The sequence below is a fragment of the Kluyvera huaxiensis genome, from assembly GCF_040149365.1.
Classification (GTDB): domain Bacteria; phylum Pseudomonadota; class Gammaproteobacteria; order Enterobacterales; family Enterobacteriaceae; genus Kluyvera; species Kluyvera intermedia_A.
On record NZ_JBEFLV010000017.1, the window covers coordinates 57,672 to 113,087 of the forward strand.

Consider the following 55,416-nt stretch of genomic DNA (forward strand, 5'->3'; position numbering starts at 1 on the left):
GCAGATCTACTTCGACCCGTTAGACGGTGGCATCATTCCGGGCGATCCCACGCTGAAAAGCAGCGGCGCAGAGCTGGTCATCACCGCGCCGGTCACAGATGAATGGGGTGAAAAAACGACATCGCTGGCAGGGAAAACGCTCTCTTTTGTCCTGACTAATCAGGGGAAAGCGCAGCAAACCACCCTGACGGTGGGGGCGGATCAGGCGGTATCCACAGCGCGTGAAACAACGCCCGCAAACCTGGCGCAAATGCTACTGTTTGCGCTGCTCGGCGGGCTTATCCTGAATCTGATGCCGTGCGTCCTGCCGGTGATGGGCATGAAGTTAAACTCGGTACTGCACTCCGGGACCGACAAAACCCGTATTCGCCTACGTTTTCTGGCAACCAGCGCCGGTATTCTGACCTCGTTTGCGCTGCTTGCCGCCATGGTGACGGTGCTTAAGTTCACCGGCGCATCGCTTGGCTGGGGCATTCAGTTCCAGAATCCGTGGTTTATTGGCCTGATGGTGGCTGTCACCTTTATCTTTGCTATGAATCTGTTGGGCCTGTTCGAGATGCTGCTGCCAGCGTCGATGAGCGGGAGAATGGCAACGGCTGGCGGCAACGGATTGGCCGGGAGCTTCTGCGAAGGGGTTTTCGCTACGCTGCTGGCGACGCCATGCTCCGCGCCATTCCTTGGCACCGCCGTGGCGTTCGCGCTGGCGGCTCCGCTGACGGATCTGTGGCTGGTGTTTATGCTGCTGGGGCTTGGTATGGCGCTACCCTGGCTGTTGGTGGCGCTGGTGCCGAAAATCGCGCTGCTGTTACCGCGTCCCGGCCCGTGGATGAATTCGCTTAAGGTGCTGCTGGCGCTGATGATGCTGGCCTCCAGCTTATGGCTGGCTTCGCTGCTGGGGTTACATCTGGGAAGCACCGCCAGCGGCATTATTACGCTGCTGCTGACGGCGACCGCGCTCATCGTCTTCATTGCCACCGGTCAACGCCGCGCACCGCTTTTCTGGCTGGGCGTGATTTTGCTCGCCGCTTTTGGCGGCTACCAACTGCGCGGGATGCTTAGCGCTGACGATGAAACCTCCGCCCGTACGCCCCATCAACAAATCGCGTGGCAGCCGCTTAGCGAAGAGGCGATTACCCGCGCTCAGGCGCAAGGGAAAAGGGTGTTCGTGGATATTTCCGCCGACTGGTGCGTGACCTGCAAAGTGAACGAACACCGGGTGCTCAATCAGCCGGAGATTATTGCCGCCCTGAACCAGCCGGACGTGGTGGCGCTGCGCGGCGACTGGAGTCAGCCTTCTGACCTCATCACGGCGTTTTTGCAAACAAGAAACAGCTACGCAATCCCCTTCAATCAAGTTTACGGGCCAGGACTGACTGACGGCAAAATTCTGCCGCCGCTGCTCGACAAAAGCACCGTCCTCGACACCCTCAAGAATGCGAAAGGTTAATCCACAATGAACAAGACACTTCTCTCACTGCTCCTGCTGGTTGCTTCACTCCCTGCGTTCGCCGCACCCGCCCTGACGGCGGCACAAGAAGCCCGGGTACAAGAACTGGTCCAGGAAACCCTACTGAAACATCCGGAAATTCTGGCGGCAGCGGCGGAAAACTGGATCAGCAAGATGCGCAGGCCAACCAGCAAGTGCTTAATAAGGTGATTGCCGATAACGCCGATTTCCTGTTCCGCGACCCCAACTCGCCGCGCATGGGCGCTGAACATCCCCGGCTGACGCTGGTGGTATTTACCGACTACAACTGCCCGTACTGCAAGAAATTCGACCCGTATCTGGAAAAGATTGTCGCCAAATATCCAGATGTGGCGGTGATTTTTAAATTCCTGCCGTACCGTGCGGAAAGCTCAGTGACCGCCGCCCGCGATGCCCTGACCGTATGGCGGGCGCATCCTCAGCAATTCATAAAATTCAACGATCTGCTGATGATCAAAAAAGGCTACCACGACGATGCCAGCATTGTGGCGGCGAAAAAGAAAGCCGGCGTGGTGGTTGATACCCCGGACAATCAAAGCCTGGAGACGATTAAGAAAAGCCTCGCGCTGGCGGAAAAGCTCGGCATTCAGGGCACGCCCGCCACGCTGATTGGCAACGAACTGCTCTCGGGCTGGGTTCCCTTCGAACAGTTTGATGCTATGGTCAGCGACGCGCTGAAAAAACAGTAAATCCGTATGCGGGGGAATCTTCCCCCGTTTTATGAGGTGTGATGATGAAACGTATAATGTTAACCGCTTTATTGATGGCCCCGGTTGTGGCCTACGCGCAGAGTGCTGTCCCGGATATCATTAAGCGCTTTAGCGAACAGCAGAATATTACTGATGTTAAAGCCGTGGATGCGCCCGGCGGCCTTAAAAGCTGGGTTGGGCAATATCAGGACATGGGGGTCAATCTCTTTCTGACCCCCGATGGCCAACATGTGCTCACCGGATACCTCTACGACGCGCAGGGGAAAAACCTCAGCGAAGGCTATTTTAAAGAGCAGATTTATATTCCGCTCGGCCGGGAGATGTGGAAAACCCTGAATGCGGCGCAGGCCCTGAAAGAGGGGCCGGATACCGCCGCCAGAAAGGTATTTGTCTTTGCTGACCCGTTCTGCCCTTACTGCAAAGCGTTCTGGTCTGCCGCTCAGCCGTGGGTTGCCGCCGGGAAGGTGCAGCTCAATACGCTGATGGTGGCGTTTTTGAATCCACAAAGCGGACGCTACGCGACGGCTATCCTTAATGCGTCCGATCCGGTTGCCGCATGGCGTGACTATGAATTGTCCGGCGGGAAGAAACTGCCGCATTTTGAAGGGACAACGCCGCGTGAGACCTTCAATCTGTTGCAGCATCATCAAAAGCTGATGGATGATCTCGGGGCTAATGCGACGCCAGCCATCTATTACATGAACGCTAACAATGAGCTGCAGCAGGTGGTGGGCATGCCGGATGAAAAACAGCTGGTGGAGATGTTTGGCCCGCGTCCCTGACTGAGAGTCTAAAGGGCGGCGGCGTTCATTCCGCCAACGCAATTAGATCCTGCAAAGAGCATGGTGTGGGGGTGCAGATGGCGATGCTCAGTCCGTCGGGCTGAGCATCGGTAACAAAACCCCCATGGCGGCGGGTGCTATCCACGGTTGCCATCTGCCAGACGCTGCCGCCGCGCTGCTTAATGATGGCCTCTTTACGCGTCCAGATTCGCCAAAAGGCGGCGAGCTGGCGTTCAGGCGCTTCGGCGGCAATCTGCGCCTGCTCTGCGGGGCAAAAAAGCGACTCAGCCAGCGCCGGCCAGTTTTTTCGCGCCCGAATGACTTCGATATCGCAGCCCACTTCCCCTTCGTCGCTCAGCAACAGGGCAATATCATCGCCGCTGTGGCTCAGGTTGAACCGCAGCGGCGTTCCTGCCGCAAACGCCGGTTTACCGTGTTCCGCGTAGATAATCTCCGGCACCGGTGAGACGGCGCGACAAAGCAGAACGCGACCGGCTAGCCAGCTCGCCCGGTTCGGCCCCCTGGGGGCGCAGGCGATGACGGCGGACGGCAGTTCACCGTGGCTTAATCGCGAGACTTTGCCGAGGAACAGGCGGTACATCTTACGGCCAGCGTCGAATAATCAAAGAGGTGTTGATCCCGCCGAAGGCAAAGTTGTTGCTTTGCAGGAATTCGCAGTCTATTTGACGGGCTTCGCCCATGATGTAATCCAGCGCGCCGCACTGTTCATCCGGCTTGTGTAAGTTGAGTGTCGGAGCAAACCAGCCTTCGCGCATCATTTGCAGGCTCATCCAGGCTTCCAGCGCACCGCAGGCACCCAGCGTGTGGCCAAAGTAGCTTTTTAGCGACGAGATGGGCACGCTTTCGCCGTAAATCGCCGCCGTGGCGTGACTTTCGGCGATATCGCCGCGGTCGGTCGCGGTACCATGCGCCGAAATATAGCCCATATCCTGCGCGCTTAAACCCGCCATTTTCAACGACTGGGCCATGCAAATCTGCATGGTCTCGCGCTGCGGCTGGGTAATATGCGCCGCGTCGCAGTTGGTGGCAAAGCCGACAATTTCACCGTAAATCGTCGCCCCACGCGCTTTCGCGTGCTCCAGCTCTTCCAGAATCAGCGTCCCCGCGCCTTCGCCAATCACCAGACCGTCGCGCTGTTCATCGAACGGGGAAGGGGTGGTTTTGGGGGCATCGTTACGCTGGCTGGTGGCGAACAGGGTATCAAATACCGCCGCTTCCGAAGGGCACAGCTCTTCCGCGCCGCCGGCAACCATTACCGTCTGGTAGCCGTGACGGATGGCTTCCCACGCGTAGCCAATCGCCTGGCTGCCGGAGGTACAGGCGCTGGAGGTGGGGATAACCCGCCCGCGCAGGCCAAAAAACAGCCCGGTGTTCACCGCAGTTGTGTGCGGCATCATCTGTACGTAGGTGGTGCCGGTAATATTGCGGGTATGCTTTTCGGTCAGCATGGTGGCGAATTCGCTCACCGAATCGGTGCTGCCGGTGGAGGAACCATAGGCAATCCCGGTATCGCCGCCGGTCAGCACGGCGTCACCCAGCAGCCCGGCCTGCTCCAGCGCCAGCTCGGTGGCGCGGGTGGCGAGTCGGGACACGCGGCCCATCGCGCGGATACGCTTACGGGTGTAGTGTTCCGGCAGGGTAAAGTCATCAATGGGTGCGCCAAGTAATGTCTGTAACCCGTCGTAAACCTGCCACTCCGGCATGGCGCGTACCGCATTTTTATAGGCCAATAATTTGGCGGAGACATCTTGCCAGTTGTTGCCAAAGGCGGTCACGCCGCCCATGCCGGTAATCACTACGCGGTGCTTCATAGCATCCCTCCATTGATTGAAATCACCTGCCGCGTGACGTAACCGGCGATATCCGACATCAAATAGCTGGCCAGCCCGGCGACTTCTTCCGCCTGACCCATACGCTTCATAGGAATCATCGACATCGCCTCTTTTAACGCACTCTCTTCCATATCGATAATCCCGGTGTCGATAAGCCCTGGTGCGATGCAGTTGACGGTAATCTTGCGCTTAGCCAACTCAATCGCCAACGCTTTGGTCGCGCCGATAATCCCGGCTTTGGCGGCGCTGTAGTTCACTTGTCCTCGGTTGCCCATTACCCCGGAAACGGAGGACAGCGTAATGATGCGTCCCCCCTGGCGGGCGCTAATCATCGGCATCATGCACGGCTGAATGACGTTGTAGAAACTGTCGAGATTGGTGTGGATAACCGCATCCCAGTCATCGTCGCTAAGCGCCGGGAAAGCCGCATCGCGAGTGATCCCCGCATTACTGACCACTCCATACCACGCGCCGTGTTCGGCAAGGTCTTGCTCCAGTACTTCGCGACACTGCGCGCGATTCGACACATCAAAGGTCAGCAGACGCCCAGCGCCACCGGCGGCAACAATCGCCTCCAGCGTCTGCTGCGCGCCTTGCGCGTCATGATGATAGTGAACGCCGACCACAAAACCGTCTGCCGCTAGCTGGCGGGCGATAGCGCGACCAATACCTTTGCTGGCTCCGGTCACTAAAACTGAACGACTCATGCGGACGCTCCTTGTTGAAATAGGGTGTGAAGTTCTTCTGATGTTGGCTGAAAAGTATTGATGCGTCCGCTGGCGAGCATCGCATCGCCTGCCTCAATGGTGCATTCAAAGCTGCCGAAGCGTGCATCCTGCATCAGTCGTGTGGTGGAGATAGTCAGCGTTAACCCGGCAGGAAAACGACTGGCTTCACAATGCAGCTCGCGCGCGCTGAGCACCATGCCTAAGGCAATGTGTTTCTCGCCCCGCTGATGGCAGTGCCAACCGGACCAGACGCCCACGGTCTGCGCCATTAGCTCCAGCGCGAACCAACCGGGCAGGTCGCCCTGGGAATCGAGAAACGGCGCCAGCACGCTGTGTGCCGAAACCGTCACGCGGCAGATGGCGGTCTCTTCGCTGACGGCGACCACCTCATCCAGCAGCATCATTGGCGCATCGTGCGGCAAATAGTCGCCGGGCGATAAGAAGTGGCTCATGAAACTCTCCCGAGCAAAATACTGGCGTTATTGCCGCCAAACGCAAACGAATTGGACAGGATAACCGGGCGGGACAGCGGCTGCGGCGCGGTCAGCAGCCCGCAGGGGGGTAGCGTTTCGTCGCGCGGTGACTGGCTGAAATCCTGCGCGGGCAGCGGCAGGTTCCGCTGCAAAATCAGCATGCTGAGGGCGGCTTCGGTAATGCCAGCCGCGCCCAGAGTGTGGCCGGTCAGATGTTTGGTTGAACTACAGGGGACCGTTTCGCCAAACAGCGCGTTCACCACGGCGGACTCAATCTGGTCATTAAGCGGCGTCGCGGTGCCGTGCAGATTAATATAGCCGACCTGCTGCGGGGTGATATTCGCATCGTGCAGGGCTTGCGTAATCGCGCGGATAGCGCCTTCGCCCTGTGGATGCGGCGCGGAAATATGGTAAGCATCGCTCGACTCACCGATGCCGAGCAGCGTAACGGGCTGCGGCTCGCGGGTCAACAGCATCAACCCAGCGGCCTCACCGATGGTTATTCCCCGGCGGTCGCGGGCAAACGGCTGGCATAAGGTTGCGGAGAGCGATTCCAGACTGTGGAAGCCGTTTATTGGCATCCGGCTCAGCGTGTCGGCACCGCCGACAATCGCCACGTCGGCAAGCCCGGCGGCAATCAACCGGCGGCCGCTGATTATCGCGCGGGCGCTGGAGGAACAGGCGGTCGATAGGGTAAACGCCGGGCCGTCCAGCGCCAGCCACTGGCTGAGAAAACGCGACGGATCGCCCAGCTCCTGTTGCGGATAGCGCCAGTCGGGGCTTTCCCGTCCGTTCAGCGTCAGGTCAACGTGCGTGTCGCCTTCGTCCAGCCCGGAAGTGCTGGTGCCGAGCACCACCGCCACACGGTCGCGGCCAAAGCGCGCGATGGCGTCATCCACCTGCGGTTGAATCTGTGCCAGCGCGGCCAGCAGCAGCTGGTTGTTCCGCGAACGATGGGCGCGGAATGTATCGGGAATGTCCGGCAGTTGCGCATCCACGCTGGCCAATACCGCTTGCGGAGTGCCTTGTAGCCACCCCTCCCGCGGTCGCATGCCCGGGGCGACGCCAAGGGCCAGGTTCGCGGCAATCTCATCCGCACCGTTACCTAATGCGTTAATCATGCCGACGGCAGAAATGTAGATCATCTCAGTCACCCAGATATTGAATGGTGATGTGGTATTTAAAGACCTGCTGCGCGATGGCGATAGGCACGCGCTGGCCTTTGCGGTTCAGATAGCTTATCTCAGTGACCAGCTTGCCGTGGGCATTGCGCAGTTCGCGCTTATTGCCAATATCGGTCAGCGTCCAGCCTTTTGGTAACTGTGGCTGCCAGGCGCTAATCGGCCAGTGGCTGAGCATCACGTCCGCCAGAACCTGGCTGGCAGGGGGCAGTTGCGGCACCACAATCGACTGCTCGCTGTGCAGACCTTTGTCGTCATAAGTCACCAGGAACAGACGAATGCCGACCGACGACAATCCGGCGAGGGTGACTTTCTGGCTATCGGCATTAAGCATCACCAGCAGCGACTGGGTATTGCCGTTAAAACTGCCGGTCAGCAATTGCTGCGAACTCAACGCAGGAGAGATGCCGGGCGCTGGCAAGGTTACGCGGGTTCCCGGTTCCAGCCACGCCTGTGGACGAACGTCATTTTCTGGCGACGAATGGCTGCACCCGGTCAGCAGCATCGCGACTGCGAAAATTGCGGCGGGAGCCTGTTTCAGCCGGTGAAATATCGGTCTAATCATGTCGTTGTTTTCTCTTTTTCCCGGGCATCGCCAGCGGCGACAGCAGGAAGGCGGTGAAAATCCCGCTTACCAGCACGATACCGAAGCTGCTGATGGCCTGAGTGGCGCTAAATACCAGCATCCCGAGGGTGAGCAGGGTCGTCAGCATCGCCAGGGTAATCGCCAGCAGCGAGGTGAGCGGGGTGCCGCGCGGGTTACTGAAAAATAGCGTGTAGTTAATGCCTATCCCCAATACCAGCACCAGCGCCAGCAGTGAAAACAGGTTTACCGTATGGCCGCTGAGTGCGAGCGTTGCCAGGCCACAGCCGAGCGACAGCAGCGACGGCACAAGGCTTTTAAGCCCGTGACGCCAGCCGAGCCGAGCCACTGCGCCGCAGGCAATCACCGCCAGTGCGACGACCAGTAGTCCGGTCAGCAGGTGACGATAGAGGGCAAACAGTGCATCGACGCTGCTTTTTCTGTCGACCCATGCGACGCCCGCAGAATAGCGTTGGCTCAGTTTGCCCAGCGCCGCGCTGTCTTTGACTCCGCTCACCGGCACCAGCACCGCGCTTTCGCCAGTGGTCTGAGTGAGCCACATCAGCCGCCAGCCTTCGCTGGCCGGGCTGGCAAGCCACGCATCGACCGTCACTGGCATAGCGCTAAGAGAGGCGTTTACCGTTGTCATCCCGGCGCGCTGTAGTGCGCGGGTCACCGCCGGTGCGGCCTCTTTTAATAGCGTTAAATCCTGCTGTTGGCGGGCGAGTGAATTCAGCGGCAGGGTGCGATAATCGTCGAGCAATCCATCGGCTTTCGCCTGTGCCAGCGCCGGGATAAACTGCTCCATCCGCTCCAGCGTCTGCTGGGCCGACTTACCGTAGACCACAAACCACTTCTGATCGACGCTCTGCCCGGTCAGCGCGGTAATCGCTTTTTCCTGCGCCAGAATATCCTGCGGCAGCGCCTGCAGTTGGGCGATATCATCATCGACCCGCAGCGTCGCTGCTCCCGCCAGTGAAAACAGCGCCAGCGCCACCGGCAGGCCAATTGACAGCTTTTTATTGCGCCGCCACGCTGCCAGCCAGCGCAGCATCAACCCCATCGCCGGGACCGGACGCACCGGCAGACCCCGGCACAGCCACGGATGCCAGAAAATCACCGTCAGGCAGGAAGCGCTCAGTCCTACCGCCGCGAACAATGCCATCTGGCGAATGCTGGGGAAGGGAGCGAGCATTAACAGCAGGTAGGCGACCACGGTGGTCAGCAGCGCCAGCAGCAGCGCGGTACGCACTTTGACAAGGCTTTGCCACGGTGACGTTTCTGCGCCGTGCACCATCCGTTCGGTCAGGTAATAGAGCGTGTAGTCGGCGGAAATGCCGATAATGCTCATGCTCATCACCAGCGTCATCAGGTGTAGTTCACCAAAGAGCAGCAGCGTCACCACGGTCCCCGCTAGCGCACCGATGCTGATGGAGATAAGGCACAGCAGCAGCGGACGCAGGGAGCGGAAGACGGCGACGATCAGCAGCAGCACGCCCAGCACCGTCACCACGCCGAGGGTCGAGATATCTTTTTTCGCCTGCTGGCTGGCATAGTCGCTGTAGAACGCCGTGCCGCGCGACAACACCTGCGCCTGCGGATAGCGTTCTTTCAATGTCCTTTCCAGCGAGCCAAGCGTCGTCACCAGATGGTGCGTTTGCTGCATATCAAACGATGACCCGGCCAGCTCGCCGTGGAGCAAATACCAGTAGTTCCCCTGCGGGTCCTGGGTGACCAGCCAGCCGTCCATCAGCCGTAGACGCTGGCCGCTTTTCGCCATCGCCAGCTGTGCGCCGCGCGTCAGCATCAGCGGGTCGTTTTGCAGCTCTTTGCCGCTCACGCCGGAGAAAGCCGAGTAAAGCTGGGAGAGCACCCACTGCGCCTGCGCTTCGCCGCCGTGCTCCAGGCGTGCGCGGGTGTCATTATCGATAAGGCCATTACGGTGCTGCCAGAAGAAGGTTCCCCATGCCTGCTGGCTTTCGGCATCCATTGGGCCTTTCACTTCGGCCAGTATTTTTGAGGCCTGTAGCTGCGTAAGCCAGGCGCGGGCGACGGTCGGGTCGGCTTTTTTACCGGGACTGACCAGCCACACCAGTTGCCTATCGAGGCGCTGCATAAAGCCGTCGTTGAGCGCGGGCGGAATGGCGCCCAGCGTCTGTTTGGGCAACATCGCCAGCACGCTGCTGTTGAGCCGCGCCTGCGGCAGCAGCGTTAGCAGTATGCCCAGCAGCAGCAGGCAGACGGCTCCCCACAGCAGCGCGGGGCGTTTACTGGGCGGCAAAGCGTTGGCGTTCGTCATCGGTCAGTTGCGCTGGGGTCAGTTGCTGTTGGGAAAGTACGATATCGGTGCGGTCGCCCTGTTTATCGTTCAGTTGAATGGTGTCGAGATAGGTGCTTCCGGCTAAATCAATGGTGGCAAAGATCTTATCCAGCGGGGTGGTGATGGGCGTCAGGCGCAGCGTCCAGCGGCCTGCGCCGAGGTCGGAAAATTCGACGCGGAAGTTTTCTTCCAGCACCTTACGGTCGGCCTGAAACAGCGCGCGCAGCAGATGGTTAAACTGGAACATCTGCGGATTATTCTCGGCGGTAATGATTTGCGGCGGCTGGCCGTTAATCGCCTGTACCATCCGCTTGTCATCGAGCAGTAGCTGCATCGGGAACGGCGAGGTTTGATCCCACAATAGCCCCCGATCGCGGGCGATCAGCATGTTGCCTGCGGATTTCAGCGGCTGCGGCAGATCCTTTATCGTGCGGGTCTGCGTGAAGTGCGCGCGCACCACCGGCTGTTCGGTGAAGCGCTGTTGCAGAGTATCCAGCGTCATGGCGTTAACCAAAGGGCTTATCAGCAGCGCTAGCAGCGGCAGGAATTTCATGGCGTGACCCCCATTCGTTCAAACAAAATCGCCGGACTGACGAAGCACAGCTCGCGGCTGTGTTCTTCCACCGCCACCTGGATGGTGTAACCGGTGGTGGTGCGCTGGCCGCTTTCGGCGTCAAAAATTTCATAGCCGATACGCAGACGATTTTCGAACTCTTCAATTCGTGCACGGACACGAATGCGCTGCTCAAAGGTCAGAGCATGGCGATATTTCACCCGGGTATCGACCACCGGCCACAGATAGCCGGAATCCTTCATCTGGCGATAGCCGTAGTCAAACTGGTTGAGCAGCGCTTCGCGAGCAATCTCGAAATAGCGGAAATAGTTGCCGTGCCACACCACGCCCATCATATCGATGTCGTGGAAGGCAATGGACAGCTCGACTTCAGCCGTAAAACGGGGATCGTTAAGCACCCTCTACTCCTTGTCTTTGGCTTCCGGCAGTTGCCAGAAATCGAAAAAGTTAAACCAGTCGAGCGGCGAGCGCAGCGCGTAGTGCTCAAGACGCTCGGCATAACGGTCGATGGCCTGCTGTAGTGCCTGCTGCCGGTCGGCGCGCGGTAGCAGCAGCGGATCGGCAAACGGCTCACAATAAATATGCAGTTTTCCCTGCTGGCGGAGGGCGAACAGCAGATCCACCGGGCAGCGTAACAGCGAGGCGAGAATAAACGGCCCCTGTGGGAAGGGGGCTTTTTGCCCCATCAAGCGGCTCCAGCAGATGCGCCATTCGCCGCCGCGCTGGGGATTAACGGCGATGCGGTCGCCGACGATGGCAATCCACTCGCCGCGGTCGATCTTCTCTTTGAGCAGGATAGCGGTGTCCGGGCCGATATCGGTGACGGGCATCAGGTTTAGCCCAGCCTGCGGCGCCATCTCTTGCATGATCTGCTTAAAACGCTGGGCGTTATCGCTAAACACCAGCGCGTTAATGGTTTTGCTGCCCGCTCGCTGGGCCAGTGCGCGGCAGACTTCGACATCGCCGAGATGCGAAACCAGCAGCAGCTTGCCGCGCGCTGAGTCGACGTCGAGTGCGGCTTCCGCGCCGGGGGCAAAGACCACATCGCGGCCAAACTGTAGCTCGCCGCGCCAGCCGGCGATTTTATCCAGCATCGCTTCGCCAAAACGCAGGAAATGCCGATAGCTGGAGAGATTTTCCGGAAGCGGCTGCTGACGCGCGAGCAGCTCGGCCCGCACGCGGGTTATCCAGTTTTGCGACGCCCGACGCGCGCGGCTGGCCGTCAGCCAGTACACGCCGACCACCGGGTACAGCAGGCACGAAAATGCGCGGCGGCCCAATATCCGCCAGACCCACAGCATCAGACGCATTCCCCACAGCCCTTTGACTTCCTGCTGCCGCGCCCAGTGCGCAGACGTGCGGCGAAACAGCAGGCTGGGAATGCGCGGCAGCATGCCGAGAAACAGCCGGGTGTGCATCCAGGAGATACGCAGATTGTCCTTCAGGGCATCGAAATGCGATAGCCCATCCGGCGGGTAGGTGACGCGGGTCGGAATAAAATAGCTGGTGTTGCCCTGCCAGTAGAGACGCACCATCACTTCGGTATCAAAGTCCATGCGTTTACCAAGCGTCACCCGCGCAGCCAGCGCCAGCGTCGGTGCCACCGGATAGACGCGAAAACCGCACATGCTGTCTTTAAGCGTAAGTGACAGGGTTTCAATCCACACCCAAACGTGGGTTATCCAGCGTCCGTACAGGCGTGAACGGGGAATGGTCTCATCGTAAATAGGCTGCCCGGAAATTAGCGCCGTCGGGTGCTGCTTCGCCTGGGCCAGCAGTTTGGGGATATCTTCAATCGCGTGCTGACCGTCGGCGTCCACCTGCACCGCGTGGCTGAACCCAGTATCCGCCGCCGCCTGCAAACCGCGAATCACCGCGGCACCTTTGCCGGCGTTTTCCGGCAGACGAATCAAGGTCAGATGGGCGGTCTCTTCCGCCAGACGGGCGAGAGTTTGCTGAGTTTCAGCGTCGCTACCGTCGTCCACCACGATGCACGGCAGGCCAAACGGCTGTAGCCGCGCGAGCACGTCTGCCATCATTGCGCCGTGGTTGTAGCAGGGGATCAGTACGCAGGGAGTAAAGGTTAGCGACATAGTGAAATCTTACCGCTGCTGGCGGTGTGCCGCGCATCGCCGTCGTGGCGCTGGTAGCTAAAGGTAAGAAGTTGGCGCGCCTCCTGCCACTCCAGGGTCAGCGTGACGGTCACGCCCGGTAACAGCGGCGATTGAAACTTGACGTTTTTCAGGCTGGTAAACCGCCAGCCGGGGGCGAGAACGCTGGCATAGTGCATGACCCAGTCGATCTGCGCCACGCCGGGCAGCAGCGGCTGCACGGCAAAATGCCCGCGAAACCAGGACAGTTCAGGGTCGAGATGTAGCACCACCTCGAGCTGCTGCGGATGCGCCTGGCGGCGCTCAAGTTCAGCGGCTTTCATCAAACAACTCCTGTAATTGCGCATCAACACGCTTGTTCATACTGTTGACCGGGATCTCATCGACAACGCGCCAGTAGCGGGGGATGGCCACCGGTTCAAGCCATACGCGCAGCGCTTTGCGCCACGCCAGTTCCTGCGGTTTCCCCCAGATTTCACGGTGGCTGTCGTCCAGCACCAGCACAACGCCCACGCTCTGACGACCGCCACGGCTAATGGGCAGCGCCGCCGCTTCGCGAACTCCGTCAAGGGTGAGCAGACGTTGCTCCACTTCGCCCAGTGAGACGCGTTTTTCTTCAATTTTAACGATCCGGTCGCGGCGTCCCGCCAGGTGGAACTGCCCGTTGGCGAGAATGTGCAGGCTATCGTCAAGTGAAAACCCGCGATCGTCGGTAATTAACGGTGAAAACAGGCGGAAACCTGCGTTTTCATGACGCAATTCAACGCCGGGAAACGGCTGCCATGCGGCATTCGGCTGTTGATGCGAGCGCCAGGCGACCACCCCGGTTTCCGTGCTGCCATAGATTTCGTCCGGCCAGATCTCGAGCCCTTTAGCCACCTGCGCGGCAAGCTGGTCGTTGAGTTCACCGCCTGCGCTGATGATGAGCGCAATGGGCGGCGGCGTCAGCTGATAATCGAGGCGTTTTAAAAACGCCGGACTGCTGATAAACGCATAGCGATGCTGGTGGCTAAGCGCCGCAAGCTGCTCGGCAAAGCCGATAATTCCGGCATGCAGCGGCAGCCCTAACGCCATTGGCAGCATGACGCGAAACGTCAGGCCATAGAGATGCTGATGGGTAACGGAGCTGACTACCCGGCAGCCGCTTAGGCGCTCGGCAAAGCGCGTGGCCAGCAGGCTAGCTTCAGCGTCAAGCTGTGCCAGGGTTTTGATCACCCGCTTTGGCGTGCCGGTTGAGCCGGAGGTATAGAGTTCAATTGTCGCATCCGGGCGTAGCGCCGGGACGCAACAGGATTCAGCGGAGGTCCGCGCCGAACGAACGGTGATTCCCGGCCCTTGCCAGGGCAGGGCGTCATCGCTTAATACGCCGTCGAACAGCGTATGCTGCTCATTTAATAATGCCGTGCGGCTGTGTCCGGGCAGCACCGGCGTTTTGCCCGCGTGCAGCGTGGCCAGCAGCGCCACGATAAACAGATAGCTGTTATCAAAGCATAGCGCCCAGCGCACCCCGTTTTGCTGTTGCAGATAGGGGATCAGTTCCGCCACGTCGTGACGCAGATGGCCCAGCGTCCAGCACCGATCGTCAAGCCACGCAATCGGCGTGTCGGCCGGGCGCGGAGCGGCCAGCCACTCGGCAAGCTTAAGCGGAGGGTTCATGGTGTCTCTCGTTTCTTAACGCGCTGGCGCACCAGCCATTCGACGGCCATTAAGCTGCCCATCAGCAGATAAGCAATCATGCCGTTCCAGGCGGTCCACAGCGAAATATCGCCATACAGCGCGGTCAGCAGCGCAATCCCACCGTTGATGATGAAAAACAGGCACCAGACTTGGGTGACGCGGCGGGTATAGCGAATGCCAGCGGGCGATAACTGCGGTTCGCGCAGGCGGGCGATGCGTTCGACAATTGGCATTGCAGACCACAGCGAGCCGCCGAAAACGGCCAGCATTACGGCATTAACCACCACCGGATAGAACAGCAGCAGCTGATGCGTTTTCAGCAGATAGCTGGCGGCGCACAGCGTTATCCCGACCGTGGCCACTAGCTGTATCACCCGGCGCAGCGGCCCGGCCTGACGCCGGGTCTGCCACAGACGTAATAACAGTAATAGCGCCATTAGCGGCAACAGCCAGCGCAGGCCGTTATGCGCCAGCCCAAACCAGATTAAAAATGGCCAGGCCAGCAGCAGTAATCCTGTTAGCAGCGATAACAATGGTCGCGAGCGTACGCCCGACACGGCGAGTTAGCCTTCTTTAAACAGACGTTCTACCGCATCCACCACGTCCTGCACGGTGCGGACGGCTTTAAACTCTTCCGGCTTGATTTTGCTACCGGTTTTCTTTTGCAGATGGACAATCATGTCGATGGCGTCAATGCTGTCCAGTTCCAGATCTTCATACAGACGCGCGTCAGGGTGAATATCCTGCGGATCGAGTTCAAACAGCTTCACCAGCAGCGCGGAGACTTCTTCGTAAATGGCGTTTTTATCGGTCATGATGGATCTCCTTAGGCTTGCTGTGCGTGAATATAGGCGGCTAATGTGGCGACGGAGAAGAAGTGCTGGCGCATCTCTTCCCCTTCGGACGATAGCACGATGCCGTAGCGGTTTTTCACCGCCAGCCCCAGCTCCAGCGCATCGATGGAGTCCAGCCCCAGACCATCGCCAAACAGCGGCGCGTCGGTATCAATATCCTCGGCGGACAGTTCATCCAGATTCAAGGTGGTGATAATAAGATTTTTTATTTCAAGATAGAGCGCTTGCATCATTAATTCCTGTGCCAGGCGTAGTACCTGATTGTAATTGATGCAAAAGATGCCGGTTTAACTGCCTTGCCGCCAGCGCCGGTTCTTGTCTTTTTGCATCGTAAAATTGGTCGATCTGCACTCGCTCGCCCACCGTAACGGTAAAGCGAGGCTTGGTTGGCGGTGCGTTGTACCACTTGCTCTGTTTACCCAGCATATGTTCGGTACAGCGGATAACCACCACTCGCAAATCGCTGGCGCAGCGTACGGCGATATTCGCCGCGCCGCGCTGCAACGTCATTTTTTCCCCGGGAAGGGTACGGGTCCCTTCGGGAAAAATCAAAATCGTATCGCCCTGTCGCAGGCGCTGGCGGCAGGCGGGCAGCAGTTTTTCCGCCTGATCGTTAATCAGATAGTCCGCCGCGCGGATAACGCCGCTGAGGAACGGATTGTGCAACAGCGCGCTTTTCACCATGCAGTCGGTTTCCGGCATCACCGATGCCAGCATCACATAATCAATCAGGCTGGGATGGTTGGCTACCACCAGACAGCCGCGATCCTGGCGTAAAATCGCCTGGCCTTCGATGTGATAATCGAGGACGCCGATACTTTTCACTACCGTCAAAAACAGACGAAAGCTGGCGGAGATGGAGCGTCTTGCCAGGCTGCGGCGGCGCTGTTTATCGCGTACCGCCACCAGCAACAGATTGAACCACACTACCGAGAGCAGTAGCCCGCCAAGGCCAAACAGCGCAAAACAGACGCCGGTCATTGCCGCGCGCCACAGTCGGTTTAGCCGGGAAAAAAGCCCGCTCATGAACGCTGCCAGCGCCACGCGAGGCGTTCACCGGCAACAGTGAAGTCGGACGTGTCTTGCAGATAGTGCTGTAAGAATTGCAGGCTTTGCGGCAGCGCGGCCTCTTGTGGATTAGCCATCTGCGGCTGGGTTTCACAACGTAAGTTGCTCCCGGCTTCGATCACCAGCGCCACGGCATACGGCCAGGTCGGCATCGCGGGCGCTAGATGCGGGTGATAAAACTCGGGAATTGCGCCGTCGAAATCGACCATCAGCACCCGCTGGAAACCGGCCTGTAGCAGGCACATCACTTCGCACAGCCCCTGCTGGAATGTCTCTTTCCCGGCGGAAAGCGAGGAGGAGACAATCGGCTGCCTGGCCGCGATGGTCAGATTACCGACCGCCGAGTTGTGCACCGATAAGGCAAAATCGGTGGGGGAGAGCGCCTGTTCGGTCGCCAGCGCGTGCAAAATTCGGTAATTACGTTCCAGCTCACCGTGGCGGCTGGTATAGAGGACGGCGTCAATCTGATGACGACGCAGCATCGCCATCCCGCATTCGACGGCCAGCTTGCTGCCGGAGCTTAGACGGCGGGCGGTCATCATCGGCAGCTCGCACAGCTTTGCCTGTGGGGCGGCGGGATCGATGGCGTGCGGCTGCCGTGACCATGATAGCCACTGCGCCGTATCGTTTAATCCTGGGGCCATTGCCTGCCAGTCGGTAATGTTAATGGCAAATTTCATCAATGCGTGTGAGTCATCTATTGGTGAAAATGATGGCGCTACTACGCCACCTTATTATTTTTTTATTATGGTATATCAATCAGGTACGCTTGGGATATTCGCTTTATGGAGTATCGCGAAGAAATTATCCCGCAATACACGTCATCAGCCGATGCCCGGGTCGCGTCGTTGCATAAAATTTTAGAGTATCGCAGCAATTTTAGCGGCAAATCGACCGCAATCTATCGCCTGTTATCCGATATTCTGCCGCCCATCATAACGTGTTGTGGAAGGGCTTGCGAATTGCAGGGAATTTGAGTTGGCTGACCGGGCCAGAGGCTGACCCGGTCGGTGCAGTGAATTACTTCGCAGGGGTGTAGCTCAGAATCACCTTATCGTCCGGGAGGTCGGTAAAGCGGGTAATCAGCGTATGGTAATCCGCCAGCGGATCGACATCTTTAAACTGCGTTGGGTAGAAAATCTTACTCAACGTTTCGATGGCGATAATATTGTACGGATTATTGTAGAAGTGATGGTATAGCGCGCCCGTATGCCCGGCGACCACCGCCGGAATGCTGCTCACGCCTTGACGGCCCAGCAGTGCGTTAAAGGCGTGGGTCACGTCGCTTTGCTCAACGTTGTAGCCGAAAGGAATAATCGCCGTCCCTTTGCCTGGACGCTTTGAACCGGTCATCAGATAGTAGTCCGGGTTCATGGCGATGATTTTCTCCACCGACACGTTGCCAGTTGCCCCCGGTAGCAGCAGCGAACCGATATTCTCGCCGCCCGCGGCTTCTACCAGCCCGCCCCAGCCGTTGCGCGCGTGGGTGAAGCAGCAGCCGTTATCCAGCCCGGCGACCCCGGCAATCGGCTCGATAAACACCAGCGGTTTTTTCTTCACGGTTGCCAGACGCTGATGCAGCAAATCCAGCCGCTGCTGATAGAAATCGAGATAGGCTTGTGCGCGGGCGCTCTGTCCCAGCACTTTCCCCAGCATGGCAATGCTTGGACGGGTATTTTCCACCGGATGCAGTTCGTAATCGACGAATACCACCAGTATGTGCAGCGCATCCAGCTTCGCCAGCACGCCGCTTTGCGTTAGCGAAGGCTTGGCGCGCAGCTGGGCAATCATCAGATCCGGATGGCGGGAGAGGATCGTTTCCAGATCGACATTGCCCTGGTCGGAAAACTTCATGTCGAGGATTTTATCCGCCTCGGGCCATTTGCGTTTCAGTACGTTCCAGGTCTCGCTATCCTGCTTTTTCGGCAGGTTATTCCACGCTACCACTTTGGCGAACGGATCCTCACGCTCCAGCACCGCCAGCGTCAAAATATCGCGGCCATCCTGCAAAATAATGCGCTGTGGTTCCTGCGCAATGGTGACCGTGCGGTTATCGAGATCCGTTACCGTCACCGGCCAGTTCTGCGCCAGCGCCAGCAGCGGCGAGAGCAGCAGGGCTGCGCCCAGTATTGCCTTCTTCATCGTCATGTTTCCCCGTGTTGCATTTATTGTTATGTCGTTAAACCATCGACCACCACGTGGGGCAGCCCTTGTGAACAGCGTTCGACCCGGCCGCGTACGCCGTAGACCGTCGCCAGATTCTGCGGCGATACCACCGCACCCGGCTCGCCGCTGGCCACCAGCGCGCCGTCTTTCAGCATTAGCGCGTACTGGGAGTGACGCAGGGCGATGTTGATATCGTGGATAACCACCACGGTGACGATATTGCGCAGCCGGGTTTCGCGGGCGACGATATCCATCACGTGAAACTGGTAGTTGAGATCGAGGGCGCTTAGCGGCTCATCGAGCAGCAGCAGTTCCGGCTGACGAATCAGCGACTGCGCCAGACCAATCAGCTGCTTCTGGCCGCCGGAAAGCTGGTCGAGATAGTGCATCGCCAGATGGGCGACGCCGAGTTTTTCAAGAATGGCGTAGGCTTCGGCCTCAACGTTGTCGCCGCTGCTACCGCTGGCGCGGCGTGCCACCACCACCGACTCCAGCGCGTGCAGGTGAACGCCCGCTGGCAGCGACTGCGGCAGGTACACCACTTTTTGCGCTCGCCTGGCCGACGATTGCGCCGTGAGTTCTTCGCCGTTAAGAGCGATGGAGCCCTGCGCCGGGTTAAGATCCGCCAGCGCGCGCAGCAGCGTGGATTTCCCGGAACCGTTTGGCCCCAGCAGCGCGGTGATTTGCCCGCGCGGCAGCGTCGGCGTGGTTAAGCCCGCGATAATCTTCTTCTGGCGATAGCCGGTGTGCAGGGCGTTAATGGTTAATCCGTCCATTACAGCGTCCCCCGATGGCGAATAATGATGCTCAGGAAGAACGGCACCCCGACCAGCGAGGTCACAATGCCGACCGGAATGATCACGCCGGGAACGATATTCTTCGACACCACCGAGGCCAGTGACAGCACCAGTGCGCCGATCAGCATGCTGCCCGGCAGATAAAAGCGGTGATCTTCGCCGAACATCATGCGTGAAATATGCGGCGCCACGAGGCCGATAAAGCCAATGGGGCCGACGAAGGCGACGGTGAGCGCGGATATAATGCTGATCCGCAGCAGTGAGGCCAGCCGCAGCTGGCGCACGTTAATGCCAAAGCTGACGGCGCGGTCTTCGCCCAGACGCAGCGCGGTGAGCTTCCATGCGCTTCTTAATGACAGTGGCACGATAATCAACAGCGCCACCGCCAGAATCGCCAGCTTGTCCCACGAGGCGCGCGCAAGGCTGCCCATGGTCCAGAACACCAGGCCCTGCAAGGTGTCTTCGCTGGCGACGAACTGCAAAATGGAGATCAGCGCGTTAAAGGTAAAGACCAGCGCAATGCCGAACAGCACCACGCCGGAGGTGGCGACCCGCGTCCAGCGGCTGATGCCGTCGAGAATAAAACAGGCCATCAGCGCAAAGACAAAAGCGTTCACCGAGATAAACCACTGGTCCGGCACGCCGGGAATACCCAGCCCGAGAATAATCGCCAGCGCCGCGCCAAACGAGGCGGCGGAGGAGACGCCGAGGGTAAATGGGCTGGCAAGCGGGTTATTGAGCACCGTTTGCATTTCGGCACCGGCGAGGCCCAGCGCGAGGCCAACCATAACCGCCATCAGCGCGAAGGGCAGACGTAAATCCCAGACGATGACCCGAATACCGGCATCGGCGGTGTCGGCGTGAAACAGGGTTTGCCACAGCGTGGTGACTGAGATACCTGAAGGGCCAAGGGTAAAATCAAGTAGCAGTGAGCAGACGATGCACAGCAGGACAATACCGGCGAGCAGATAACGCTGCATAACCACCCGACGATAGCGGCGGGAAATCGCCAGGGCGTCAGATTCAACGCTGGCGGCAAGGCTGGAATTCATTGGATAACCTTATGGATCACGGCAAAGTCAAAAGACCTCCCGCCCGTCCGGTGGCGAAAACTGCAAGATATCCAATATCCTGGAGAGAGCTGGCGACGATATAAAAACTGATAATGCTTATCAATTCAATATTGAAACTATTAGCGTTCCATTGATTATTTGTTTAAGTGGGAAGGCGGCGGCCGCTGTCTGGCAGGGCCGCCGTGCGGTCTATCGTCTGATGACCACCAGCAGGCCGCACACTACCAGCCCGGTGCCCAGCAGTTGCTCAATTGACAGCGGCTCGTTGAGCAGCCACCAGCTAAACAGGATGGTCAGAATTGGCCCGATCAGGCCAATTAGCACCGCCTTTGCCGCGCCGATGCGGGCGATAGCGGAAGAGAGCCAGAAAATGGGCATTACCGTCGAGAACACCGCCATACCGGCGCTGTAGGCGTAGATCTGCCACGGCAAGTGCAGTGCCGTCAGCGGTCGCGTGGCGAAGAAGTGGATCTGGGTGGCGATAATCGACACCAGCAGCGCCAGCACCGAAAAGCGAATGGCGCCCATGCGGCCAATCGCCACCTCGGCCCCGGCGCTGTAAATGGCGTAGGTGATGGCGCAGCCAAACACCAGCGAACCGCCGAGCACTACCGCGCGGGTGTCGGTGGTGAAACCCAGGTCGTGCACAAAGGCAATCAGAATACCGCCGTAGGAGAGCAGCATCGCCAGCAGCAGCTTTTTCTCAAACCTTTTACCGAGGAAAAACACGCCAATCAGGATGGTCAGCATCGGGTAGGTAAACAGAATCAGCCGTTCCAGCCCGGCGGTGATGTACTGTAAGCCCATAAAATCGAGCATTGCCGAGGCGTAGTATCCCGCCACGCCGAGCAGCACCAGCAGCCCGTAGTCGCGACGATGCAGCGCTTTGGTGCGACGCAAAACCGGCAGCGCGGTCAGCGCAATCAGCGGTAGCGACATCGACATCCGCAGCATCAGCAGCGTGACCGCATCGACCGGCGCCACCTGATAGGCCAGCTTGACGAAAATGGCCTTGAATGAGAAACCAAACGCCGCCAGCACCGCCAGCGAAAAACCGGCCATCTGCGAGGAGAGATTAAGCCTCATGCCACGCGTTCCTGCAGCTCGCTTATCTTTTGCCACATCGCCAGCGGGTTGGAGTACATCGGGAAATGGCCGCAGTGTGGGATCTCCGCCAGCGTCACGCCGCGGCGTTCAATCTCAGCCAGATAGCTCAGGGTGTTATTTTGCTCGCCGTACATAAACATCGTCGGGCAGGGCAGATTGAGGAATTTAGCCATCAACTCGCCGTGGTCAGAATAGTCGACCATTGAGGTGAAAATCGGGCGTGCCGCCGTCGCGCGCACTTTATGCCGCAGGCTGGCGGCATAAAGTGCGCTGGCCCAAGCAGGGGAGCGATGGGTGCGGGCGATAAAATCGGCAAAGAACTGTTCGTCGTCGCCGTCGGGATAATCAATCGCCTGGCGGCTCAAAAAGCAGTCTTCTGGCGCAATATTGCCTTCGATATCGACAAAGCTCAGCACCCGTTCGGGATGGGCATGCGCCAGCATCAGCGCGGTAAGGCCACCCATCGAATGACCGACCAGATGAAAGCGCGAGAACCCCAGCTTATCAACCATCGCCAGCGCGGTTTCTACCAGCAGCGGAATAGAAATTTTCTTCACATCGCTACAGCGTGTTTCGCCGCACCCCGGCGCATCGTAGGCCAGAAACGGTCGGTCATTGAAGGCTGTGTGGCGCACGATATCGGCGTAGTCCTCTTTGGTGGAACCGAAGCCGTGAAGGAAAACGATAGGCTCGCGCGTGCCGGTACGGTAAATGGCGGCAACCTCGATATCGGTTCCCTGTACGGTGATGGCCTGCTGCAGGCGGTGAAATTCGCTGGACATAAAAACTCAATAGATGAACTTAGAAACGGTGATGTTCGCCTGGCATCTCTGATATGTAAAATCGCATTAAGATAATGGTCTGATATATTTTTAATATCGATTGACGTTATGATCCCGTCCGCGTCGGCATACACAGGGGGACCAAAGGCCATGATTAATTTCCGTATTATCCGTCACATGTGGCTGTTTCTCGCCGTGGCGGAGGAGAAACATTTTGGCCGGGCGGCGAAAAAGCTCGGTATGACTCAGCCGCCGCTGACCCAGCAAATTCAGGTGCTGGAGCAGTCGCTTAAAGTCCAGCTTTTTGACCGCTCCAAACGCAATGTGCAGCTTACCCCGGTGGGACTGGCGATTTTGCCTGCGGTTAAACGTTTTGCTGAACAGGTGGAGCGGCTGGAGCTGGCGGTCAATGAAGCGGTGGCTGGACACACCGGGATGCTGACCATCGGCGCTATCAGCACCGCGATGCTCGATGTCCTGCCGCCGCTGCTCGATAGTATGAAGGCGCAGTACCCGGAAATCGTCATTTCGATTAAAGAGATCGACAGCGCCGAGGCGATTCCGGCGCTGCAAAATGGGGATATTGATCTCGCTTTTGCTCGCCTGACCGGCGAAATGGGCGAGGGAATTGAACTGCTGCCGCTCTCCAGCGCCGAGCTGGTAGTGGCGCTGCCGAAGCACCATCGACTCGCCGGGGCGTCGCGCATTGCCATTCGCGAGCTGATGAACGAAGCCTGGGTGATGTTCTCCCGTCATCTAAGCCCGGTCTATTTCGATAGCATTACCGCCGCCTGCCGCAGCGCAGGCTTTTCACCGCGCATCATTCACAGCGCCCGCTCGGTGGCCTCGCAGATTGCTTTTGTCGGCTGCGGGCAGGGGATTGCGCTGGTGCCTGACTCGCTAGAGCGCCTTTCACCGGCAAACGTCGTCACCGTTGCGCTCGACATTCCAATTGAAGTCGTCACCACGGCGGCGGCCTGGTCGGTTCAGCGTAATAATCCGTTAGTTGATAAGTTTATTGCGTTAATTCCGCCGTCCGCACAAGTGTGAATGCTCCGCCAAATCAGGCTGGATGCCGGATTTGGTTTGTTATCAAAACCGTTTATCACGAGGCCACCATGACCGATCCAGCCGCTAGCGCCATTGTTGAACTCTACCAGCGCCATGCCGAGGCGTTTGCCCGTTTGCGTTCGCGCTCGCTATTTGAAAAACGCTGGCTGGACGCATTTTTGTCCGCCATGGACCGTACGGGGAGCGTTCTCGATCTAGGCTGCGGCAACGGCCAGCCGATTGCCGGGTATGTTATTCAGCAGGGTTTTGCTCTGACTGGCGTTGATGGCGCTGAGGCCATGATAAGCCGCGCCCGCACCCGATTCCCCGCACAACGCTGGCTACAGCATGACATGCGCACGCTGGCGCTGGGTGAAACCTTTGACGGCGTGATTGCCTGGGACAGTTTTTTCCATCTCAGCCAGGACGACCAGCGGCAGATGTTCGCCGTCTTCGCCCGCCACAGTCACCCCGGTAGCGTGTTGATGTTCACCAGCGGCCCCGCTGACGGCATTGCCATGGGGCAGTTTGAAGGCGAGCCGCTGTTTCACGCCAGCCTTGCCCCGGAGGAGTATCGAGCAAAGCTTACGGCAATTGGTTTTACGGTGCTGGAGATGAAGGCTGAAGATCCTGACTGCGGCGGGCATACCATTTGGCTTGCGAAAGCCGCGGGGTAACACCGACACGATGCGAACCGTCGGTCCACCGATAGTCCGGCGGTACATTCCATTCAACAAAATGCTTAATTATTATAAGCCGCGATAATAACGCACTTGATGTATTGCGTATTTCGGATTAGTTATGTATTTTTATGCAAATTAACTGCATAAAAAGGTAATCACATGATCAGCAAATGGCTTAAAGCCTGTTGTTTTACCGCGGCCCTTGCCGCCAGCGCCCACGCGGCAGCCGAAACCTATGTTGTTGGCGCCGGTGGCACCTACCGTCCGTTCGAATTCGAGAATAATCAGAAGCAGTTAGAAGGCTTTGATATCGATATCATTAAGGCCATTGCTAAGGCAGAAAACTTCGATATCAAGCTGGTTAACACCCCGTGGGAAGGTATCTTTGCGACCCTGGGAACCGGCGACCGCGACATCATCATTTCCGGCATCACCATTACCGATAAACGTAAGCAGATGGTGGATTTCTCCGCGCCGTATTTCCCTGCGGAGCAGTCTATCGTGGTGGCAAAAGATTCCAGCGTGAATTCACTGGCGGCGCTGAAAAACGAGAAAGTCGGCGTGGTGAACTCCAGCACCGGCGATATCGTGGTTTCTGAGGTGCTGGGTAAAAACAGCACGGCGATTAAACGTTTCGACAATACCCCTTTGATGCTGCAGGAGCTGTTTGAAGACGGCGTGAGCGCGGCGGTGGGCGATGTGGGCGTGGTGAAGTACTACATCAAACAACACCCGGAAAAACAGTTCAAGCTGGTGCCGGATGCCAAATTTGAGCGTCAGTATTTCGGCATTGCGGTGGCCAAAGGCAACAGTGAATTGCAGGGTAAACTGAATGCGGGCCTGAAGAAGATCGTGGCTGACGGTACCTACGCCAAAATTTATCAGACCTGGTTTGACGCCGACGTACCTGCATTACCCGCGCAGTAAGGCTTTTTTCATTTTTTACGGCGAACGCCTATCGGGCTGCTCGCCGTTTTTTTCAGGGATAAATTATGACGGGATTCCGTTGGGAAATTATCGAGGAGTATGGCCCGCTGTTCATTGACGGCGCGATAATGACCCTCAAATGTACCATTATCTGCGTGATCCTCGGCACGCTGTGGGGGCTGACGCTCGGGCTAGGGCGGATGGCGAAAGCAGAGCACGGGCCGTGGAAATACGTGTTGCGTTACCTGGTGCAGTTCCCGGTCCGCTTTTACGTCAGCGCCTTTCGCGGGACGCCATTGTTTGTGCAAATCATGGTGGTGCACTTTGCACTGGTACCGTTATTCATTAACCCTCGTGATGGTTTACTGGTTGCCAGCGGCGTGATGAGCAGCGATTTTGCGCGCGAACTGCGCTCAAACTATGGCGCTTTTTTGTCGTGTATTGTCGCCATTACGCTTAACGCCGGGGCCTACGTTTCCGAAATTTTCCGTGCGGGCATTCAGTCTATCGACAAAGGGCAGATGGAAGCTTCGCGTGCGCTCGGTATGCCGTGGTGGAAAACCATGAGGAAGGTGATTCTGCCGCAGGCGTTTCGTCGTATTCTGCCGCCGCTGGGCAACAATGCGATTGCCATTGTTAAAGACTCCTCGCTGGCCTCTGCTATCGGGCTTGCCGATTTGGCCTACGCTGCGCGGACGGTATCCGGGGCCTACGCCACTTACTGGGAACCGTACCTGACCATTTCACTGGTGTATTGGGTGATTACGTTCGTACTGGCGCAGTTGGTTAATCGTCTGGAAAAGAGGTTTGGCAAAAGTGATTCACATTAAAAATCTACATAAACACTTTGGTGAAAGCCACGTTCTGCGCGGTATCGACTGTGACATCCAGCCTCAGGAAGTGGTATGCGTGATAGGGCCGTCGGGTTCAGGTAAAAGTACCTTCCTGCGTTGTATGAACGCGCTGGAAACGGTGAGTGAGGGTGAAGTCGTGGTCAACGGCTTTGCGGTTCACGATAAGAAAACCGATCTCAATAAAATGCGCGAGAGCGTCGGGATGGTGTTTCAGCGCTTCAATCTGTTCCCGCACATGAGCGTGCTGGATAACCTACTGATGGCGCCGATGTCGCTGCGCGGGATGAGCCGTCAGGACGCGGTGGTGTTTGCCGAAGGTCTACTGGCGAAAGTCGGGCTTAGCGATAAGCGCGATGCCTGGCCATCGAGCCTGTCCGGCGGGCAGCAACAGCGTGTGGCCATTGCCCGGGCGCTGGCAATGCAGCCATCGATTATGCTGTTTGATGAACCCACCTCGGCGCTGGATCCTGAACTGGTTGGGGACGTGCTGGAAGTGATGAAAAACCTGGCGCGCGAAGGGATGACGATGGTTATCGTGACGCATGAAATGGGCTTCGCGCGGGAAGTAGCCGACCGGGTTATTTTTATCGACCAGGGCATTATTCAGGAGCAGGGCACGCCGGAGACCATTTTTAACGCGCCGCAGAACCCGCGTACGGCGTCGTTCCTTAGCAAAGTGCTGTAATTTATCATCGCAGGCGATACCCGCTGACTTGTCAGAAGGGGATCGCCGCAGTACCGTTATGAGCGACATACTCATGGCGATGGATAAATATGGCCTGGCACTCTCACTTACTGGCGGACATTCCCGGGGTTCGCCACGCGTTTCTTGATGTTCATGAATCTGCCGTTTTCGATAAGTCGCAGCTTGTCGATATCAAGCAGGTTCATGGCAAGGAGATTCTGCATTTCACGCAACAACCCGAGCACCGGCCGCTGGTGGATGGCGTGCTGACCTCGCGGGTCGGCTATCCGGTGGGTGTTGTGACCGCCGATTGTCTGCCGCTATTAATGGCATCACGAGATGGGCAGCATATTGCCAGTATACATGCCGGGTGGCGTGGCACGGCGGAAGGAATCATTGAGGAGTCCGTCCAGCAATTTGCTGAACTCGGCGTACCAGCGGGTGAAATTATGGTGGCTATTGGGCCGCACATTCGTGCCTGCTGTTATGAAGTCTCGGCTGAATTTTACGATGCCTTATTGCAGACGCCGGCGAAAAGTGTCGTCCAGTCGAATCGACAATCATTGTTTACCTCATTTCCCCGTCAACCGAATACCAACAGCGCCGCTGCACGTGAAGTGAACAGCCTATGGTTTGATTTACCGAAATTCAGTTTATTGCAGCTGGCGAGTGCGGGTGTGCCAGCAAAAAACATCGAGGTGGTGGCGAGGTGCACCTACTGCACGCCGGAATCACTCGGCTCGTATCGGCGCAGAACGCATGTTCCAGCCGCGAAAACGCAGCAGATAGCGTGGATAGTGAAGGACTGAGGGTGAGGTAAAGCGGGCAGAAGAGGGGGACTGCCCGCTGGAAGAATTAATTCAGGCGATCGTTGACGCGATCACGGGTGTCTGAAACGCGGTCGCCACGAGAATCTTGTCGGCTGTCCTGCCCGTTTTCAAACTGATCCTGGCGATTATCCTGGTTGCCGCGGAAGTTATCCTGGCGGTTATCCTGGTTCTCTCTGAACGCGTCCTTGTGGGCATCAAGCCCTTCGCCAAAGCTGTCCTGGCGGTTATCCTGATTATCACGGAACGTATTCTGACGGTGATCCTGGTTATCACGGTAGTTGCTGTGCCTGTCTTTGGCACGATTATTAACGTCATGCAGCTGATTTTTTTCTGCCTGATGCCGCGAATGCCGCGCATTTACATTTTTGTGATGAATATTATCAATGGTATTTGCCATTGCGGAGCCAACCATCAGGCTGCCGACAATTGCGAGAGCGATAGCCGTATATTTTTTCATAACAGAGTCCATTGCTAAGAGAAGATACCTAGCTTAAATAGATGCTTTAATTTAATCAAAAAGAGAATAAGTCTACATCCGGAGCTACTCTGCCACACATTAATCTGTAAACGAGTGTGTTTAATAAATCCTAAGCTGCAATGGGGTGTCATCTGCCGGGGCACCTGCTATGCGCTGCGGGCCGAATTCAGCATCCGTCATTGTGCTACCGCTCGGCACTGGGTATTCAAGGTCAGAGTAACAGCAATAAATTAGCGGAATTATTGCTTCCACTCTTTTTATTTTCCGGAATTTATATTTCCATTTTGGCCGTAAATAATGTGAGGTATATTTTGTTTTACGCCACGGAATTTCATTTCTCTATTTTTATTGCGCCAGAACAAATTAACGATATTGATAAAATCGGTATGGTGGCCGGCCAATTTAATAACGGTTGACCCTAACACGATGAAACACCTGGTTTTACTTTTCGCTCTTTTTACCGCCGCCCCCGCCTGGGCGCTGGATTTTACGTCAACAATTCTACGTTTAAATTGCCCATCGCGCGGATTGGTTGAAATCACGCTGCACGTTTATGACCATGTCTCCGAGCAGTGGAAAGGCCATTATGAGGTGGGCGCGGGCCACCGGACGCACGATGGCATGAACCTGGTGAAATTCGCCAACGGAGACCAGTTCATCCATAAAGCCCGCAGCGGCGAATTTCTCTTTCGTTACGCCGGAGAAAAGGTGCTGCGACATTGCCATAAGCTGTCAGAAAGCCCGCTCTCCGTGCAGGCCTTACCCTATCACCATTAAAGCTTCGTCTGGTTGAGATTATCCTCAACCCAGTCGATAAATACTTTCTTAGGCAGCGGCTTGCTAAACAGCCAGCCCTGTCCTGATCGCACACCGTGCGCCACCAGCCAGTCACGTTGGTGAGGGCATTCAACCCCTTCGGCGACTGTCGACAAATTCAGTGATTTCGCTATCTCAATGATGTGGCCAATGACGTGATTACACTCCAGCGTATCGACGAAGGATTTATCGATTTTTAACGTATCGACTTCCAGATCCTGAAGGTAGCTGAGGCTGGAATAGCCGACGCCAAAGTCGTCAATATAGACCGTGTGGCCAAGTTCGCGGTAAGCCTGAAGTACCGGAACCGCCGTTTCGGGATCCGCCAGATTACGTTCGGTCAACTCGATGGCTATCTGCTTGGTGGCAACTTGCCACTGGCGGACCTGCTGATTAATCAGCGCCGGGAGCGTAGGGGAGAGCAGGTCGGCCGCCGCGATATTGATCGAAATATACATCTCGGGATTCTGCGCCAGCCAGCGGCCCATATCGTTAAAAACACAACGCACAATGTACTCAGTCAACGGACTGATAACCCCGGCTTCTTCCGCAAGGGGGATGAAAATATTCGGCGATAGCCAGCGGCCTTCCGGCTGCTGCCAGCGGGCCAGCGCCTCAGCGCCGATCACCCGGCCACTTTTTAGCTCCACGATAGGCTGATAGTGCACGGTGAATTCCCCGGCCTTTATCGCATCAAGAATACGGTAGTGGGAGGATTGTAGCCGCCGCATAATTCGCACCACGGCAAAGGTGGCAAGCGCGCTGAGCACCAGACCTACCGGTAGCCAGAACAGTAGCTGGTGAAGCCAGTTGTTATCGATGGGCTCGGTTGGCGACCAGGTTAGCAGGATTGCGCCGACCGGCGGCAGTTTCTGCTGCTTATATACGGTGCCGTTAACTTCCAGCGTTGGCTGGAAGGTATGCAAGGTGTTTTGCCAGATATCCGGATCGATCGGGTAATTGCTGGCAATCACCCGATGTCCACGGGTGGTGATGACAGCGGCATGAATAGGGTATGCCGGATGCGGGAGCACATCGATAAGCGAATCCGGGTCGATAACCGCCATGTGTTTACCATGACTGATTGCGACCATATTGTCATCGGTCTGCAGATCGTGCCGCGAGGTCAGCCACACGTGGTAGCCAGCCGGGGTGACAAATTCAGACCCCGGTACTTTTTGTGAGAGGTTATTTCTGAGCAGATTACAGGCGCTGTCAGCGCTATCCAGATAAAACATACTCTGAATATACTGATGGATATACGACACTTTTTGGATCAGCTGCAGATGTTCCGGGCTGCAAGGGACTCCGCGAAAGCTATTTGCCTCATCGAGTGCGGTACGGGTTTGCTCTTTGACATGATTAGTGCGCGCCAGCACGCTTTGGGCGTAGCCGTCCATTTCCTGTTCAAACTGATCGTGGGCCTGACGATGCGCCAGCCAAAGGCTCAGAATAATGGGTAAAAAAATAGAGACGATCAGCACGCTTGTGATGTGTCTGACCGGACGCTGCGTGGGCATCGAAATTCCTTAACGATCGTGCGGGGTATGGGGGATGTAACAGGATGCGAATTATATAACCGGTTAATCCCCCTGGCGATATCAATATAAAGAATGTACCTATTATAAGATTATTCGTGTAGTGCTTTTGTTAAGAATCATGCTTAAGAATTAACTTATCTACCAAAAATAGGGAGGATCGCCTCTCCTCATCCTTGCAGCATGATGTTTTTTTGCCCGCCATGAACGCCCTCAGTCCGTGACCATTAGCATTAATGTGCGGGGCTACCAGCGGTAGCCCCAGGCGATTACATTACGCCGAAGAATTTAGGCAGGAACAGCGAAATAGCGGGGATATAGGTGACTAGCATCAGTACCAGGAACAAGACGGCGTAGAACGGCAGCATCGCTTTTACCACTTGCTCAATTTTCTGCTTACTCACTGCGCTGGCGACAAACAGAACGGAACCTACCGGAGGGGTAATCAGGCCAATCCCCAGGTTAACCAGCATAATCATACCGAAATGAACCGGGTCGATACCCAACGCGTTGGTGACTGGCAGCAACACTGGGGTGAGGATCAGGATCAGCGGTGCCATATCCATCAGCGTACCAATAAGCAGCAGCATGATGTTAATGCACATCAGGATGACGTACTTGTTATCGGAGATGCTGGTGAAAGCCTCGGTGATTCGCATCGGTAGCTGCATGTAAGTCATGATGGCACCGAAAGCGGCGGCAAAGCCGATAAGGATCATCACGATGGTGACGGTTTTTACCGTCCGGTACATCAATTTTGGCAGTTCAGACCATTTGTAATCACGGTAGATAAACATGGTCACGAAGAATGACCACAGGCAGGCAATCGCCGCTGATTCGGTCGCGGTAAAAATACCGGAAAGGATCCCGCCCATAATGATGACCACGGTCATCAATCCCCACAGGGTGTCGACGAAAATCTTCAGTGCCTGACGAAAAGGGACGCGTTCACCTTTTGGATAGCCACGTTTGTGGGCAAAGCCGACGCACATAACCATCAGTGCAAAGCTCAGCAGCAGCCCCGGCAGAATGCCCGCGATAAACAGGGCGGCAATCGAAACCGTGCCGCCGGTGGCCAGCGAATAGATGACCGAGTTATGGCTCGGCGGCGTAAGAATCGCCTGTACCGAGCCGCTGGCAGTGACCGCTGCGGCAAAATCGCGCGGGTAGCCTTTTTTATCCATCTCCGGGATCATGACCGAACCAATGGAAGCCGTATCGGCGACCGAAGAACCGGAAATGGCGCCGAAAAACGTTGAGGCGACGATATTAACCAGCGACAGCCCACCGCGAATAAAGCCGACGAAGATGTAGGCAAAATTGACCAGTCTGCGGGCGATACCCCCTTCCGCCATAATGGCCCCGGCCAGGATGAAGAACGGGATTGCGAGCAGTGAGAATTTGTTCACCCCATTGGTCAACTGGATCATGACCGCTTCCAGTGGGATATCGATGTACCAGGCGCCAATGATGGCGCTAATACCCACCGCGAAGGCCACCGGTACCCCGATAGCCAGCATGATAGCCAGCGTAAAGACGAGAATTAATGCATCCATCTGCTTTCCTTTTCTCAACATTAGGGGGTTAACTGGTGGAACCCAGCGTAACGACAGGGCGTTGATACTGCGGGCCGCGCCAGAGCTTTTCGATGATGAAAAGTATCGTGATGGCGGAACCAATAGGTAACGGCAGGTAGTTTTCACCGGCGGTCAGCAGCGGAAATTCCGCCACCGGCTGCTCCCACAGCTCATAGCACAGCAGGCTGCCGTACCACAGAATGAACAGGCTGATGGCCATCATCATGATGTCGGCCAGAATCAGGCAGACGCGACGCGAGCCTTCGCTCAGGCGATCGGTCACCATGCTTACCGCGATATGCGACCCGGCGCGATAGCTGACGGCGGCACCGATAAAGGTAAATGTCACCATGCATAAAATGGCGACCGGTTCAGGCCAGGAGAGAGCGCTGTTCATGACGTAGCGAGCGAAAATACCGACGGGAATAACAGCAACCATGACTAAAAGAGCTAGCCCGGCAATCCACATGGAGATCCGATAGATAAAATCCATGATTGACGAATAGCGTTCATCCATATGCATAACCTCGAATTAATACGAAGGCTCAGGCGGATGAAAAAATCATCCGCCTGAAGTATTACTTCACATCCTGAATTTTCTTGATCAGATCCTGGTGGTCTTTACCGTATTTATCACGCACAGGTTGTGTGGCATTATAAAAATATTCGGTATCGATATTATGGAACTGTACGCCGTTGGCTTTCATGGTTTCGAGTGATTTCTCGTTATAGGCTTCCCATAGTGCACGTTGCTCGGCCTGGGCTTCTTTTGCCAGACGCAGAATTAATTCCTGATCTTCCTTTTTAAGCTTGTCCCATTTTGGTTTAGAAAATAAGAACAGTTCAGGAATAATAAAGTGTTTACTCCAGGTATAGTTCTTAGCGACCGGTAAATAGTTATGTGCCACAAAAGTTGGAGGGTTATTTTCGGTACCGTCAATAACGCCGGTTTGCATACCGCTGAAGACTTCACTGGTGCCCATGGCGACAGCGTTGGCGCCCATGGCTTTCAGCGTATCCAGCGCTACCGGGCTGGTTTGCACACGAATCTTCATCCCTTTGAGGTCTTCGGTTTTCACCACCGGTTCTTTGGTTATCAGGTTACGGGTTCCGGCATCCATCCAGCCGAGGAAGACCAGCCGTGACTTGCTGTTACCGGTGAGGCGATCGCCAATTTCCTGGCCAATCATGCCGTCCAGCACATGGTGCATATGGCTTTCGTCGCGGAAGATATACGGCAGCGTAAAGACGTTAATTTCCGGCAAAATAGCGGCAACGGGCGCCATCGATACGCGAATAATGTCGATAGCCCCCAGCTGGGCCTGCTCGATCATCTGCTTCTCATCGCCGAGTACGCCGCCGGGGAACGTTTTAATGTCCAGGCGGCCCTGGGTTGCCGTATTGAGCTTTTCACCCATATGTTTGACGGCGACAACGTTGGGATAATCTGCCGGGTGAACGTCTGCAGCGCGCAGCGTTTGGGCGAGAGCAGAACCGGCGGTGAATAATAGGGTGGAACCAATGCATAAACTTAACAGGGTCTTCGTCAACTTCATCTTCCTTCTCCAGACGCTTATTAATATCCGTTAATAGGGACAAAAAGAGTGATAACCGTCTGGGGTAAGGAGACGGCGAATAATGACTATAACGATGTTACGCAGCTAGATTAATTGCTGTAACAAATTATTACGACGATGTTGTTCACAAAAAGTAACGATATTAATTAATAACTGGCACGGTGTTTCAAAAATGCAGGTGAGATCGAGTTATTGATAGAAGACATAGTGCGGGTTCGCCGTTGGTGTGAGTTTTGTCACTATTTTGTGTTTCATTAAAAATAAAACAATAAAACCTGCTATCTATTCGAAATAAGAATTACGCTATCTGTTCTTTAAATAATTAGAGCGTCAGGAAAGTGGCTTGCAAAAGCCTGTAGAGGTAAGGGATAAGCGTGAAGAAGCCCAGACAATGAGCGGGCGCATAAAAAAGAAACGGCAAGGGCGAGTGCTCGCTTCTTGCCGTTTCCTGCGCTTTATTGCTCATCGCCGTTGTGGCGGACTTGAAGCCCGACTAACCGTGTTGGAGAGGGGCGCTGATAATCTGATTTTTACCGTCATGCTTGGCCTGATAGAGCAGTTTATCCGCCAGGGCCAGTGCCTCTTCAACGCTCATATTCCCTTTGGTGCTGATGCCGCCGCTAAAGGTAATACGCAGGTTAGCTTCGCGGAACCGGCGTTGCGCGCAGGTTTCACGCCAGTTTTCGAGAAAGGCCTGCGCTTGCTGCTGGCTCATGTCCTGAAACAGGACGGCTATCTCTTCACCGCCGTAGCGGTAGAGGGTGATGTTATCCAGGCCGCGCAGACGCAGGCCAATATCTGCCACCGTCTTCAACACCATATCGCCGGTCGCGTGGCCGTAAGTATCATTGACCGCCTTAAAGTTATCGATGTCGATAATAGCGATGCACAGGTTGTTGGACTGCTGGTGGAATTCAATGTCGTTATCAAAGGCACGACGATTCTTTAGCTCTGTTAATCCGTCGGTCAGCGACTCATTTTTGATAGCTTCCTGCTGCACGGAAGTGTTGTGGATCTCTTCATACAACAGCTCCTCAGCCGCTTTTTGTTCAATAGCGCCATTGCGGATGCCATTCGCGATGCGAATGTAGAGGCTGTTTAAGGAAAGACGCACCGTCCACCAACAGACAAATAGCGCGAGCAGGGCAAAGATCAGGCAGTAGAGGACGTTGGCGCTACGGGCATACACCAGCGATGTTAAATCGGCATCGCGCACTTCATGCACCAGGAACCAATCGGTCTCGCCAATGGCACTGAAGAAATACCATTTGTCGGTATCGGGTAGATAGAAGAAAGGGGGGGACTTATTGAGTTTTAGCGCCACTTCGGCAAGCGTCTGTGGATTGATATTGTCTCTTTCGTAGGCGACCTGTTGGCCATGCCCGTCCATGATCCATTTCTGACCAGGAAGCGGAGGGCGGGCCGAGCCCAGAATATTTGAGCTGGACTCCTGATTCAGACGTACCGCCAGCACGCCGAGCTTTTCTCCATCAACATCATTAACCAGCGATTTTGAGATGGTCAGCGTGCTGCTGCCGTTATCAAAAATATCGCGGCTGCTGGTGTAGTGGGCGCTGTCAAAGTCATCTCGGGTGGCACTGGTGTACCACACTTTGCTACGCGGATCGGTGTCGTTGCCGGTTTTGTCGGTCAGCATGGCGTTAGGCAGGCGGATGAAACGGCCTTTCCGGTCAGCGTAGATCAGCGAACGGGCATCGGGCATGGTGTTAAAACGTTCAAACAGCCAGTGCCGGAGTTCGTTATCTTCACCAATTTCACCCTGTCCGCTGCTGGTAAGCTGCTTGATAGTTTCATCAAGCATACTCTCGTAGCCAGAGAGGTATTTTGCGGTATAGGAGGCCAGGTTCTGTACATAACGAAGATTTTGTCGCTGATAGGTGGTTTTGGCATCATTCCACTGAATAGCCAGCAGCGAGGTACAGGCTACCGTTAAGACGATTGCCGTTATCAGAAAACAGATGTTTAACGGGCGGCGGAAATTCAGGTTCCGAATCAAAGCTTTCTCCAGAAGCAAAAATCAATCAATCCATTCGTACAAGATCAATGCTTTGTGTGTTATCACGGTATTCCACAATGGGGAAATATAACTTCCCGGTTGTTCATTCTTAATAAACTGCTAATTAAAAGCAGCCATTTATTAAAGGTGGCGCATGTTACAGCCTGTAAATATCATTGTCAAAGACGATTGAAGTGATTCAAATTGATCGTTGAAACCGATCATGAATGATATTTATGATAAGCCAGGAAGGAACGATCAATATTGGATAATCGATCGGTTAAAACGATCTTTGTTGTGATTCTTAAGTCTGTCTTTTTTCTTTAGAAACAAATTGATAGGTGTTTATTTTGATGATTTTAGTATCATTTTTTACATGATTATAAATCTACGATAAATAAAATGTTTTCATCATTCATAACGTTAATGTGGGGATTTTAGTGCGCGATAGAATAGTGTGGGTATTGATTTCTGGGGAAGTTATTATTCCATAATGGGAAGGGTTGCTTCCTATTTTATAATAAAGAAAGCGCTGGGGTACGATTTGGTGATGTATTTTGTAGGGCAGGTGAAAAATAATCGGAGATAGCGTTAAAGTGACGGTTTTGCAGCGGTCGATAATAGTAGCGTCATTGCCCTGAGCGAGAAAAGACCTTCCCTTGGGAGGGAAGGTCCTGGCTGGGCTTACATTGCGGAGAAGACGTTCATGATAATCCCGCCGCTAATGATAAGCAGCATGGCAAAGATAGCGGGCAGATCGGGCTTCTGCTTATAGAGGATCATGGAACAAATGGTCACACCGACGATACCAAAGCCACACCACAGCGAATAGGCCACCCCCACAGGAATGGTACTCATGGCGCGGGTCAGCGCGAAGTAGCACAGTGAATAGGCGCAAACGACCAGCACAGACGGCCACAATTTGCTGAAACCGTTGGTTTTTTTGATCATCGACGTACCGGTGATTTCAGAACCGATAGACAGAGCCAGCCATAAAAATCCGAGATTAAACATATACAATTCCTTTTCTATTAGTTGGCAACGTTTTTATCAAGAGTGGAAACCGGCGTAGGTGGCGTCTCTTCCGCTTCTTCCTGACCCATCTTCGAGAACAGGTTCATGATGACAATCCCGCTGGCGATGACCGCCATACCGATAATGGCGGCGGTATCCGGATGCTGGCCGTAGAAGGCCATCCCGAGAGTCGAGACCACCAGGATACCGGTGCCGGACCACGTGGCGTAGGCCAGCCCGACCGGAATATCTTTAACCGCGCGTGACAACGAGTAGTAGCACACGCAGTACAGCACCACGATCAGCGCCAGCAGCAGGGTTTTGGTCATCCCCTCGCTGGAATCGAACATCTTAAGCGATGAGGTCGCTGAGGTTTCTGACAGGATAACCAGCAGCATCCATAGCCAGCATTTTGTTTTAGAAGACATAATCTAAACTCCAGAGGTTATTATCGAGGTAGGGTTATTTTTTTCTGCGCTTTTAAAAAATCAACGGCGGCATCGGTCATCACGGCATTGGGCGTCCCGGCTAGCGACGGATTATTGACGATGTCTGTGACAGTCAGATAACGGCGCGTCGTGGCACTCGCCGCCGGAGCGCTCTCGCCCGAGGCCAGTTTTTCCAGCAGTTCGTTCATCGTACACAGCGTTACGCCGCAGTTTGCCAACTGGCTGAGCGTTGCCTCGACGTGCGCAGCGTAAGCGCTGTCGGCGGCGGTGCCACGCAGTTGGTTCAGCTCGCTGTGCGGACAGCAGTGATAACGCAGCGCAAGTACCGGAACGCCGGCCAGCAGCGCATCGTGCAGTCGGCGCGCCGCCGGGCTTTGTAACCTGCCGTTGACCAGATCGGCCGCCAGCGGGTAGTCGAGAAACGGCACCAGCAGCGCCTTATACGAAACGGCAGGCCGAGCGTTTTGCCAGTCGGTGGCTGGCAGGAACTGACCGAGCTCCTGCCAGCGCTGTGCGTCATCCATCTCACCGTCCAGCGCCAGATGCAGCCGCTCCCCGCAGCCCAACAAACGCTGACGAATCTCATCGCGATAGCCCGCCGCGGCGGTTACTAGCACCAGCACCGGCGGCTGCATACGCTGCATAATTTGCTCGACCAGGCGGTCTATCTGTTGCTCGGTCATGATGGCCTCCCTTAGCGAACCAGCGTGACCTGAGCGCCGTTTTTCAAACCGGCGGCGTTGGCCTCTTCGGTATCGATGTGGAACTCAAGGGCAAAATCATCGCGCACCCGAACCACGACCTCATCAAAGGTTAATTGACGTTCGCCGTTACTGCACACGCTGACCTTTTGTCCGTTGCTGACGTTCAAACCGCGGGCATCGTTCGGCGACATATGAATGTGCCGCCAGGCGCAGATCACCTGTGAGTGCAGCTCGACGTGGCCTTTCGGGCCGACCAGCAGCGCATCGCCCGCACCGTCCAGTTGCCCGGACTCACGTACCGGGGCTTTAATACCTAGCGCAAAGCAGTCGGCGCGCGAGACTTCCAACTGGGTGACGGGGCGCGTCGGGCCGAGCACGCGCACGTGGGTCAGCGAACCTTTTGGCCCGACGATGGTGACGCACTCTTCGGCGGCAAATTGCCCCGGCTGGCGTAGCGGCTTAAAGGGCGTCAACGCATAGCCTTTGCCGAACAACGCTTCGACGTCCTGCTGTGATAAATGGACGTGGCGATTAGAAATACCGACCGGGATCCCCGGCGCGGCCTCGTTCAGTCGGGCGCTGATTTTCTCCTGTAGCAGGGCGTCGATCATGCCTTTTTCCCTTTCTTGTTGGCGTGGGGGTTATCCGCAATCACCGGTGCAGAAGTCGGCTCGGCTTCTGGCGCCGGTGCTGGCTCTTTTGCCTGTGGCTCCACGACCGGGACGGCAGGCTCATCGATTGGCGTTTTCGCCACGGCTGGCGCTTTGGCCCGCGGCGGGTGGCCCTTCAGATTGCTGAGCGCCTCGACCACACAATTTTCCGGACGGGCAATCACCAGCGAATGAACCTCGGTATCGGTGGCGGAAGCGACCGCCACACCGCGTTCAATGGCGGTGTGAATGGCGCTGATCTCGCCTTCAAAACAGACGCTGACCAGCCCCGAACCCACTTTGCGATAGCCAATGCAGGTGACGCCTGCGGCTTTACAGGCGGCGTCGACGGCCTGAATGGCGGCGACCAATCCTCGCGTTTCAATAACGCCTAAACTTTTCATTTTCGGCTCCTTTAATGGCGCACTAAGCGAATGTCAAAATCAAACTGGGTGAAAAACGTTTCCAGCTTGTCCAGCTCTTCAACGCTGTAGGTTGGATCTTGTAAGATTGGGTAGGGCATCTCGAGGCGCTCATACTTTTTGCGCCCGAGCTGGTGGTACGGCAGCATATCGATGCGGCGAATATTGCCGCGTTTTGCCAGCTTCTGAACGTAGTCAATCGCCCCGGTAATGGCTTCCCACGAGTCGTTATAGCCACGCACCAGCGGCATGCGCACAATCACGTTGGCGCCCGAATCGACCAGCCACTCGAGGTTGCGACGAACCCCTTCGTTGCCGATGCCGAACAGCGCTTTATGGTGATCGCTGTCGATCTGCTTGATATCGAATAAGAAGGTGTCAGTGACCGGTGCCAGCTTCTGATAGTTCGCCAGCGGGGTGGTGCCCTGGGTTTCGACGGCGGTGTTGAGCATCATCTTCTTGCATTCGCTGAACAGAGCGACGGCAAAATCGGTCTGCAGGCTCATCTCGCCGCCGCCGATGGTCACGCCGCCGCCGGAGGAGATGTAGAAATCATAGTCCTGCATGATGATGTCCATCAGCTCGCTGACGGTGACGTCTTTGCCCATAATATCCAGCGCGTTCTGGGTACAAATCTCTTCGCACTTGCGGCAGCCGATGCAGTCTTTATTACGGTTAACGAAGTGCTTCATCTCGCCGTTTTCTTCCGCGCGGTAGTGGATACCCGCCGGGCAGACGTTGACGCAATCGCCGCAGTTGATGCATTTATCCTGCGAGAACATCACCTGGAACTGGCTGCTCAGCCCTTCCGGGTTGGCGCACCACGGGCAGCGAATATTGCAGCCTTTAAAAAACACCAGCGTGCGAATGCCATCACCGTCATAGATCGAATATTTTTGAATATTGAAAATTCGACCGGTTAATTCTTGAGTATTGCCCATCACGCTTGCCTCCTGAAAATCTCGGACATCCCTGTCCCAACGCGTTCCGTCTATCAGAACTTCTCAATCACCGTACGGCTGATGATCTCGTCCTGAACTTCTTTGCACAGTTCCACGAAGTAGGCGCTGTAGCCCGCTACGCGGACAATCAGGTCGCGGTATTTTTCCGGCTCCTGCTGCGCTTTTTTCAGCACTTCGTTATCGACATAGCTGAACTGCATCTGGCCGTTGCCGAGAATCGACGCGGTGCGCAGCAGCGTAATCAGGCCGTAGCGGCCTTCCGGGGTATCGAGCAAGCCCTGCAGGAATTTGAAGTTGTGCACCATGCCGATGTTCATGGTTTCAACGTTCATCTTGCTGACCGACTTGATGATTGCCGTTGGACCTTGTTTATCCGCGCCCTGGGTTGGGCTGATCCCGTCGGAGAGCGGCATCCACGCCAGACGGCCGTTCGGCGTAGCGTTGGTCAGCTCGCCAATCGGCGTGTTGTTGGAGATAGACAGGGTGCCGTGGCTCAGGGTGGAGTAGAGCATCTTGTACTTGCGGCACTCGCGCTCGGTCCACTCGGTGATATCCAGCGCATACTGGTCAACGTAGTTATCGTCGTTGCCGTACTTCGGTGCGTTCAGACAGTCGCGGCGCAGGCCTTCAAAGCCTTCAAAGTTGGCCAGCATAGCGTCGCGCATCTGCTCGAGGGTATATTTCTTATCCTCGTACACCAGTTTGCGAATCGCCGCGAGGGAATCGACGTAGGTCGCCAGACCGGAGAAGATAAGCCCCGGCCCGTGGTTGACCATCGCACCACCGGCGGCAACGTCTTTGCCTTTCTCCATGCAGCCTTCCACCAGCAGCGACATCAGCGGTTTTGGCGCTACGTCACGGTGAACGCGCTGGCTGATGACCGTGCCGATAGCCGACAGACGCACGATATGGGCAATCTGCTGTTTCACCGCCGCATCGAACTGCTCGAAGGTGTGCAGGTCGCGCAGATCGCCGGTATCCAGACCCTGATAACTATCGAACAGCACCATCCGGCCACGGTTTAACACGAACTCGATGGCGATTGGCCACTGGGTGTAGCCGGTGGAGGTCCACTGGTAGATACGGCCAGATTTCTGCGGCTCAACGCAGCCCATCAGGCAGTAGTCGCGCGCGTCTTCGAAATCAAAGCCTTTGCGCAGCATCATCTTGATATGCGAGTCATCGAAGTGACAGGCCGGGAAGCCCATGCCCGCTTTCACCACGTCGACGATTTTCTCCATGTACTTCTGCGGCGACTGGTTGTGGATACGGCAGGCCAGCGACGGCTGGTACACTTTCACAAAGCGCACGGCGTCCATAATCAGGTAGGTCAGGTCGTTACAGGCATCGCCGCCGGTACGCTTCTGGCCGCCCACGGTCAGGTTGATAAATGGCTGATAACCCGCGAAGTATTTAGCCCCCAGTTCGCTGGACATCCACATCAGTTCGGCGCATTTGATGATAAATGCCTGCATCATCTCCAGCGCGCTGTCGTGGGTTAGACGGCCTTCGCGGATGTCGGCTTCGAACATCGGATAGCAGTATTGGTCAACGCGGCCCAGCGACAGACCGGTCTGGTTCTCTTCAATTTCGAACAGCGATTCTACGGTCCAGATACTTTGCAGCGCTTCCTGCAAGGTTTTCGGCGGATTAGCCGGAACGTTCTGGTTCACCTCAGCGATGGTCAGCAGTTCGGCGCGGCGCTGGGCGTTTTGCTCCAGGTCAGCCAGTTCACGAGCGCGTGCGGCGATACGATGCGCGTAGTTCACTACCCCTTCACAGGTTTCAATCGCCGCTTTGTAGTAGTAAATGCGGTCGATATCTTCCGGATTTTCCATGCTCAGATTAGCAAGGTGCGCTTCGGCATCGGCTTTGATGCCGTTCATCCCTTTGGTGAACAGCAGCACGTCGTAACCCGGACAGGTATCGCCGCCGCCGTTGATCTGATGATAGGAGAGGTCGCTGACGAAGGTTTCGCCGCTGAACGCCCACACGCCCGCTTCGCGGTACTGGGCTTCGCAAATCTCATCCAGCGAACGGCCTTCCCAGAACGGCACGATCTCTTCGCGGATGGTTTTCTTATCTTCTTCGCTGATTTCAAACGGGTCCTGTGGACGGGTGCTCATGGTGTCGAGTTCGTCGCGTACCCAGCGCCAGGCGATATCCGGCGAGAAGGCACCGGCACGTGGCTTGCCGCACGGATGGCCGACGATCAGTTCATCGTCCTGAATCAGAATCGGCGCGGTTTCGCAGGCGTGCCGGAAGGCTTTGGCGCGCAGCAAAATAGTCGGCATGCCCGGATTGGCTTTGACCACTTCGGTGAAGGCCAGCGCGCGGTAAATAGACACGCTTGGGCGCACGGTCAGATAGTGGTTGCGCAGGCGTTGCATACGCGGGGTCAAGCCTTCAGCCGTAGTGGTAGCGCTGGTGGCGGCAAACGGCGCGCTGGAAACAGCCTGTACACCTTTAAACAGACGCACCGGCAGATGCAGGGCGCTGAGGTTTTGCTGGGCGCTGAGGAACATCGCTGACAGGGCGTTGATATTGGCTTTTTCAAGGCTTTCGCCGTGGAGTAACGCATCAAACATAGGATAGCCGTCGATGGCACTGGCGGCGCGAACTTCGCTCAGTTCAGCCAGCTTGAACCACAGGCATTCGACGATTTCATACGCCTGGGCTTCGTTCAACGTGCCGTTGGCGATGTCGTGCTGGTAGTACGGCAGCAGGGCTTTATCGGCGCCTTCCGGATTGACGGCGTAGCTGCCGTTATCCAGTTGAAGGGCGAGCTGGAACAGATAGAACGCCTGGCAGGCTTCTTTAAAACTGCGCGCCGGATGCGCCGGAACGTGGTGCAAAATGGCCGCGCTGTCTAACAGTTCCGCCTTGCGGAAAGCATTGGTTTCCGCGGCGGCAAGCGTTTCGGCGCTGTGGGCCAGATTTTGCGCCAGCGCCATCAGCGCGTCGCAGGCGTAAATCGCCGCGCGGCAGCCGTTGACTTCATCCATGCCGCTGCGGCTGACCGCGCTGCCCAGGGAACGGGTTTTCTCTTCCAGCTGGTGTTTAATCGCCAGTACGCCTTTCTCGACCACCAGCTTATAGTCCGGTGAATCGATAGCGCTGTTGAGATTGAGGAACTGGAATGCGCAAGGGCGTTGGCCTGCGCTTTCGTCGTGGAAAATCGCGCCGTGCGGTTTGCGGGTCTGGTTGCCGACAATCAGCTCATCGGCGCTGATGGTCAGCGGCAGCTGGCGCATCAATTCATAGAAACGGCGTGGCGGTTTAACGGCGGCCGGAATACCGGCGATATCGCCATCCAGTGCATGCAGAACCGTTGCGTGCTCGGTGCACAGCGTGCTGGCGTGTGCCTGTAAACGTTCAGCCAGCACTTTGACGCGCGGCGTTAAGCTGTAGTGTGCCATGAAGTCTTCTCCAGATGTTCTTGTTCCGGGGCTGGTAACAGCCCTGCGGTGAGTTCTGTGTCTGTGTTTACCGGGTGGCGGCTAACGCCTTATCCGGCCTACAAACCGGTGCCTGTAGGCCCGTGTAAGCGCGGTGCCACCGGGCAATTACCGGCTGCCGTTCCATGCCTGACGATAAAGTTCGGTTAATGCCTGCGCATCCGGCGCGCGCGGATTGGTCGGGGTGCAACCATCGCGCAGCGCCTGAGCCACCATCTCGGCTAAACGGCGGTCAAACTCGACGGCGTCAACGCCGGTGTCACGAATCCCCGCAGGCATGTTCATTTCATCTTTCAGCGTCGCAATGGCGACCAGCAGACTGGCAACGCCTTCGCGGGTACTGTGCGCGGGCAAATCCAGCAGATGGGCCAGACGGGCATATTTACGTGCGGCGGCGGTATCGCATTGCCCGTTGAAGTCGGCATTCCATGCCACCACACCGGCCATCAGCAGAGCGTTGGCACGGCCGTGCGGCACGCGGAACACGCCGCCAAGGGCATGGGCCAGACTGTGGGTGATACCCAGCGAAGCGTTGGTGAATGCCATACCCGCCATGCAGGAAGCGTTGTGCATTTTTTCGCGCGCCTGCAGATCCTGGCCGTTGCGCCAGCAGGTCGGCAGATAGCGGAACACCTGCTGCACCACTTTCTCGGCCAGCGCATCGGAAAAGTCGCTGGCGGCGAGGGAAACGTAGGCTTCCAGCGCGTGGCACAGCACGTCCATTCCGGTGTCGGCGGTGATTGCCGGTGGCACTGAGGCCACAAGCGTTGGATCCAGAATGGCGATATCCGGCAGCAGCGACGGGTCAACCAGCACCAGTTTTTCGGCGTGGGCTTTCACCACGGAGAAGCTGGTCACTTCGGAACCGGTGCCGCTGGTGGTCGGAATGGCCACGAAGCACGGGCGTTCGCGACGGGTTTCCGGACGAGTTTGCGCCAGGGCGAAAATAACCGCTTTGGCTGCATCAATCACCGAACCGCCGCCCAGCGCGATAACCAGATCCGGATAGTGGCTATCCATCAGCTTCATCCCGCGCACCACGGTGGCAATATCCGGATCAGCGACCACATCGTCCCAAATCTGGAAGGCAATGCCGCGCTGACGCAGGATGTTTATCACGCGCTCGGCGAGGCCAAACTTCACCATCGCCTGGTCGGTGACCAGCAGTACGCTGTGGGCGGGCACTTCGGCCAGCGCCGACAGCGCGTCCTGGCCAAAGCGGATCCGGGGTTTCAGCAAAAATTCACTCATTGGGTTATTGACTCCTTAAGCGTCTCGAAACACGTTCTCGACAATGGCAACCACCGACATGGCCCGGTAGCGGTCTTTGTTCAGCGCCAGGTACTCTTCGGCGAGCACGATGTCGTGCATACCGGCACCCACGCTATCGACGGCGACCCAGGTCTGGTTTTGCATCGGCTGCTGTTGGTCATCTAATTTGCAGATCAGCAGCAGATTGCTGCCACGGAGCTCATCGCACTTCTGCGTGGCCACCACATGTCCGACTACCTTTGCGAGAATCATTGTTTATATCGCCTTATATCAATGTGTTACTTGCCAAGGCGTTCCAGCACCTGGCGGATGACGCGCTCCACGTTCTGCTCGCTTATTTCACCTTCAACGCTTGCCGTGGCGGTCGCGGCAAAGCGGTCGTCGGCGTGGCTTGCGTGGCTCACCGGAGCAGGGGAGGCGAAACGGGCGTCGTCAAGAATGCTGCGGCGCGGATCGGCAACAGGAGCGGACGCGACGATGGTTGGCTGTGGCTCCACGCGGCTGCCCGGTGCGCGCAGTTCGTCGATAGAACGCACGCCGTAGCCGACTTTGCGGATGTTCAGCAGATTCATCGGGCCGACGTTATCGGAGCTTGAGCCGCCGCCTACTGCACCACAGCCGAGCGTCAGCGCCGGGGTGATATTGGTGGTAGCGCCGATGCCGCCGAGGGCCGCGGGCGTATTAATCAGAATGCGGTTAACCGGTTTTTCGAGGCAGAACTGGCGGATAACGTCCTGATTACGGGTGTGAATCACCAGCGTATGGCCTAGGCCTTCGTTGGTCAGTAATTCAACCACGCGATGGCAGGCAGCTTTCCAGTCCTCTTCCACATACAGGCCGAGTACCGGGCACAGCTTTTCGCGGGAGTAGGGGTTTTTCGCGGAGACGGTAGTCTGCTCGGCAATCAGCACGCGGGTGCTGGCTGGCACGCAGAAGCCCGCCATCTGGCTTAAGTACAGCGCGGTTTTACCGACAACTTTCGGATTGATGGTGCCGTTTGGACGCAGCAGCAGGGCCGCCATTTTCGCCGCTTCGGCTTCGTTCATAAAGTGCGCGCCCTGGGCTTCCAGTTCGCGATGCACTTCGTCGTAAATGCAGCGTTCGACGATGATCGACTGCTCAGAGGCGCAGATCACCCCGTTATCGAAGGTTTTGCTGGTGATGATATCTTTCACCGCGTGGTGGATATCGGCGCTGCGTTCGATAAACGCCGGGCCGTTACCCGGTCCACCGCTGATGGTCGGGGTGCCAGAAGCATAGGCGGCGCGAACCATGCCTTCGCCGCCGGTCGCCAGAATCAGCGATACGTCTTTGCTGTGCATCAGTTCGGAGGTGGCTTCGAGCGTCAGTTCGGTTACGCCATCGACGATACCCGCCGGTGCGCCTGCGGCTTCTGCCGCGCGTTTGACGATTTCAATCGCCTTCCAGCTACACTGACGTGCGCCCGGATGCGGCGAGAAGATGATGGCGTTGCCGGCCTTCAGGGCGATGAGCGTTTTGTAGATAACCGTCGAGGTCGGGTTGGTTGACGGTACCAGCGCGCAAATCACGCCCAGCGGTACGCCCACGTCCATCACTTTTTTCTGTTGATCGTCATGAATGATGCCGACGGTCTTCATATCTTTGATGGCGTCGTAAACGCGCAGCGAGGCAAAACGGTTCTTCAGGACTTTATCCTGCCAGTTGCCAAAGCCGGTCTCTTCCGCGGCCATTTTCGCCAGCGATTCGGCGTGGTGCGCCGCTTCCTGGGCCACGTTTTTCACGATGGCGTCGATTTGCTGTTGCGAAAAGTTGGCCATAATCGCCTGTGCTTTTTTGGCGTTGCGCACCAGTTCTCTCGCGTTCTGGCGAGAGCGCAAATCGGTATCCAGTTCAATCATGAGTCTATCCTTCATCAGACTAAAAGAGTGCAGACGGGGCGTACCCGCTCAGTCATGCTTTGTGCTGCGACGCAATTTTTTCGATGTCGTTGTGCGGACGGGCAATCACGCGGGAAGTGACCACTTCGCCGATGCGTTTTGCCGCTTCTACGCCGGAGTCCACCGCCGCGTTAACCGCGCCGACATCGCCTTTCACCATCGCGGTGACGAGGCCGGAGCCGACGTTTTCATAGCCGATAAGCTCGACGTTGGCGGCTTTACACATTGCATCTGCGGCTTCAATACAGGCCACCAGGCCTTTGGTTTCGATTAAGCCAAGCGCTTCTTTCATCATGTTTTCTCCGGTTTATTCGGTAATTTTGTAGTGCGAGATAATCTTGCTGATGTCGTTGTGCGGACGCGCAATCACCAGCGAGGTGACTACTTCGCCGATGCGCTGCGCCGATTCCACGCCGGAATCGACCGCCGCTTTCACCGCGCCGACGTCGCCTTTGACCATCGCGGTCACAAGGCCAGAGCCGACGTTTTCATAGCCGATAAGCTCAACGTTGGCGGCTTTACACATTGCATCCGCGGCTTCAATACAGGCCACCAGACCTTTGGTTTCAATCAGACCTAATGCATCACCCATTTGCGTTCTCCCGGCCTTACGCCTTGTGTTTAATGACGATTTTGTTGATGTCGTTGTGCGGACGCGCAATCACCAGCGACGTCACCACTTCCCCGATGCGCTGCGCCGATTCCACGCCGGAATCCACCGCCGCTTTCACCGCACCGACGTCGCCTTTCACCATTACGGTGACGAGGCCGGAGCCGATGTTCTCGTAGCTAATCAGTTCAACGTTGGCGGATTTGCACATCGCATCCGCGGCTTCAATACAGGCCACCAGACCTTTGGTTTCGATAAGCCCTAATGCATCACCCATGGTTCTTTCCTCTGGACAGGTTGTGTGATTTCAGGAAAACCGTCCGCGTCACGGCGTTAACCCACGGCAGCGGCGTTCGAAGGTCACTATAGAGGCTGGCAAGTGCGGTGGAATTTAAATCCGTATGTGGTGTGTATTTAGAATATTGCTCTGCAATTTAGCCTGATTTAGCCTTCCATTTATCTGTTCATGCTGTTTGGTGGTTGGGGATTTGGCATTGCGTATGGCGGTTTATTAGCCACCTGATAAGGCGGTGAGCAATGTTGCTAACTTGCTAAAAAATTAAGAAAATCAGGTAACATGATGCGAGGCTAACTGTGGGGCGGCGCAAATTTTGCTGTCGAAGCTAAACGCAAAAGATGCGGTTTTTGGCGGGTGAAAGCCGACTGCAAAATGGGTGTGCGCAGTGGATCACACTCTGATGCGCCAGCGGTGCTGGCAGAACATAAATGAAGAGCGGGATTTCGATGCTAAGTGGACTCAATCATCTTACCCTTGCCGTGAGCGAGCTGGCGGCGAGCGTGGCGTTTTACCAGCAGCTTCCCGGAATGCGGTTACATGCCCGCTGGGACAGCGGAGCGTATTTCTCTTGCGGTGGCCTATGGCTGTGCCTGTCGCTGGACCCCATGCGGCAAAAAACGCCGCCGGAGGCGAGCGACTACACCCATTACGCTTTCAGTGTGGCGGCGGAACAGTTTGCCGAGGTCAGCGCACAGCTGGCGGCAAACGGAGTGGTGGTGTGGAAGGAGAATCGCAGCGAAGGGGAGTCGTACTATTTCCTCGACCCGGACGGTCATAAGCTCGAGCTGCACGTTGGCAGCCTCGCCCAGCGGCTGGCTGCCTGTCGGGAACGGCCTTATGCCGGCATGGTGTTCTACGACGAGTGATGAATTACTCCAGCTTGCTGCCGGACTTCAGGGTGCAGATCCACAGCGGCGAGTTAATGGAACTTAACAATATGGCTTTGTCGTTAAGCTTCTGCGCGTTTAAAAATAATCCGTCGTGGCTGTCGGACATCTCGCGCATAAAGTAGTCGAAGATAACGTCCGGCGATTCATCAATCGACGAGGCGCTGGACTCCCATTTATTGATGCGGTAGTGGCGCTCGGTGGTGGAAATGCGTTTGCTGCTGTAGGTGAATTTCACGTAGCGCTGGAGGTAGAGCCAGCCAGCGGCAGAGTCGGTATAACCCTCCACCACCATCGACCCTTTACCGTTAGCGCCGAAGGTGAAGTGGATATTGCCGTTAACGTTCTCTTTGTCCATGTTTTCAAAACGCATGATGCCTTTGGTGGAGCAGCTCATCGCGCCGTCGTTTTCCGCTGGCAGTAAACGCCAGGTGCAAAACGCGGCGGCGGCGATAAACACCAGCACACAAAGGGCGAAGAACGGACGCGGGGCAAGTCTCATTGCGGCTTCCAGGAGTAGTAAAAGTAGTTATCGCAGTAGCTAAACGGGTTGTCTTCGTGTATTGCGCAGTGGGCTAAGAACACGCGCCCCAGGCCATTGGTCTCCAGCCGGTCGCCGTAGAAGAACAGGAAACGCTCGCCGGCTTTACACTCGACGTTCAGCCGCTGGCGCACTTTATCGAAATTCGTGCCATAGCCGCTGGCACTGACCGAGCGCAGCATCTCATCGCTCGCCAGCAGTTCGCACTGGCTGTGGGTTATCTGGGTCAATGCGATGGGCCGCGATTCGCGGGTGCCGACCAGGCTAAACGCCACCAGCAGTAGCGCAATAGTGAGCAAACAAGCCCCGGCGATATACCAGCACATGCCGCGCGCGTGCAGCGTTTGGGACGGCGGGGCGGGTTCCTCGACCGCTGGCGACGCGGTTGCGATGCGTTCCGTTTCTTGAACGGTAAGTTCCGGCTGGGCGACGGGCGATGCATCCATCGCTTCAATAACTACGTCGGGATTGAGCTGCAAATAGCCGCGCGACACGGTGACGATAATATTGTCGATCCCGTAGTGGCGACAGGTTTTGCGCAGCATGCTCAGATACTGGTTCAGGTTGCTGTTCGACGAGGTTAATCCGTTGTCATCCCAGACCTTTTTCAGCACTTCATCGCGGCTGATAATGCCGGTGTTGTGCAGAAAGTAATTAAGCAGGGCGCTGGCGGTGATCGACAGCTGGCTATCCGGCTCATTGCTTTGCGGCAGCGTGAAAGTGCCGTCGGTGGCGTCGTAAATAAAACGGGCATTGATGTTGTAGCGCATCGCGGCCTCAGCTGTGGGCTTCACGCGGGAAGCGTCATCTTATTAAGAGAGGCAACCAGCGTCCGGCGGTGTTCAGCGTTCATGGTTATCCCTTCCGTCAACTCAGACAGCCAGATACCGTCTGCGGTATAGCGCACCAGCGTGCCGATGGGGCTGTTATCCAGCTCATCGCCGCGCGCCAGGTGGTCGAGCATCCAGTCGCGCCAACATTTTCGCAGCACCGGCTCGTCGGGCATGGCCAGCGACAGCACCATTAACTGACGGCTTTCGTGGGTATCCGTCAGGTCGGCAAGGTAGTTCAGATAGGCGCGGGTAAAACGTCCATAGCTGACGCCGTCTTCCTGCATCAGCGCGGTAATAGCCTCTTCCATAATCGCCAGCAGCCGGGCAAACAGAGCAAAAATCAGCGCCTGTTTATTGGGGAAGTGGTGGATTAGCCCCCCTTTGCTAACCCCCGCCTCGCGGGCTACGGCGTTGAGCGACAGGGCAGCGATACCATCCCGACCGGCAATCATCGCCGCTGACTCCAGCAGTTGCTGATGTAACCTGACCGGATCTTTTTTGCGGTGCTGGGTTTCCATATTCATGGCCAGAATCATACCGACCAGACGGTATGTTTATTTTTGATAGCGATCAAAGGCATGAGGATGTCCTTAAATTGAATATGGGTAATGCGTGCGGGGTCACAATTTGTCGTATGAATAGGTGGAAGTACTGAGGTGCCCCCCATTTATTGCGGGCAAGTTGAAACAGAAAAGCATTCGATATTACGCGTTGTCGTGGCATGGTAGAGCGTGAGTGGTCACAAGAATAATGAGAGGCTTAAATAATGAAAGAAATTGATTTTTATATGGTAGATGCCTTCACCTCCGACACTTTTGGCGGTAATGCCGCGGCAGTCTGCCCGCTGACGGAGTGGTTGCCCGATGACACATTATTGAAAATGGCGCAGCAGCATAACCAGTCTGAAACCGCGTTTTTTGTGACAACTGACAGCGGCTTCGAACTGCGCTGGTTTACCACTCAGGGCGAAATTAATCTCTGTGGTCATGCGACGCTGGCCGCCGCACATGTGATTTTTGAATACCTCGATTACCCGGACACCACCGTTCGCTTCGACACCCGATTCGTCGGCCCGCTGGCGGTGACGCGCAGCGGCGAATGGTTAACCCTCGATTTCCCCGCGTGGAAAACTGAACCCGTGACGCCGCCAGCTTTGCTGCTGGAAACGCTAGGCATCACGCAATACCAGGAGGTGCGCGTGGCGCGGGATTATATGGTGGTGCTGGAGAACCAGCAGCAGGTTGAAGCCGCCCGCCCGGATATCCACGCCATGCTGCCGCTGGGAAAAATGGTCTGTATCACCGCGCCAGGGGAAGGGGAATATGATTTCGTTAGCCGCTTCTTCTGCCCCGGCGAGGCCGTCGCCGAAGACCCGGTCACCGGTTCGGCGCACAGTATGCTGATCCCTTACTGGGCGGACAAACTCAACACAACCCAAATGCTGGCGCGGCAGGTTTCAGCACGCGGCGGCGATCTCCGCTGCCAACTGCTGGGCGAGCGGGTGCATATCGGCGGCCAGGCAACGACCTATTTAATTGGCAAGGTGTTGTTGCGGTAGATGGGGGAAAGGTTGGTCTCGGCGCTGGTTGAAGTGGGAGACCAACTTTTTAATGTATTGAAGGGCTGTTTGGTGTCAGGAGCGGACATTCATATATTAATATTGAGAGCCTTAAACAGCTTTGCTAATGAGGACAGGCGATCTGTGCCCAACACACAATGCGACTTCCATACCTCGTTCAGCTCTGAAACTCACCAAAGCCAACGTCTCCTAGGTTCTTGCCAGGCCCCCTGCCACAGGTCAAAACGTGTGAGTGGTTCAAGTTTTTTTAGAATAGCAGCTTCACCCACTGATGAGAGACTTCGCTCCGAAATGGAAATACCGAAAAGGCCTTCAGCGACCGGGAATATTTCACATTCTGACGTCAGCGATCCCAATGCTTTTTCTATCTTGCTACGTTCTGCTTTGATAATTAACTGAAGCCCCATCAGCTTTTAAACTCCACAATGGCTACTTGCTCAAGCGCTTGCCTGACCTGGGCCTGAACCTGATCAGGGATGGATTGCCCTCTGATGTCATAGACGACCCGGCAAGTGTGAATGTGCGGTGGAAGCTGCGATAGTCCCCAGCCTATTCTGGCAATATTGTATGCAATACTGAGTCTTATCGATTCCGGTGATGCCAGGCTGTGGTTGGCCACAAGGAGAAACTCGCCGCGGTCTTCATTTATAAACTCCGGGGTAAACATTATTCCTCCATTCCATTATCTTCGCCAACTTCTGGCCATTGAATGCTTTTTCATCAATGCCTTATCTTAGCAGGAATCCTGTTCGAGTCACGATGTCCGCTTGGCGTTCAGAACGGATCTTAAACGTCGTTATCCGTCAGCTCTTCGCTCACAGCGGACCTTCAGCTCAGTTAGCTTGTCCGTTCCATGCCAGGAGTGGACTATGATAGTACGGCTTCTGCTTTGGTAGTATTATTTATAGCCAATATACTTGATGCTCTAACGTTACAGGGATTAAAACAATGCCGCTGCCGGAAAGGATGAAACCAACCAAAGTCAGTAGTAAAAAGATAACTGAACTCTCAAAAATCGCTGAGATAATACTTTCTAAAATTAATGAGGGTTCTGATCAGGAAGACCCTGTTCTGATGGCTATGATGGTTGAATGGAACAATCAAGTGATGTGCCCCTGTGCATTTTCTGATTTCAGGGATTTTTCCTCCTGGACCAGTGCCAGGGAATTTACCCGAATGGCTTTTAACCTGGATAAATTTTACCCAGACTTTACGTGGGTAGAATTGATTCAGGTAATCAACTTCATTTGTACCTGCGAGGGTAAGGAATCCGAACAAAACTTCGCTCTTTCGTTACTTGAGTGTAATTTTGATGGTAATCCATCTGATCTCATATTTTGGCCGGACAGTTGGTTTCAGAACTCTGAAATGTTACACAGTGACCTTAGTGCAGAAGAGATTGCTGGGTATTTGATGGCCCGCTCAGGTAGGCACTTAACTGATGCCCCATATATAGATTTGAGATATCCAATACCGGGGAATAATTAATTATTACCCGGTATATACACATATTCTTGGTTCTTCTTTTACAAAGAACGGTAGTATCGCAAGATGCGCCAGTGTCGATGAGGCTGGTAAGACTAACGCCGTTCGCTCTTCCATCCGTAAGAAATGGGGGGCACTGAAGGCATGAACGTCGCGATTATCAACCAGCGGAAAGTGAAAGATAGAACTTGAGATGCGTGATGGCGCTTCACTTGTAAGGCCTACAAATACTGCTACGTAAGTGGTATTTTTTCATCTAATGACGCTCTTTATCTCTTCAAACTCTTATATGCCAACTTCCGCACCTCACTCAAAGCGGCCCCCCCAGGAATTAAAAGCAGAAAAACAACCCAACACAATTCTGCACGGTGAAGAGTCGCTCATCGTTAACGCTCATATTTTCAATGTATCAATGACCCTCCGCAGGGCGGGGGAGACGTTGCGATGAGGATAATAGAGAGTTAATCCTTCCATTCGCAGGCTGTAACGCTGCAACACCCTGATAAGTTTACTGTGTTTAAATCATCGGCGACCAGTTCAACAGGAACATAGGCTAACCCGAGGCCCAGCTGGGCGGCTTGCGCTTCCATATAGCTGTCAGATAAGGCCCATTGTCCTTCAGGTCGATTTCCTCTTTCATGCGGCTGGTGAGCGGCAAAAGTGCGTGCATCGCCTAATAGCATCTGGTGGATAACCTGATGTTGCGCGGCGCAGCCCCTGTTTTTCTGGCAAAGCATAGCGATTTAAGTTCTTTGTTATTTCAGGCGTTATCCCCGATCTTCATACCCTATATTCACTGGCGGAAAGGGCGTCTGAAGGAATGGGTAAACGAAACTCCCTCTATTTGCACCAACAGCAACGAGAACATATTCACCAGCTTTCAACCAGCATCCTGTGGCGCAGTGAACTCCCGACCTGGATAATCATGATAGCCATTTATGGCGGCTGGTTTACGACCCTGGCGAACTGGCAGGCGTTGGGTTTATATCCCGCCACCGTGCTGCTTATCGGCTTTACCGCCTGGTACATGTCGCTACAGCATGAGTTGATCCACGGACATCCCACCCGATATCCCCGGCTGAACCAGCTTTTTGGCACACTGCCGCTGGCGGTCTGGTATCCGTATGGCCTGTACCGCGATTCCCATCTGGCGCATCACCGTAACGATCATCTTACCGTCCCGGTGGACGATCCTGAGTCTTATTACTTTAGCGATGAAAGCTGGGCGCGGTTTCGCCCGTGGCAGAAGCGGGTGATTCATCTGCGTAACACCTTTATCGGACGGCTGTTGCTGGCGCCGCTGATAGATATCGTGCAGACGCTGGGCAGCGCCTGGTCCGCCTTTCGCCGCGTGCAGGTTGCCGCCATGCTGATGTGGGTCATCCACGGAGCTTTACTCGCCGTGCTTTTTGGCTGGATGTTGCACCTTGGCTTCTCCCCGCTGTGGTTTGTTCTGGCGGTGAGTTACCCCGCGCTGGCGCTGACCAAAGTGCGATCTTTTTTTGAGCACCGGGCGGCGGACGATCCGCTGGCGCGTTCGGTCATCAACGAGGCCGGGCTGTTTTGGCGGGTCCTGTTTTTGAATCTTAACTATCATTCTGTACATCACGATCTGCCGGGTGTGCCCTGGTATGGGCTGAAGGCAGTTTACCTGCACAATCGCGATGCCTATCAGCAGCGCAACCACGGTTTTCTGGTGAAGGGATACGGTGAATGGTTACGCCATTTCTGGGGGAAACCGGTGGATGTGACGGTGCATCCGGGGAGTTATAAAGGAGAAGGTCATGAGTGATCCGCTGGCATTCCCGATGTACGCCGTTAACCGCCGCGACACCGATGCCCTGTGGCTGGCGGTGCAGAAACTGCTGGTTGCCCGTGGCGTGCCGGTAGGGAGCCTCACGCCAGTGTTGCCACAGGAGGCGCTGGCGGCACATTGGCAAAACCCGCAGCTGATCCTGAGCCAGACCTGCGGTTATCCACTTGTGACGCAGCTTTTGGACGTTCAGGTGGTCGGGTGTTTTCACTACACCGCGCCGGGCTGCGAGAACATCTATTACCGCAGCATGCTGGTGGTGCGTGAAGAGGATAAGCAGCAAACTCTTGCTGATTTTCGCGGCCGACCGGTGGTCTGCAATTCCACAGATTCGCAGTCAGGTTACAACGTACTGATGAAAATGGTGACACCGCTGGCGGTGAACGGGCGCTTTTTCTCGCGCGTTGTCCTGAGCGGCAGCCATCGTCAGTCACTTCATGATGTGAAGCGCGGTGAAGGGGATATCGCAGCCATCGACTGCGTAACCTGGGCGCTATTACAACGTCATGAACCCGCGTTACTGGACGGGCTTGCGATTATCGACCACAGCCCGCTGGCGCCTGGATTACCGCTCATCACCGCCGGGGAAACCTCTGCCGACATGCTTGCTGCGCTGCGTGAGGCACTGCATACGCTGGTGACGGCGGCGCAATACCGGGAAATTTGTGCCGCGCTGCTGATTGGCGGGTTTAGTGAGGTGTCGCGCAAGCCTTATTCGCCGTTACTGGACTGGCGCAGCGCGGCGCAAACAGCCGGTGTCACCCGGCTGTAGCTATTCAGGCAAAGTTGTTTTTGGCCAGTGGAAGGCCCAGTTTTTCCCGCAGCGTTCCCGCCGCATATTCGCCTTTCATCACCCCTTTGGCTTTTAGAATCGGGACAACCTGTTCAGTGAAGCTGTCAAAATCCCCTGGCAGCAGCGGGAACATCAGGTTAAAGCCGTCTGCGGCCCCGGAAAGATAGATTTCCGCCAGCGTGTCGGCAACCTCCTGCGCACTGCCAATCACCAGCCAGCTGTCGGAGCTTTGCAGCAACAGACGACCCAGCTCGAGAATAGACAGGGCAGGGTCGTAATCCCGGATAAGTTGCAGTACGGTGCGAATACCGTCGAAGTTTGCTTCGTCCGGCAGCGGCGGCAGGGTTTATCGTAGGGATAAGGGCTCAGA

59 protein-coding genes and 3 pseudogenes (2 of these 62 running past the window's edge) are annotated in these 55,416 nt (G+C 56.1%); 15 read left to right on the plus strand and 47 right to left on the minus strand.

From position 1 onward, the window contains the following. The 3 genes and pseudogenes from ABOC97_RS16930 to dsbG form a co-directional block, all read left to right on the plus strand. Positions 1-1,447, plus strand: the 3' portion of a protein-coding gene (locus ABOC97_RS16930; protein WP_349599977.1) for a protein-disulfide reductase DsbD family protein. The gene continues 590 nt to the left of window position 1, outside the view; only the last 1,447 of its 2,037 coding nucleotides appear in the window; its start codon lies beyond the left edge, outside the window; the stop codon is at positions 1,445-1,447. 6 nt (positions 1,448-1,453) lie between these two features. Continuing rightward, a pseudogene (locus ABOC97_RS16935) lies at positions 1,454-2,175 on the plus strand (DsbA family protein). A 44-nt stretch (positions 2,176-2,219) separates the two neighbouring features. Beyond that, complete coding sequence (gene dsbG, locus ABOC97_RS16940) at positions 2,220-2,978, plus strand: thiol:disulfide interchange protein DsbG (protein ID WP_349600144.1); 759 nt, start codon at positions 2,220-2,222, stop codon at positions 2,976-2,978. A 25-nt stretch (positions 2,979-3,003) separates the two neighbouring features. On the opposite strand, the gene acpT is transcribed toward dsbG, so the two are convergent. The 22 genes from acpT to ABOC97_RS17050 form a co-directional block, all read right to left on the minus strand. Beyond that, positions 3,004-3,579 (minus strand): 4'-phosphopantetheinyl transferase AcpT, encoded by a 576-nt coding sequence (acpT, locus tag ABOC97_RS16945; protein ID WP_349599980.1) that lies wholly within the window; start codon positions 3,577-3,579, stop codon positions 3,004-3,006. 1 nt (position 3,580) lies between these two features. Next, complete coding sequence (locus ABOC97_RS16950) at positions 3,581-4,810, minus strand: beta-ketoacyl-ACP synthase (RefSeq protein ID WP_349599983.1); 1,230 nt, start codon at positions 4,808-4,810, stop codon at positions 3,581-3,583. Continuing rightward, on the minus strand, positions 4,807-5,538 hold the full coding sequence (locus ABOC97_RS16955) for a 3-ketoacyl-ACP reductase FabG2 (protein WP_349599986.1): 732 nt from the start codon (positions 5,536-5,538) through the stop codon (positions 4,807-4,809). Before ABOC97_RS16955 ends, ABOC97_RS16950 begins: the two co-directional genes overlap by 4 nt. Further along, positions 5,535-6,011 (minus strand): ApeP family dehydratase, encoded by a 477-nt coding sequence (locus ABOC97_RS16960; RefSeq protein WP_349599989.1) that lies wholly within the window; start codon positions 6,009-6,011, stop codon positions 5,535-5,537. The genes ABOC97_RS16955 and ABOC97_RS16960 overlap by 4 nt, the downstream gene beginning before the upstream one ends. Continuing rightward, a complete protein-coding gene (locus tag ABOC97_RS16965; RefSeq protein WP_349599992.1) occupies positions 6,008-7,177 on the minus strand; it encodes a beta-ketoacyl-[acyl-carrier-protein] synthase family protein in 1,170 nt (389 codons plus the stop codon). The genes ABOC97_RS16960 and ABOC97_RS16965 overlap by 4 nt, the downstream gene beginning before the upstream one ends. Before the next feature lies 1 nt (position 7,178). Beyond that, complete coding sequence (locus ABOC97_RS16970) at positions 7,179-7,718, minus strand: DUF3261 domain-containing protein (RefSeq protein ID WP_349600147.1); 540 nt, start codon at positions 7,716-7,718, stop codon at positions 7,179-7,181. Between the two features lie 52 nt (positions 7,719-7,770). Continuing rightward, positions 7,771-10,095 (minus strand): MMPL family transporter, encoded by a 2,325-nt coding sequence (locus tag ABOC97_RS16975; protein WP_349599995.1) that lies wholly within the window; start codon positions 10,093-10,095, stop codon positions 7,771-7,773. After that, on the minus strand, positions 10,064-10,669 hold the full coding sequence (locus ABOC97_RS16980) for a LolA family protein (protein ID WP_349599997.1): 606 nt from the start codon (positions 10,667-10,669) through the stop codon (positions 10,064-10,066). The genes ABOC97_RS16975 and ABOC97_RS16980 overlap by 32 nt, the downstream gene beginning before the upstream one ends. Beyond that, positions 10,666-11,088, minus strand: coding sequence for an acyl-CoA thioesterase (locus ABOC97_RS16985; RefSeq protein WP_349600000.1), 423 nt, complete (start codon positions 11,086-11,088; stop codon positions 10,666-10,668). The genes ABOC97_RS16980 and ABOC97_RS16985 overlap by 4 nt, the downstream gene beginning before the upstream one ends. Positions 11,089-11,091: 3 nt before the next feature. Continuing rightward, positions 11,092-12,783: a glycosyltransferase family 2 protein gene (locus tag ABOC97_RS16990; protein WP_349600003.1), complete on the minus strand. Its 1,692-nt coding sequence runs from the start codon at positions 12,781-12,783 to the stop codon at positions 11,092-11,094. Next, complete coding sequence (locus tag ABOC97_RS16995; RefSeq protein WP_349600006.1) at positions 12,774-13,124, minus strand: ApeI family dehydratase; 351 nt, start codon at positions 13,122-13,124, stop codon at positions 12,774-12,776. Before ABOC97_RS16995 ends, ABOC97_RS16990 begins: the two co-directional genes overlap by 10 nt. Beyond that, positions 13,111-14,457, minus strand: a complete 1,347-nt coding sequence (locus tag ABOC97_RS17000; RefSeq protein ID WP_349600009.1) for an AMP-binding protein — start codon at positions 14,455-14,457, stop codon at positions 13,111-13,113. Before ABOC97_RS17000 ends, ABOC97_RS16995 begins: the two co-directional genes overlap by 14 nt. After that, positions 14,454-15,035, minus strand: a complete 582-nt coding sequence (locus ABOC97_RS17005; protein WP_349600012.1) for a COG4648 family protein — start codon at positions 15,033-15,035, stop codon at positions 14,454-14,456. Before ABOC97_RS17005 ends, ABOC97_RS17000 begins: the two co-directional genes overlap by 4 nt. 6 nt (positions 15,036-15,041) lie before the next feature. After that, positions 15,042-15,293 (minus strand): acyl carrier protein, encoded by a 252-nt coding sequence (locus ABOC97_RS17010; protein WP_349600015.1) that lies wholly within the window; start codon positions 15,291-15,293, stop codon positions 15,042-15,044. Between the two features lie 11 nt (positions 15,294-15,304). Beyond that, complete coding sequence (locus tag ABOC97_RS17015; RefSeq protein ID WP_349600150.1) at positions 15,305-15,562, minus strand: phosphopantetheine-binding protein; 258 nt, start codon at positions 15,560-15,562, stop codon at positions 15,305-15,307. After that, positions 15,543-16,358 (minus strand): lysophospholipid acyltransferase family protein, encoded by an 816-nt coding sequence (locus ABOC97_RS17020; protein WP_349600018.1) that lies wholly within the window; start codon positions 16,356-16,358, stop codon positions 15,543-15,545. The genes ABOC97_RS17015 and ABOC97_RS17020 overlap by 20 nt, the downstream gene beginning before the upstream one ends. Beyond that, complete coding sequence (locus ABOC97_RS17025) at positions 16,355-17,080, minus strand: beta-ketoacyl synthase chain length factor (protein WP_349600020.1); 726 nt, start codon at positions 17,078-17,080, stop codon at positions 16,355-16,357. The genes ABOC97_RS17020 and ABOC97_RS17025 overlap by 4 nt, the downstream gene beginning before the upstream one ends. Positions 17,081-17,420: 340 nt before the next feature. Then, positions 17,421-18,548 carry an ABC transporter substrate-binding protein gene (locus ABOC97_RS17030; protein ID WP_349600023.1) on the minus strand — a complete coding sequence of 376 codons (1,128 nt, stop codon included), beginning with the start codon at positions 18,546-18,548 and terminating at the stop codon, positions 17,421-17,423. Between the two features lie 23 nt (positions 18,549-18,571). Next, positions 18,572-19,342, minus strand: a complete 771-nt coding sequence (locus ABOC97_RS17035; protein WP_349600025.1) for an ABC transporter ATP-binding protein — start codon at positions 19,340-19,342, stop codon at positions 18,572-18,574. Next, positions 19,342-20,343, minus strand: coding sequence for a FecCD family ABC transporter permease (locus ABOC97_RS17040; protein WP_416013963.1), 1,002 nt, complete (start codon positions 20,341-20,343; stop codon positions 19,342-19,344). Before ABOC97_RS17040 ends, ABOC97_RS17035 begins: the two co-directional genes overlap by 1 nt. A 282-nt stretch (positions 20,344-20,625) precedes the next feature. Continuing rightward, positions 20,626-21,522, minus strand: a complete 897-nt coding sequence (locus tag ABOC97_RS17045; RefSeq protein WP_349600031.1) for a DMT family transporter — start codon at positions 21,520-21,522, stop codon at positions 20,626-20,628. Further along, positions 21,519-22,325: an alpha/beta fold hydrolase gene (locus ABOC97_RS17050; protein WP_349600033.1), complete on the minus strand. Its 807-nt coding sequence runs from the start codon at positions 22,323-22,325 to the stop codon at positions 21,519-21,521. Before ABOC97_RS17050 ends, ABOC97_RS17045 begins: the two co-directional genes overlap by 4 nt. Before the next feature lie 150 nt (positions 22,326-22,475). Here ABOC97_RS17050 and ABOC97_RS17055 point away from each other — a divergent pair, with 150 nt between their 5' ends. The 6 genes from ABOC97_RS17055 (at position 22,476) to pgeF (ending at position 27,333) form a co-directional block, all read left to right on the plus strand. Continuing rightward, complete coding sequence (locus ABOC97_RS17055; protein ID WP_349600035.1) at positions 22,476-23,375, plus strand: LysR family transcriptional regulator; 900 nt, start codon at positions 22,476-22,478, stop codon at positions 23,373-23,375. A gap of 68 nt (positions 23,376-23,443) precedes the next feature. Continuing rightward, entirely contained in the window at positions 23,444-24,052 is a 609-nt protein-coding gene (locus tag ABOC97_RS17060) for a class I SAM-dependent DNA methyltransferase (protein WP_349600038.1), read from the plus strand. 165 nt (positions 24,053-24,217) lie between these two features. Beyond that, on the plus strand, positions 24,218-24,985 hold the full coding sequence (locus tag ABOC97_RS17065; RefSeq protein WP_349600041.1) for a basic amino acid ABC transporter substrate-binding protein: 768 nt from the start codon (positions 24,218-24,220) through the stop codon (positions 24,983-24,985). 65 nt (positions 24,986-25,050) lie between these two features. Continuing rightward, on the plus strand, positions 25,051-25,815 hold the full coding sequence (locus tag ABOC97_RS17070; RefSeq protein WP_349600044.1) for an amino acid ABC transporter permease: 765 nt from the start codon (positions 25,051-25,053) through the stop codon (positions 25,813-25,815). After that, a complete protein-coding gene (locus ABOC97_RS17075; RefSeq protein WP_349600153.1) occupies positions 25,802-26,524 on the plus strand; it encodes an amino acid ABC transporter ATP-binding protein in 723 nt (240 codons plus the stop codon). Before ABOC97_RS17070 ends, ABOC97_RS17075 begins: the two co-directional genes overlap by 14 nt. Before the next feature lie 89 nt (positions 26,525-26,613). Continuing rightward, entirely contained in the window at positions 26,614-27,333 is a 720-nt protein-coding gene (pgeF, locus tag ABOC97_RS17080) for a peptidoglycan editing factor PgeF (protein WP_349600047.1), read from the plus strand. Between the two features lie 46 nt (positions 27,334-27,379). On the opposite strand, the gene ABOC97_RS17085 is transcribed toward pgeF, so the two are convergent. Further along, complete coding sequence (locus ABOC97_RS17085; RefSeq protein WP_349600050.1) at positions 27,380-27,811, minus strand: hypothetical protein; 432 nt, start codon at positions 27,809-27,811, stop codon at positions 27,380-27,382. A 447-nt stretch (positions 27,812-28,258) separates the two neighbouring features. On the opposite strand from ABOC97_RS17085, the gene ABOC97_RS17090 reads away from it, so the two are divergent. Continuing rightward, a complete protein-coding gene (locus ABOC97_RS17090; RefSeq protein ID WP_349600052.1) occupies positions 28,259-28,609 on the plus strand; it encodes a hypothetical protein in 351 nt (116 codons plus the stop codon). On the opposite strand, the gene ABOC97_RS17095 is transcribed toward ABOC97_RS17090, so the two are convergent. From ABOC97_RS17095 to ABOC97_RS17180, 18 genes are all read right to left on the minus strand, one after another. Then, positions 28,606-30,168, minus strand: a complete 1,563-nt coding sequence (locus ABOC97_RS17095; RefSeq protein WP_349600054.1) for an EAL domain-containing protein — start codon at positions 30,166-30,168, stop codon at positions 28,606-28,608. The two genes, ABOC97_RS17090 and ABOC97_RS17095, sit on opposite strands and share 4 nt — an antisense overlap. Before the next feature lie 287 nt (positions 30,169-30,455). Further along, positions 30,456-31,742: a TRAP transporter large permease gene (locus ABOC97_RS17100; protein WP_349600057.1), complete on the minus strand. Its 1,287-nt coding sequence runs from the start codon at positions 31,740-31,742 to the stop codon at positions 30,456-30,458. A gap of 28 nt (positions 31,743-31,770) precedes the next feature. After that, entirely contained in the window at positions 31,771-32,280 is a 510-nt protein-coding gene (locus tag ABOC97_RS17105; protein WP_349600059.1) for a TRAP transporter small permease, read from the minus strand. 61 nt (positions 32,281-32,341) lie between these two features. After that, a complete protein-coding gene (locus ABOC97_RS17110; protein WP_349600062.1) occupies positions 32,342-33,319 on the minus strand; it encodes a TRAP transporter substrate-binding protein in 978 nt (325 codons plus the stop codon). A gap of 514 nt (positions 33,320-33,833) precedes the next feature. Further along, complete coding sequence (locus ABOC97_RS17115; RefSeq protein ID WP_349600065.1) at positions 33,834-35,357, minus strand: sensor domain-containing diguanylate cyclase; 1,524 nt, start codon at positions 35,355-35,357, stop codon at positions 33,834-33,836. Between the two features lie 684 nt (positions 35,358-36,041). After that, complete coding sequence (locus ABOC97_RS17120) at positions 36,042-36,371, minus strand: DMT family transporter (RefSeq protein ID WP_349600069.1); 330 nt, start codon at positions 36,369-36,371, stop codon at positions 36,042-36,044. A gap of 17 nt (positions 36,372-36,388) precedes the next feature. Then, complete coding sequence (locus ABOC97_RS17125; RefSeq protein ID WP_349600072.1) at positions 36,389-36,799, minus strand: DMT family transporter; 411 nt, start codon at positions 36,797-36,799, stop codon at positions 36,389-36,391. A gap of 20 nt (positions 36,800-36,819) precedes the next feature. Next, positions 36,820-37,503: a hypothetical protein gene (locus ABOC97_RS17130; RefSeq protein WP_349600074.1), complete on the minus strand. Its 684-nt coding sequence runs from the start codon at positions 37,501-37,503 to the stop codon at positions 36,820-36,822. A gap of 11 nt (positions 37,504-37,514) precedes the next feature. Beyond that, the gene (locus ABOC97_RS17135; protein ID WP_349600077.1) at positions 37,515-38,135 is read right to left on the minus strand and encodes a phosphate propanoyltransferase; all 621 of its coding nucleotides are present in this window, start codon (positions 38,133-38,135) and stop codon (positions 37,515-37,517) included. Beyond that, a complete protein-coding gene (locus ABOC97_RS17140) occupies positions 38,132-38,578 on the minus strand; it encodes a BMC domain-containing protein (RefSeq protein WP_349600079.1) in 447 nt (148 codons plus the stop codon). The genes ABOC97_RS17135 and ABOC97_RS17140 overlap by 4 nt, the downstream gene beginning before the upstream one ends. A gap of 11 nt (positions 38,579-38,589) precedes the next feature. Next, positions 38,590-39,537, minus strand: coding sequence for a choline TMA-lyase-activating enzyme (gene cutD, locus ABOC97_RS17145; RefSeq protein WP_349600156.1), 948 nt, complete (start codon positions 39,535-39,537; stop codon positions 38,590-38,592). Between the two features lie 53 nt (positions 39,538-39,590). After that, positions 39,591-42,977, minus strand: a complete 3,387-nt coding sequence (gene cutC, locus ABOC97_RS17150) for a choline trimethylamine-lyase (protein WP_349600082.1) — start codon at positions 42,975-42,977, stop codon at positions 39,591-39,593. Positions 42,978-43,124: 147 nt separating this feature from the next. Continuing rightward, on the minus strand, positions 43,125-44,267 hold the full coding sequence (locus ABOC97_RS17155) for a 1-propanol dehydrogenase PduQ (RefSeq protein WP_349600085.1): 1,143 nt from the start codon (positions 44,265-44,267) through the stop codon (positions 43,125-43,127). 15 nt (positions 44,268-44,282) lie between these two features. After that, a complete protein-coding gene (locus ABOC97_RS17160; protein WP_349600088.1) occupies positions 44,283-44,540 on the minus strand; it encodes a EutN/CcmL family microcompartment protein in 258 nt (85 codons plus the stop codon). A 26-nt stretch (positions 44,541-44,566) separates the two neighbouring features. After that, a complete protein-coding gene (locus ABOC97_RS17165) occupies positions 44,567-46,168 on the minus strand; it encodes an acetaldehyde dehydrogenase (acetylating) (protein WP_349600091.1) in 1,602 nt (533 codons plus the stop codon). Positions 46,169-46,220: 52 nt separating this feature from the next. Then, positions 46,221-46,499, minus strand: a complete 279-nt coding sequence (locus ABOC97_RS17170; RefSeq protein ID WP_015585230.1) for a BMC domain-containing protein — start codon at positions 46,497-46,499, stop codon at positions 46,221-46,223. 15 nt (positions 46,500-46,514) lie between these two features. Continuing rightward, entirely contained in the window at positions 46,515-46,799 is a 285-nt protein-coding gene (locus ABOC97_RS17175; RefSeq protein ID WP_052282638.1) for a BMC domain-containing protein, read from the minus strand. A gap of 16 nt (positions 46,800-46,815) precedes the next feature. Beyond that, positions 46,816-47,094: a BMC domain-containing protein gene (locus ABOC97_RS17180; protein WP_010634659.1), complete on the minus strand. Its 279-nt coding sequence runs from the start codon at positions 47,092-47,094 to the stop codon at positions 46,816-46,818. Positions 47,095-47,561: 467 nt separating this feature from the next. Between ABOC97_RS17180 and ABOC97_RS17185 the strand changes: the two genes are divergently transcribed. Then, positions 47,562-47,981 carry a FosA family fosfomycin resistance glutathione transferase gene (locus ABOC97_RS17185; protein WP_260745909.1) on the plus strand — a complete coding sequence of 140 codons (420 nt, stop codon included), beginning with the start codon at positions 47,562-47,564 and terminating at the stop codon, positions 47,979-47,981. A 4-nt stretch (positions 47,982-47,985) separates the two neighbouring features. Here the strand turns inward: ABOC97_RS17185 and ABOC97_RS17190 are convergent, their stop codons facing one another. From ABOC97_RS17190 to ABOC97_RS17200, 3 genes are read right to left on the minus strand one after another with little or no spacing between them, the layout of a single operon-like run. Continuing rightward, positions 47,986-48,504 carry a FidL-like protein gene (locus ABOC97_RS17190; RefSeq protein ID WP_349600097.1) on the minus strand — a complete coding sequence of 173 codons (519 nt, stop codon included), beginning with the start codon at positions 48,502-48,504 and terminating at the stop codon, positions 47,986-47,988. Beyond that, positions 48,501-49,313 carry a winged helix-turn-helix domain-containing protein gene (locus ABOC97_RS17195; protein WP_349600161.1) on the minus strand — a complete coding sequence of 271 codons (813 nt, stop codon included), beginning with the start codon at positions 49,311-49,313 and terminating at the stop codon, positions 48,501-48,503. Before ABOC97_RS17195 ends, ABOC97_RS17190 begins: the two co-directional genes overlap by 4 nt. A gap of 20 nt (positions 49,314-49,333) precedes the next feature. Continuing rightward, entirely contained in the window at positions 49,334-49,912 is a 579-nt protein-coding gene (locus ABOC97_RS17200) for a TetR/AcrR family transcriptional regulator (RefSeq protein WP_349600099.1), read from the minus strand. A gap of 230 nt (positions 49,913-50,142) precedes the next feature. On the opposite strand from ABOC97_RS17200, the gene ABOC97_RS17205 reads away from it, so the two are divergent. Continuing rightward, complete coding sequence (locus ABOC97_RS17205; RefSeq protein WP_349600101.1) at positions 50,143-50,934, plus strand: PhzF family phenazine biosynthesis protein; 792 nt, start codon at positions 50,143-50,145, stop codon at positions 50,932-50,934. 427 nt (positions 50,935-51,361) lie between these two features. Here the strand turns inward: ABOC97_RS17205 and ABOC97_RS17210 are convergent, their stop codons facing one another. Continuing rightward, on the minus strand, positions 51,362-51,622 hold the full coding sequence (locus ABOC97_RS17210; protein ID WP_047074799.1) for a hypothetical protein: 261 nt from the start codon (positions 51,620-51,622) through the stop codon (positions 51,362-51,364). A gap of 281 nt (positions 51,623-51,903) precedes the next feature. Here ABOC97_RS17210 and ABOC97_RS17215 point away from each other — a divergent pair, with 281 nt between their 5' ends. Beyond that, complete coding sequence (locus ABOC97_RS17215; protein ID WP_349600104.1) at positions 51,904-52,443, plus strand: hypothetical protein; 540 nt, start codon at positions 51,904-51,906, stop codon at positions 52,441-52,443. A 390-nt stretch (positions 52,444-52,833) separates the two neighbouring features. On the opposite strand, the pseudogene ABOC97_RS17220 reads toward ABOC97_RS17215, so the two are convergent. Next, positions 52,834-53,069: pseudogene (locus ABOC97_RS17220) on the minus strand (LysR substrate-binding domain-containing protein); the annotation flags it as partial. A gap of 191 nt (positions 53,070-53,260) precedes the next feature. On the opposite strand from ABOC97_RS17220, the gene ABOC97_RS17225 reads away from it, so the two are divergent. Then, on the plus strand, positions 53,261-54,232 hold the full coding sequence (locus tag ABOC97_RS17225; protein ID WP_349600107.1) for a fatty acid desaturase: 972 nt from the start codon (positions 53,261-53,263) through the stop codon (positions 54,230-54,232). Further along, the gene (locus ABOC97_RS17230) at positions 54,225-55,025 is read left to right on the plus strand and encodes a phosphate/phosphite/phosphonate ABC transporter substrate-binding protein (RefSeq protein WP_349600110.1); all 801 of its coding nucleotides are present in this window, start codon (positions 54,225-54,227) and stop codon (positions 55,023-55,025) included. Before ABOC97_RS17225 ends, ABOC97_RS17230 begins: the two co-directional genes overlap by 8 nt. 4 nt (positions 55,026-55,029) lie before the next feature. Here the strand turns inward: ABOC97_RS17230 and ABOC97_RS17235 are convergent. Continuing rightward, a pseudogene (locus ABOC97_RS17235) lies at positions 55,030-55,416 on the minus strand (NtaA/DmoA family FMN-dependent monooxygenase) (it continues 929 nt past the right edge of the window).

What these genes read in the sequence shown, in the direction of transcription:
- dsbG (WP_349600144.1), top strand. Translation starts at nt 2,220, where the DNA reads ATGAAACGTATAATGTTAACCGCTTTATTGATGGCCCCGGTTGTGGCC.
- acpT (WP_349599980.1), bottom strand. Translation starts at nt 3,579, where the DNA reads ATGTACCGCCTGTTCCTCGGCAAAGTCTCGCGATTAAGCCACGGTGAA.
- ABOC97_RS16950 (WP_349599983.1), bottom strand. Translation starts at nt 4,810, where the DNA reads ATGAAGCACCGCGTAGTGATTACCGGCATGGGCGGCGTGACCGCCTTT.
- ABOC97_RS16955 (WP_349599986.1), bottom strand. Translation starts at nt 5,538, where the DNA reads ATGAGTCGTTCAGTTTTAGTGACCGGAGCCAGCAAAGGTATTGGTCGC.
- ABOC97_RS16960 (WP_349599989.1), bottom strand. Translation starts at nt 6,011, where the DNA reads ATGAGCCACTTCTTATCGCCCGGCGACTATTTGCCGCACGATGCGCCA.
- ABOC97_RS16965 (WP_349599992.1), bottom strand. Translation starts at nt 7,177, where the DNA reads ATGATCTACATTTCTGCCGTCGGCATGATTAACGCATTAGGTAACGGT.
- ABOC97_RS16970 (WP_349600147.1), bottom strand. Translation starts at nt 7,718, where the DNA reads ATGCTGCTGACCGGGTGCAGCCATTCGTCGCCAGAAAATGACGTTCGT.
- ABOC97_RS16975 (WP_349599995.1), bottom strand. Translation starts at nt 10,095, where the DNA reads ATGACGAACGCCAACGCTTTGCCGCCCAGTAAACGCCCCGCGCTGCTG.
- ABOC97_RS16980 (WP_349599997.1), bottom strand. Translation starts at nt 10,669, where the DNA reads ATGAAATTCCTGCCGCTGCTAGCGCTGCTGATAAGCCCTTTGGTTAAC.
- ABOC97_RS16990 (WP_349600003.1), bottom strand. Translation starts at nt 12,783, where the DNA reads ATGTCGCTAACCTTTACTCCCTGCGTACTGATCCCCTGCTACAACCAC.
- ABOC97_RS16995 (WP_349600006.1), bottom strand. Translation starts at nt 13,124, where the DNA reads ATGAAAGCCGCTGAACTTGAGCGCCGCCAGGCGCATCCGCAGCAGCTC.
- ABOC97_RS17000 (WP_349600009.1), bottom strand. Translation starts at nt 14,457, where the DNA reads ATGAACCCTCCGCTTAAGCTTGCCGAGTGGCTGGCCGCTCCGCGCCCG.
- ABOC97_RS17010 (WP_349600015.1), bottom strand. Translation starts at nt 15,293, where the DNA reads ATGACCGATAAAAACGCCATTTACGAAGAAGTCTCCGCGCTGCTGGTG.
- ABOC97_RS17015 (WP_349600150.1), bottom strand. Translation starts at nt 15,562, where the DNA reads ATGCAAGCGCTCTATCTTGAAATAAAAAATCTTATTATCACCACCTTG.
- ABOC97_RS17020 (WP_349600018.1), bottom strand. Translation starts at nt 16,358, where the DNA reads ATGAGCGGGCTTTTTTCCCGGCTAAACCGACTGTGGCGCGCGGCAATG.
- ABOC97_RS17025 (WP_349600020.1), bottom strand. Translation starts at nt 17,080, where the DNA reads ATGAAATTTGCCATTAACATTACCGACTGGCAGGCAATGGCCCCAGGA.
- ABOC97_RS17030 (WP_349600023.1), bottom strand. Translation starts at nt 18,548, where the DNA reads ATGACGATGAAGAAGGCAATACTGGGCGCAGCCCTGCTGCTCTCGCCG.
- ABOC97_RS17035 (WP_349600025.1), bottom strand. Translation starts at nt 19,342, where the DNA reads ATGGACGGATTAACCATTAACGCCCTGCACACCGGCTATCGCCAGAAG.
- ABOC97_RS17040 (WP_416013963.1), bottom strand. Translation starts at nt 20,343, where the DNA reads ATGCAGCGTTATCTGCTCGCCGGTATTGTCCTGCTGTGCATCGTCTGC.
- ABOC97_RS17045 (WP_349600031.1), bottom strand. Translation starts at nt 21,522, where the DNA reads ATGAGGCTTAATCTCTCCTCGCAGATGGCCGGTTTTTCGCTGGCGGTG.
- ABOC97_RS17050 (WP_349600033.1), bottom strand. Translation starts at nt 22,325, where the DNA reads ATGTCCAGCGAATTTCACCGCCTGCAGCAGGCCATCACCGTACAGGGA.
- ABOC97_RS17055 (WP_349600035.1), top strand. Translation starts at nt 22,476, where the DNA reads ATGATTAATTTCCGTATTATCCGTCACATGTGGCTGTTTCTCGCCGTG.
- ABOC97_RS17060 (WP_349600038.1), top strand. Translation starts at nt 23,444, where the DNA reads ATGACCGATCCAGCCGCTAGCGCCATTGTTGAACTCTACCAGCGCCAT.
- ABOC97_RS17065 (WP_349600041.1), top strand. Translation starts at nt 24,218, where the DNA reads ATGATCAGCAAATGGCTTAAAGCCTGTTGTTTTACCGCGGCCCTTGCC.
- ABOC97_RS17070 (WP_349600044.1), top strand. Translation starts at nt 25,051, where the DNA reads ATGACGGGATTCCGTTGGGAAATTATCGAGGAGTATGGCCCGCTGTTC.
- pgeF (WP_349600047.1), top strand. Translation starts at nt 26,614, where the DNA reads ATGGCCTGGCACTCTCACTTACTGGCGGACATTCCCGGGGTTCGCCAC.
- ABOC97_RS17085 (WP_349600050.1), bottom strand. Translation starts at nt 27,811, where the DNA reads ATGAAAAAATATACGGCTATCGCTCTCGCAATTGTCGGCAGCCTGATG.
- ABOC97_RS17090 (WP_349600052.1), top strand. Translation starts at nt 28,259, where the DNA reads ATGAAACACCTGGTTTTACTTTTCGCTCTTTTTACCGCCGCCCCCGCC.
- ABOC97_RS17095 (WP_349600054.1), bottom strand. Translation starts at nt 30,168, where the DNA reads ATGCCCACGCAGCGTCCGGTCAGACACATCACAAGCGTGCTGATCGTC.
- ABOC97_RS17100 (WP_349600057.1), bottom strand. Translation starts at nt 31,742, where the DNA reads ATGGATGCATTAATTCTCGTCTTTACGCTGGCTATCATGCTGGCTATC.
- ABOC97_RS17105 (WP_349600059.1), bottom strand. Translation starts at nt 32,280, where the DNA reads ATGGATGAACGCTATTCGTCAATCATGGATTTTATCTATCGGATCTCC.
- ABOC97_RS17110 (WP_349600062.1), bottom strand. Translation starts at nt 33,319, where the DNA reads ATGAAGTTGACGAAGACCCTGTTAAGTTTATGCATTGGTTCCACCCTA.
- ABOC97_RS17120 (WP_349600069.1), bottom strand. Translation starts at nt 36,371, where the DNA reads ATGTTTAATCTCGGATTTTTATGGCTGGCTCTGTCTATCGGTTCTGAA.
- ABOC97_RS17125 (WP_349600072.1), bottom strand. Translation starts at nt 36,799, where the DNA reads ATGTCTTCTAAAACAAAATGCTGGCTATGGATGCTGCTGGTTATCCTG.
- ABOC97_RS17130 (WP_349600074.1), bottom strand. Translation starts at nt 37,503, where the DNA reads ATGACCGAGCAACAGATAGACCGCCTGGTCGAGCAAATTATGCAGCGT.
- ABOC97_RS17135 (WP_349600077.1), bottom strand. Translation starts at nt 38,135, where the DNA reads ATGATCGACGCCCTGCTACAGGAGAAAATCAGCGCCCGACTGAACGAG.
- ABOC97_RS17140 (WP_349600079.1), bottom strand. Translation starts at nt 38,578, where the DNA reads ATGAAAAGTTTAGGCGTTATTGAAACGCGAGGATTGGTCGCCGCCATT.
- cutD (WP_349600156.1), bottom strand. Translation starts at nt 39,537, where the DNA reads ATGGGCAATACTCAAGAATTAACCGGTCGAATTTTCAATATTCAAAAA.
- cutC (WP_349600082.1), bottom strand. Translation starts at nt 42,977, where the DNA reads ATGGCACACTACAGCTTAACGCCGCGCGTCAAAGTGCTGGCTGAACGT.
- ABOC97_RS17155 (WP_349600085.1), bottom strand. Translation starts at nt 44,267, where the DNA reads ATGAGTGAATTTTTGCTGAAACCCCGGATCCGCTTTGGCCAGGACGCG.
- ABOC97_RS17160 (WP_349600088.1), bottom strand. Translation starts at nt 44,540, where the DNA reads ATGATTCTCGCAAAGGTAGTCGGACATGTGGTGGCCACGCAGAAGTGC.
- ABOC97_RS17165 (WP_349600091.1), bottom strand. Translation starts at nt 46,168, where the DNA reads ATGATTGAACTGGATACCGATTTGCGCTCTCGCCAGAACGCGAGAGAA.
- ABOC97_RS17170 (WP_015585230.1), bottom strand. Translation starts at nt 46,499, where the DNA reads ATGAAAGAAGCGCTTGGCTTAATCGAAACCAAAGGCCTGGTGGCCTGT.
- ABOC97_RS17175 (WP_052282638.1), bottom strand. Translation starts at nt 46,799, where the DNA reads ATGGGTGATGCATTAGGTCTGATTGAAACCAAAGGTCTGGTGGCCTGT.
- ABOC97_RS17180 (WP_010634659.1), bottom strand. Translation starts at nt 47,094, where the DNA reads ATGGGTGATGCATTAGGGCTTATCGAAACCAAAGGTCTGGTGGCCTGT.
- ABOC97_RS17185 (WP_260745909.1), top strand. Translation starts at nt 47,562, where the DNA reads ATGCTAAGTGGACTCAATCATCTTACCCTTGCCGTGAGCGAGCTGGCG.
- ABOC97_RS17190 (WP_349600097.1), bottom strand. Translation starts at nt 48,504, where the DNA reads ATGAGACTTGCCCCGCGTCCGTTCTTCGCCCTTTGTGTGCTGGTGTTT.
- ABOC97_RS17195 (WP_349600161.1), bottom strand. Translation starts at nt 49,313, where the DNA reads ATGCGCTACAACATCAATGCCCGTTTTATTTACGACGCCACCGACGGC.
- ABOC97_RS17200 (WP_349600099.1), bottom strand. Translation starts at nt 49,912, where the DNA reads ATGATTCTGGCCATGAATATGGAAACCCAGCACCGCAAAAAAGATCCG.
- ABOC97_RS17205 (WP_349600101.1), top strand. Translation starts at nt 50,143, where the DNA reads ATGAAAGAAATTGATTTTTATATGGTAGATGCCTTCACCTCCGACACT.
- ABOC97_RS17210 (WP_047074799.1), bottom strand. Translation starts at nt 51,622, where the DNA reads ATGTTTACCCCGGAGTTTATAAATGAAGACCGCGGCGAGTTTCTCCTT.
- ABOC97_RS17215 (WP_349600104.1), top strand. Translation starts at nt 51,904, where the DNA reads ATGCCGCTGCCGGAAAGGATGAAACCAACCAAAGTCAGTAGTAAAAAG.
- ABOC97_RS17225 (WP_349600107.1), top strand. Translation starts at nt 53,261, where the DNA reads ATGGGTAAACGAAACTCCCTCTATTTGCACCAACAGCAACGAGAACAT.
- ABOC97_RS17230 (WP_349600110.1), top strand. Translation starts at nt 54,225, where the DNA reads ATGAGTGATCCGCTGGCATTCCCGATGTACGCCGTTAACCGCCGCGAC.